Annotated in this window: 52 protein-coding genes and 3 pseudogenes (2 of these 55 cut by a window edge); 31 read left to right on the forward strand and 24 right to left on the reverse strand. The window is 72.7% G+C overall.

Annotated elements, in window-relative coordinates:
• Positions 1-1,694: the 3' portion of an NHLP family bacteriocin export ABC transporter peptidase/permease/ATPase subunit gene (locus tag ACZ6AA_RS09785; protein WP_468458218.1), read on the forward strand. It extends 592 nt beyond the left edge of the window; the window shows 1,694 of its 2,286 coding nt (coding positions 593-2,286); its start codon lies beyond the left edge, outside the window; its stop codon occupies positions 1,692-1,694.
• A gap of 1 nt (position 1,695) precedes the next feature.
• Positions 1,696-4,578, forward strand: coding sequence for an NHLP bacteriocin export ABC transporter permease/ATPase subunit (locus tag ACZ6AA_RS09790; RefSeq protein ID WP_471457256.1), 2,883 nt, complete (start codon positions 1,696-1,698; stop codon positions 4,576-4,578).
• A gap of 75 nt (positions 4,579-4,653) precedes the next feature.
• Here the strand turns inward: ACZ6AA_RS09790 and ACZ6AA_RS09795 are convergent, their stop codons facing one another.
• From ACZ6AA_RS09795 to ACZ6AA_RS09805, 3 genes are read right to left on the reverse strand one after another with little or no spacing between them, the layout of a single operon-like run.
• Positions 4,654-5,295: a DUF6338 family protein gene (locus ACZ6AA_RS09795; RefSeq protein ID WP_468482035.1), complete on the reverse strand. Its 642-nt coding sequence runs from the start codon at positions 5,293-5,295 to the stop codon at positions 4,654-4,656.
• Positions 5,296-5,299: 4 nt separating this feature from the next.
• Positions 5,300-5,581 (reverse strand): hypothetical protein, encoded by a 282-nt coding sequence (locus ACZ6AA_RS09800; protein WP_468458224.1) that lies wholly within the window; start codon positions 5,579-5,581, stop codon positions 5,300-5,302.
• Between the two features lie 3 nt (positions 5,582-5,584).
• The gene (locus ACZ6AA_RS09805; RefSeq protein WP_471457259.1) at positions 5,585-8,275 is read right to left on the reverse strand and encodes a CHAT domain-containing protein; all 2,691 of its coding nucleotides are present in this window, start codon (positions 8,273-8,275) and stop codon (positions 5,585-5,587) included.
• A gap of 247 nt (positions 8,276-8,522) precedes the next feature.
• Here ACZ6AA_RS09805 and ACZ6AA_RS09810 point away from each other — a divergent pair, with 247 nt between their 5' ends.
• The 7 genes from ACZ6AA_RS09810 to ACZ6AA_RS09840 are packed head-to-tail and all read left to right on the forward strand — an operon-like array spanning position 8,523 to position 15,908.
• Positions 8,523-10,235 carry a dynamin family protein gene (locus ACZ6AA_RS09810; RefSeq protein WP_471457261.1) on the forward strand — a complete coding sequence of 571 codons (1,713 nt, stop codon included), beginning with the start codon at positions 8,523-8,525 and terminating at the stop codon, positions 10,233-10,235.
• Complete coding sequence (locus tag ACZ6AA_RS09815; RefSeq protein ID WP_471457263.1) at positions 10,232-11,002, forward strand: C39 family peptidase; 771 nt, start codon at positions 10,232-10,234, stop codon at positions 11,000-11,002. The genes ACZ6AA_RS09810 and ACZ6AA_RS09815 overlap by 4 nt, the downstream gene beginning before the upstream one ends.
• Positions 10,999-11,427 (forward strand): hypothetical protein, encoded by a 429-nt coding sequence (locus tag ACZ6AA_RS09820; protein WP_471457265.1) that lies wholly within the window; start codon positions 10,999-11,001, stop codon positions 11,425-11,427. Before ACZ6AA_RS09815 ends, ACZ6AA_RS09820 begins: the two co-directional genes overlap by 4 nt.
• Positions 11,428-11,444: 17 nt before the next feature.
• The gene (locus tag ACZ6AA_RS09825) at positions 11,445-12,047 is read left to right on the forward strand and encodes a hypothetical protein (RefSeq protein WP_471457267.1); all 603 of its coding nucleotides are present in this window, start codon (positions 11,445-11,447) and stop codon (positions 12,045-12,047) included.
• A gap of 6 nt (positions 12,048-12,053) precedes the next feature.
• A complete protein-coding gene (locus ACZ6AA_RS09830) occupies positions 12,054-14,216 on the forward strand; it encodes a dynamin family protein (RefSeq protein ID WP_468482031.1) in 2,163 nt (720 codons plus the stop codon).
• Entirely contained in the window at positions 14,213-15,457 is a 1,245-nt protein-coding gene (locus ACZ6AA_RS09835) for an Hsp70 family protein (protein ID WP_468458238.1), read from the forward strand. The genes ACZ6AA_RS09830 and ACZ6AA_RS09835 overlap by 4 nt, the downstream gene beginning before the upstream one ends.
• On the forward strand, positions 15,447-15,908 hold the full coding sequence (locus ACZ6AA_RS09840; protein WP_468458239.1) for a hypothetical protein: 462 nt from the start codon (positions 15,447-15,449) through the stop codon (positions 15,906-15,908). The genes ACZ6AA_RS09835 and ACZ6AA_RS09840 overlap by 11 nt, the downstream gene beginning before the upstream one ends.
• Before the next feature lie 14 nt (positions 15,909-15,922).
• Here ACZ6AA_RS09840 and ACZ6AA_RS09845 read toward each other — a convergent pair whose 3' ends face one another.
• Positions 15,923-16,792 carry an alpha/beta fold hydrolase gene (locus tag ACZ6AA_RS09845; RefSeq protein ID WP_468482030.1) on the reverse strand — a complete coding sequence of 290 codons (870 nt, stop codon included), beginning with the start codon at positions 16,790-16,792 and terminating at the stop codon, positions 15,923-15,925.
• Between the two features lie 178 nt (positions 16,793-16,970).
• Here ACZ6AA_RS09845 and ACZ6AA_RS09850 point away from each other — a divergent pair, with 178 nt between their 5' ends.
• Positions 16,971-18,215, forward strand: coding sequence for a glycosyltransferase (locus ACZ6AA_RS09850; RefSeq protein ID WP_471457270.1), 1,245 nt, complete (start codon positions 16,971-16,973; stop codon positions 18,213-18,215).
• Here the strand turns inward: ACZ6AA_RS09850 and ACZ6AA_RS09855 are convergent.
• Positions 18,192-18,712: pseudogene (locus ACZ6AA_RS09855) on the reverse strand (IS5 family transposase); the annotation flags it as partial. The gene ACZ6AA_RS09850 and the pseudogene ACZ6AA_RS09855 overlap by 24 nt on opposite strands.
• Positions 18,713-18,860: 148 nt before the next feature.
• Between ACZ6AA_RS09855 and ACZ6AA_RS09860 the strand changes: the two are divergent.
• The 3 genes and pseudogenes from ACZ6AA_RS09860 to ACZ6AA_RS09870 all read left to right on the forward strand — a co-directional run.
• Positions 18,861-19,633: pseudogene (locus ACZ6AA_RS09860) on the forward strand (IS5 family transposase); the annotation flags it as partial.
• Positions 19,634-19,952: 319 nt separating this feature from the next.
• Entirely contained in the window at positions 19,953-20,549 is a 597-nt protein-coding gene (locus ACZ6AA_RS09865; protein ID WP_468483166.1) for a hypothetical protein, read from the forward strand.
• Positions 20,550-21,099: 550 nt separating this feature from the next.
• A pseudogene (locus ACZ6AA_RS09870) lies at positions 21,100-21,681 on the forward strand (transposase family protein); the annotation flags it as partial.
• On the opposite strand, the gene ACZ6AA_RS09875 reads toward ACZ6AA_RS09870, so the two are convergent.
• Positions 21,674-22,696 carry a S66 peptidase family protein gene (locus ACZ6AA_RS09875; protein WP_468458247.1) on the reverse strand — a complete coding sequence of 341 codons (1,023 nt, stop codon included), beginning with the start codon at positions 22,694-22,696 and terminating at the stop codon, positions 21,674-21,676. The pseudogene ACZ6AA_RS09870 and the gene ACZ6AA_RS09875 sit on opposite strands and share 8 nt — an antisense overlap.
• 1,268 nt (positions 22,697-23,964) lie before the next feature.
• Between ACZ6AA_RS09875 and dhaK the strand changes: the two genes are divergently transcribed.
• From dhaK to ACZ6AA_RS09900, 5 genes are all read left to right on the forward strand, one after another.
• Complete coding sequence (dhaK, locus tag ACZ6AA_RS09880) at positions 23,965-24,957, forward strand: dihydroxyacetone kinase subunit DhaK (RefSeq protein WP_468458249.1); 993 nt, start codon at positions 23,965-23,967, stop codon at positions 24,955-24,957.
• A gap of 83 nt (positions 24,958-25,040) precedes the next feature.
• The gene (dhaL, locus tag ACZ6AA_RS09885; RefSeq protein WP_468458251.1) at positions 25,041-25,652 is read left to right on the forward strand and encodes a dihydroxyacetone kinase subunit DhaL; all 612 of its coding nucleotides are present in this window, start codon (positions 25,041-25,043) and stop codon (positions 25,650-25,652) included.
• Positions 25,653-25,756: 104 nt separating this feature from the next.
• A complete protein-coding gene (locus tag ACZ6AA_RS09890) occupies positions 25,757-26,167 on the forward strand; it encodes a PTS sugar transporter subunit IIA domain-containing protein (RefSeq protein ID WP_468483170.1) in 411 nt (136 codons plus the stop codon).
• Between the two features lie 117 nt (positions 26,168-26,284).
• Positions 26,285-27,304 carry a fibronectin type III domain-containing protein gene (locus tag ACZ6AA_RS09895; RefSeq protein WP_471457274.1) on the forward strand — a complete coding sequence of 340 codons (1,020 nt, stop codon included), beginning with the start codon at positions 26,285-26,287 and terminating at the stop codon, positions 27,302-27,304.
• Positions 27,305-27,394: 90 nt separating this feature from the next.
• Positions 27,395-27,766 (forward strand): hypothetical protein, encoded by a 372-nt coding sequence (locus ACZ6AA_RS09900; protein ID WP_468458257.1) that lies wholly within the window; start codon positions 27,395-27,397, stop codon positions 27,764-27,766.
• Between the two features lie 75 nt (positions 27,767-27,841).
• Here the strand turns inward: ACZ6AA_RS09900 and ACZ6AA_RS09905 are convergent, their stop codons facing one another.
• The gene (locus ACZ6AA_RS09905) at positions 27,842-28,438 is read right to left on the reverse strand and encodes a PadR family transcriptional regulator (RefSeq protein WP_468458259.1); all 597 of its coding nucleotides are present in this window, start codon (positions 28,436-28,438) and stop codon (positions 27,842-27,844) included.
• A 137-nt stretch (positions 28,439-28,575) separates the two neighbouring features.
• Between ACZ6AA_RS09905 and ACZ6AA_RS09910 the strand changes: the two genes are divergently transcribed.
• Positions 28,576-29,052: a nuclear transport factor 2 family protein gene (locus ACZ6AA_RS09910; protein ID WP_471457277.1), complete on the forward strand. Its 477-nt coding sequence runs from the start codon at positions 28,576-28,578 to the stop codon at positions 29,050-29,052.
• Between the two features lie 27 nt (positions 29,053-29,079).
• Here ACZ6AA_RS09910 and ACZ6AA_RS09915 read toward each other — a convergent pair whose 3' ends face one another.
• Genes ACZ6AA_RS09915 through ACZ6AA_RS09925 form a run of 3 tightly spaced genes read right to left on the reverse strand, consistent with a single transcriptional unit; the run spans position 29,080 to position 31,738 of the window.
• Complete coding sequence (locus tag ACZ6AA_RS09915) at positions 29,080-30,426, reverse strand: aldehyde dehydrogenase family protein (RefSeq protein ID WP_468483173.1); 1,347 nt, start codon at positions 30,424-30,426, stop codon at positions 29,080-29,082.
• A gap of 7 nt (positions 30,427-30,433) precedes the next feature.
• Positions 30,434-31,039 (reverse strand): TetR/AcrR family transcriptional regulator, encoded by a 606-nt coding sequence (locus ACZ6AA_RS09920; protein WP_468458265.1) that lies wholly within the window; start codon positions 31,037-31,039, stop codon positions 30,434-30,436.
• A gap of 3 nt (positions 31,040-31,042) precedes the next feature.
• A complete protein-coding gene (locus ACZ6AA_RS09925; RefSeq protein ID WP_468458267.1) occupies positions 31,043-31,738 on the reverse strand; it encodes a type 1 glutamine amidotransferase domain-containing protein in 696 nt (231 codons plus the stop codon).
• A 145-nt stretch (positions 31,739-31,883) separates the two neighbouring features.
• Here ACZ6AA_RS09925 and ACZ6AA_RS09930 point away from each other — a divergent pair, with 145 nt between their 5' ends.
• From ACZ6AA_RS09930 to ACZ6AA_RS09945, 4 genes are all read left to right on the forward strand, one after another.
• A complete protein-coding gene (locus ACZ6AA_RS09930) occupies positions 31,884-32,909 on the forward strand; it encodes a LysR family transcriptional regulator (protein WP_468458269.1) in 1,026 nt (341 codons plus the stop codon).
• A 242-nt stretch (positions 32,910-33,151) separates the two neighbouring features.
• The gene (locus tag ACZ6AA_RS09935; RefSeq protein ID WP_468458271.1) at positions 33,152-33,655 is read left to right on the forward strand and encodes a hypothetical protein; all 504 of its coding nucleotides are present in this window, start codon (positions 33,152-33,154) and stop codon (positions 33,653-33,655) included.
• A gap of 306 nt (positions 33,656-33,961) precedes the next feature.
• Entirely contained in the window at positions 33,962-34,888 is a 927-nt protein-coding gene (locus ACZ6AA_RS09940; protein ID WP_468483177.1) for a bile acid:sodium symporter family protein, read from the forward strand.
• Positions 34,889-34,979: 91 nt separating this feature from the next.
• Complete coding sequence (locus ACZ6AA_RS09945; RefSeq protein ID WP_468458275.1) at positions 34,980-35,528, forward strand: DM13 domain-containing protein; 549 nt, start codon at positions 34,980-34,982, stop codon at positions 35,526-35,528.
• Positions 35,529-35,533: 5 nt separating this feature from the next.
• Here ACZ6AA_RS09945 and ACZ6AA_RS09950 read toward each other — a convergent pair whose 3' ends face one another.
• Entirely contained in the window at positions 35,534-36,124 is a 591-nt protein-coding gene (locus tag ACZ6AA_RS09950; RefSeq protein ID WP_468458277.1) for a TetR/AcrR family transcriptional regulator, read from the reverse strand.
• Positions 36,125-36,283: 159 nt separating this feature from the next.
• Here ACZ6AA_RS09950 and ACZ6AA_RS09955 point away from each other — a divergent pair, with 159 nt between their 5' ends.
• Positions 36,284-37,441 (forward strand): FAD-dependent oxidoreductase, encoded by a 1,158-nt coding sequence (locus tag ACZ6AA_RS09955; RefSeq protein WP_471457281.1) that lies wholly within the window; start codon positions 36,284-36,286, stop codon positions 37,439-37,441.
• Here the strand turns inward: ACZ6AA_RS09955 and ACZ6AA_RS09960 are convergent.
• Positions 37,431-38,195, reverse strand: a complete 765-nt coding sequence (locus ACZ6AA_RS09960) for an NIPSNAP family protein (RefSeq protein ID WP_471457283.1) — start codon at positions 38,193-38,195, stop codon at positions 37,431-37,433. The genes ACZ6AA_RS09955 and ACZ6AA_RS09960 overlap by 11 nt on opposite strands.
• Before the next feature lie 61 nt (positions 38,196-38,256).
• Here ACZ6AA_RS09960 and ACZ6AA_RS09965 point away from each other — a divergent pair, with 61 nt between their 5' ends.
• From ACZ6AA_RS09965 to ACZ6AA_RS09975, 3 genes are read left to right on the forward strand one after another with little or no spacing between them, the layout of a single operon-like run.
• Positions 38,257-39,267 carry a helix-turn-helix transcriptional regulator gene (locus ACZ6AA_RS09965; RefSeq protein ID WP_468483180.1) on the forward strand — a complete coding sequence of 337 codons (1,011 nt, stop codon included), beginning with the start codon at positions 38,257-38,259 and terminating at the stop codon, positions 39,265-39,267.
• Positions 39,268-39,321: 54 nt separating this feature from the next.
• On the forward strand, positions 39,322-40,074 hold the full coding sequence (locus ACZ6AA_RS09970) for a sugar phosphate isomerase/epimerase family protein (RefSeq protein ID WP_468458285.1): 753 nt from the start codon (positions 39,322-39,324) through the stop codon (positions 40,072-40,074).
• The gene (locus ACZ6AA_RS09975; protein ID WP_471457286.1) at positions 40,071-41,216 is read left to right on the forward strand and encodes a Gfo/Idh/MocA family protein; all 1,146 of its coding nucleotides are present in this window, start codon (positions 40,071-40,073) and stop codon (positions 41,214-41,216) included. Before ACZ6AA_RS09970 ends, ACZ6AA_RS09975 begins: the two co-directional genes overlap by 4 nt.
• 22 nt (positions 41,217-41,238) lie before the next feature.
• Here ACZ6AA_RS09975 and ACZ6AA_RS09980 read toward each other — a convergent pair whose 3' ends face one another.
• The 3 genes from ACZ6AA_RS09980 to ACZ6AA_RS09990 all read right to left on the reverse strand — a co-directional run bounded on the left by ACZ6AA_RS09980 (position 41,239) and on the right by ACZ6AA_RS09990 (position 44,473).
• Positions 41,239-41,772 carry a PadR family transcriptional regulator gene (locus ACZ6AA_RS09980; RefSeq protein ID WP_471457288.1) on the reverse strand — a complete coding sequence of 178 codons (534 nt, stop codon included), beginning with the start codon at positions 41,770-41,772 and terminating at the stop codon, positions 41,239-41,241.
• Positions 41,773-41,839: 67 nt separating this feature from the next.
• Positions 41,840-43,861, reverse strand: coding sequence for an NADPH-dependent 2,4-dienoyl-CoA reductase (locus tag ACZ6AA_RS09985; RefSeq protein WP_468458536.1), 2,022 nt, complete (start codon positions 43,859-43,861; stop codon positions 41,840-41,842).
• A gap of 159 nt (positions 43,862-44,020) precedes the next feature.
• Positions 44,021-44,473, reverse strand: a complete 453-nt coding sequence (locus ACZ6AA_RS09990; protein ID WP_030357535.1) for an Lrp/AsnC family transcriptional regulator — start codon at positions 44,471-44,473, stop codon at positions 44,021-44,023.
• A 110-nt stretch (positions 44,474-44,583) separates the two neighbouring features.
• Here ACZ6AA_RS09990 and ACZ6AA_RS09995 point away from each other — a divergent pair, with 110 nt between their 5' ends.
• Positions 44,584-45,213 (forward strand): LysE family translocator, encoded by a 630-nt coding sequence (locus ACZ6AA_RS09995; RefSeq protein ID WP_471457290.1) that lies wholly within the window; start codon positions 44,584-44,586, stop codon positions 45,211-45,213.
• A gap of 185 nt (positions 45,214-45,398) precedes the next feature.
• Positions 45,399-45,896 (forward strand): methylated-DNA--[protein]-cysteine S-methyltransferase, encoded by a 498-nt coding sequence (locus ACZ6AA_RS10000; protein WP_468483182.1) that lies wholly within the window; start codon positions 45,399-45,401, stop codon positions 45,894-45,896.
• Positions 45,897-45,938: 42 nt separating this feature from the next.
• Here ACZ6AA_RS10000 and ACZ6AA_RS10005 read toward each other — a convergent pair whose 3' ends face one another.
• The gene (locus ACZ6AA_RS10005; RefSeq protein ID WP_468458294.1) at positions 45,939-46,511 is read right to left on the reverse strand and encodes a hypothetical protein; all 573 of its coding nucleotides are present in this window, start codon (positions 46,509-46,511) and stop codon (positions 45,939-45,941) included.
• Positions 46,512-46,597: 86 nt separating this feature from the next.
• Between ACZ6AA_RS10005 and ACZ6AA_RS10010 the strand changes: the two genes are divergently transcribed.
• The gene (locus ACZ6AA_RS10010; protein ID WP_471457293.1) at positions 46,598-47,326 is read left to right on the forward strand and encodes a 2OG-Fe(II) oxygenase; all 729 of its coding nucleotides are present in this window, start codon (positions 46,598-46,600) and stop codon (positions 47,324-47,326) included.
• Positions 47,327-47,353: 27 nt separating this feature from the next.
• On the opposite strand, the gene ACZ6AA_RS10015 is transcribed toward ACZ6AA_RS10010, so the two are convergent.
• The 6 genes from ACZ6AA_RS10015 to lnt all read right to left on the reverse strand — a co-directional run bounded on the left by ACZ6AA_RS10015 (position 47,354) and on the right by lnt (position 52,763).
• Entirely contained in the window at positions 47,354-48,031 is a 678-nt protein-coding gene (locus ACZ6AA_RS10015; RefSeq protein ID WP_468483185.1) for an alpha-ketoglutarate-dependent dioxygenase AlkB family protein, read from the reverse strand.
• Positions 48,032-48,047: 16 nt separating this feature from the next.
• Positions 48,048-49,214 (reverse strand): methyltransferase, encoded by a 1,167-nt coding sequence (locus tag ACZ6AA_RS10020; protein ID WP_471457295.1) that lies wholly within the window; start codon positions 49,212-49,214, stop codon positions 48,048-48,050.
• Between the two features lie 33 nt (positions 49,215-49,247).
• Positions 49,248-49,874 (reverse strand): hypothetical protein, encoded by a 627-nt coding sequence (locus ACZ6AA_RS10025; RefSeq protein WP_468458301.1) that lies wholly within the window; start codon positions 49,872-49,874, stop codon positions 49,248-49,250.
• Positions 49,871-50,578 carry a hypothetical protein gene (locus ACZ6AA_RS10030; RefSeq protein ID WP_468458303.1) on the reverse strand — a complete coding sequence of 236 codons (708 nt, stop codon included), beginning with the start codon at positions 50,576-50,578 and terminating at the stop codon, positions 49,871-49,873. The genes ACZ6AA_RS10025 and ACZ6AA_RS10030 overlap by 4 nt, the downstream gene beginning before the upstream one ends.
• Positions 50,579-50,690: 112 nt before the next feature.
• Positions 50,691-51,161, reverse strand: a complete 471-nt coding sequence (locus tag ACZ6AA_RS10035; RefSeq protein WP_468458305.1) for an NUDIX hydrolase — start codon at positions 51,159-51,161, stop codon at positions 50,691-50,693.
• A gap of 9 nt (positions 51,162-51,170) precedes the next feature.
• Positions 51,171-52,763 (reverse strand): apolipoprotein N-acyltransferase, encoded by a 1,593-nt coding sequence (lnt, locus tag ACZ6AA_RS10040; RefSeq protein ID WP_468458307.1) that lies wholly within the window; start codon positions 52,761-52,763, stop codon positions 51,171-51,173.
• A 221-nt stretch (positions 52,764-52,984) separates the two neighbouring features.
• Here lnt and ACZ6AA_RS10045 point away from each other — a divergent pair, with 221 nt between their 5' ends.
• On the forward strand, positions 52,985-54,079 hold the full coding sequence (locus ACZ6AA_RS10045; protein ID WP_468458309.1) for an O-antigen ligase family protein: 1,095 nt from the start codon (positions 52,985-52,987) through the stop codon (positions 54,077-54,079).
• Here the strand turns inward: ACZ6AA_RS10045 and ACZ6AA_RS10050 are convergent.
• Together ACZ6AA_RS10050 and ACZ6AA_RS10055 are read right to left on the reverse strand one after the other, a co-directional pair.
• Positions 54,036-54,587, reverse strand: a complete 552-nt coding sequence (locus ACZ6AA_RS10050) for a hypothetical protein (protein ID WP_468458311.1) — start codon at positions 54,585-54,587, stop codon at positions 54,036-54,038. The two genes, ACZ6AA_RS10045 and ACZ6AA_RS10050, sit on opposite strands and share 44 nt — an antisense overlap.
• Positions 54,588-54,777: 190 nt before the next feature.
• A protein-coding gene (locus ACZ6AA_RS10055; protein ID WP_468458313.1) for a glutamate racemase crosses the window boundary here: on the reverse strand, positions 54,778-54,802 show its final stretch. The gene runs 794 nt beyond the window's last position; the window shows 25 of its 819 coding nt (coding positions 795-819); its start codon lies beyond the right edge, outside the window; it ends in the stop codon at positions 54,778-54,780.

The raw sequence follows: 54,802 nt of genomic DNA on the forward strand, positions 1-54,802 counted from the left end.
TCCCCGCGCGGCTGCGCGGCACGACGGGCACGATGCTCGCCGCGCTCCTGGCCAGCCTGCTGCTCGTCGCGGTCGGCGCCGCGCTGCCCGCGCTCAGCCGGACGTACATCGATCTGTTCCTGATAGGTCATCAGACATCGTTGCTCGGCGCGCTGTTCACGTCGATGGGCGCGATGGTCGCCCTGACCGCGGTGCTGACCTGGCTGCAACAGGCGAATCTGCTGCGCGGCCGCATCATCTCCTCCACCCTCGGCAGCGCCCGCTTCCTGCGCCATCTGCTGCGCCTGCCCGTCACGTTCTACGCCCAGCGCGGCCCCGCCGACCTCGTGCAGCGCCTGGCGTCCAACGACGCGGTCGCCGAGACCCTCGCCCGCGACCTCACGGCCGCCGGGGTCGACGGCATCGTCGTCCTCCTCTACGCGGCCCTGCTGTGGACGTACGATCCGCAGCTCACCCTCGTCGGCGTCGGCATCGCCCTGCTCAATGTCGTGGCGATGCGCGTCGTCATCCGGCTGCGCGCCACGGGCACCCAGAAGCTGCGCGCCGACAGCGCCAAGCTCACCAACACCTCGTACACCGGACTCCAGTTGATCGAGACCATGAAGGCGACCGGAGGCGAGAACGGGTACTTCCGGCGCTGGGCGGGCCAGCACGCCACCACCCTCGAGGAGCAGCAGCGCCTCGGCGTGCCGAGCGCCTGGCTCGGTGTGGTCGCGCCGACCCTGGCGACCCTCAACAGCGCGCTGATCCTGTGGATCGGCGGCCTGCGTGCCGTCGAGGGGCAGCTGTCGATCGGGCTGCTCGTCGCCTTCCAGGCGCTGGTGACCCGCTTCACCGCGCCCATCACCCGCCTCAACGGCGTCGCGGGCCGCGTCCAGGACTTCGCCGCCGACGTCGCCCGCCTCAAGGACGTCGAGAACTTCCCCGTCGACGCGCTCTACTCCCGCCCGGAACCGGCGGCGAGCACACGCCGCCTCAAGGGCCACGTCACCCTCGACGACATCACCTTCGGCTACAGCCCCCTCGACAAGCCGCTCCTGACCGGGTTCTCCCTGACGGTCGGCCCGGGGCAGCAGGTCGCGCTCGTCGGCGGCTCCGGCAGCGGCAAGTCGACCGTGTCCCGGCTCCTCTCCGGGCTCCACCGGCCGTGGGACGGCACGATCCGCATCGACGGGCAGCGCCTGGAGGACATTCCGCGCGGCGCGCTCTGCGCCTCCGTCTCCTTCGTCGACCAGGACGTCTTCCTCTTCGAGGGGACGGTCCGCGACAACGTCGCCCTCTGGGACCCGTCGATCCCCGACGACGCCGTCGTCACCGCCCTCCAGGACGCCTGCCTGTACGAGGTCGTGGCCCGCAGGCCCGGCGGCATCCACGGCCGGGTCGAGCAGGACGGGCGGAACTTCTCCGGCGGGCAGCGCCAGCGCCTGGAGATCGCACGGGCCCTGGTACGGCGCCCGAGCATCCTCGTGCTCGACGAGGTGACCAGCGCGCTCGACGCCGAGACCGAGCAGACCATCATCGACAATCTGCGCCGCCGCGGCTGCGCCTGCGTCGTCATCGCGCACCGCCTGAGCACCGTGCGCGACAGCGACGAGATCGTCGTGCTCGACCACGGCCGGGTCGTGGAGCGCGGACGGCACGAACACCTCGTCACCGCGGGCGGCCCCTACGCCCACCTGGTCAAGGAGCACTGAGGTGACGTCCGCACCGCGCCGGCACGGATACCCCGACCCCACGGCCGACCCGGTCGCCACCGCCTTCGGCGCCCTCGGCACACCGGTCGACTGCGCCGGGCTGCGCAGCGCGCACCTGGAAGGCCCCCAGGTGCTGTGGCTCGTCGAGGCCGGCGCCCTCGACCTGTTCGCCGTCGATGCCGCGCAGCAGGGCCACTGGCACTACCTGGGCCGCCTCGAACCGGGCACGCTGCTCCTCGGCCCGGTCGAGGGCCCCCAGCACACCCTCGTCGGCCGCCCCCTGCACGGCTGCGCGCTGCGCCGGATCCCGCTGCGCGAGCTGTACCGGCCGGAATACGGCGGGAGTTGGTCGTACGAGCAGCAGTACCCCAGCCGATACGACACCCAGGACGCGGCGCTGAGCCTCCTGGAGCACGCCTTCGCGCTCGGCATCGGGCGCGGCCACCGGGTCCTGTTCGAGGCGCCGCTCGACGGCCGCGGCACGGGCGAGGTTCCCGACGCGGCGGACGGCGCCGTGGCCGACGACGACATCCTCTGGATGCCGGTCGCTCCGGGCAGCGTGCAGTACGGCGCCGCCTACAGCGAACAGGCCGCGGGCGACCTGCTCGTCGACGCGGCGATGTGGCAGCGGATGGTCGACCAGCAGTACCGGCTTCTCGCCACCCTGGACCGTTGGATCGAGCGTCTGGAGCGGGCCCACGAGGACCGTACGGCCGCCGGAATCAAGGCGGGCGAGAGCGTCCGCGAGCAGGCCGACAGGACGCTGATCGCCTCCATGGGCCGCTCCGGCGGGCGGGGCGCGCGCACCACCGGGTTCCGTGGCGGCCACGACGCGACGTACGCGGCGTGCCGCCTGGTCGCCGAGGCGGCGGGCATCACGCTGGCCGACGCCGCGGAGAGCGGTGCGGTGAGCGACCGGATCGACCCGGTGGAGCAGATCGCGGTGGCCGCGCGGATCCGTACGCGCGCCGTCCGGCTCGACGGCCGCTGGTGGCGCGAGAACTCCGGTCCGCTGGTGGGACACCGTGCCGCGAGCGGCGCGCCGGTCGCGCTGCTGTGGCGTCGCGGCGGCTACGAGTCGGTGCATCCCACGTCCGGGCGGCGCAGCCGCGTCGACGCGGCCAATGCCGAGGAGTTCGCACCGCGGGCGGTCATGTTCTACCGCCCGCTGCCGGACCGGGCGTTGACGCCCTGGCGCCTCGCCCGCTTCGGTCTGCGCGGCAGTGGCGGGGACGTGCGCAGGCTCGCGCTGGCCTCGCTGGTGACGGTCGCGATCGGCGCGCTGGTGCCGATCGCGACGGGGCAGGTGCTCGGTGTCCTCGTGCCGAACGCCGAGAAGGGCCTCATCGTCCAGGTGTCCCTGGCCGTCATGGTCACCAGCGTGGTCTCCGCGGCGTTCACGCTGCTCCAGAACCTCACCGTCCTGCGGATGGAGGGGCGCATGGAGAGCGCGCTCCAACCGGCGGTCTGGGACCGGCTCCTGAGGCTGCCCACGCGCTTCTTCGCCGCCCGCTCCACGGGGGAACTGGCGAGCGCCGCGATGGGCGTCAGCGCGATCCGCCGGGTCTTCTCGGGCCTCGCCCCGGTGGCCCTGCAGTCCGCCTCGATCGGCGCGATGAACGTGCTGCTCCTCCTGCTGTACAGCGTCCCCCTCGCCCTGACCGCACTGGCGATGCTGGCCGTCATCGCCGCCGTCTTCCTCACCCTCGGTCTGTGGGAACTGCGCTGGCAGCGGCGCCTGGTGGAGCTCGGCAACAAGCTGAACAACCAGGCCTTCCAGACCTTGCGCGGACTGCCCAAACTCCGCGTCGCCGGGGCGGAGAGCTTCGCATACGCCGCATGGGCCGGGGAGTTCGCGCGCAGCCGGGAGCTGCAGCGCCGGGCAGGGCGCATCAAGAACGTCACCACGGTCCTGAACGCGGTCTACCTGCCGCTCTGCACGCTCATCATGTTCGTCCTGCTCGCGGGCCCGGAGCGCGGCAGCCTGACCGCGGGCGAGTTCCTCACCTTCAGCACCGCCGTGACGATGCTCCTGACGTCCGTCACGCAGCTCACCGGCGCGCTGCTCTCGGCGGCCGCGGTGCTCCCGATGTTCGAGCAGATCAAGCCGGTGCTCGACGCGGTGCCGGAAGTCCGCACCGGGAGCACCCAGCCGGGCCGGCTCCAGGGCGGGATCGAGGCGCGCTCCCTGTCCTTCCGGTACGCCGACGACGGCCCGCTGGTCCTCGACGACGTGTCCCTGGCGATCCGGCCCGGCGAGTTCGTCGCCGTCGTCGGCCCGAGCGGCTGCGGCAAGTCGACACTGCTGCGCCTCCTGATCGGCTTCGACGAGCCGGTTTCGGGCAGCGTGCTCTACGACGGGCAGGACCTGGCGGCTCTCGACCGGTCGGCGGTGCGCCGCCAGTGCGGCGTGGTCCTGCAGGACGCCCAGCCGCTCACCGGCTCGATCCTGGACTGCATCTGCGGCGCCGAGTCGTTCACGCAGGAGGAGGCGTGGGAGGCCGCCGCGATGGCGGGCCTCGCCGAGGACATCGAGCGCATGCCGATGGGCCTGCACACGATGATCTCCGGCGGCGGGGCGGTCTCCGGCGGCCAGCGCCAGCGCCTGATGATCGCCGGGGCCCTGATCCGCCGCCCCCGCGTCCTCTTCTTCGACGAGGCGACGAGCGCCCTCGACAACGAGACCCAGCGCACGGTCACGGACAGCACACGCGCCCTCGACGCCACCCGCGTCGTGATAGCCCACCGTCTTTCCACCGTCATGGACGCCGACCGCGTCGTCGTCATGTCAGAGGGCCGCATCGTCCAACAGGGCGCGCCCGCCGCGCTGTTGGCGGACACGGGTGGGCGCCTGCACGAACTGGTGCGGCGACAGCTGCGGTGAGGCGGTCGCGGCCACGCGTTCCGGGCCGAGGGGACCGGAGGCACAGACCGTTGCGGGGCAGGGCGCGGCAAGGCGTCAGTGCCGGTCCGCGCGGACGGTGGTGATCTGGATGAGCCGGATATGCGCGCCGGGGATGATCACGTAGTCCGCGTCCGACGGGTACGGCCGCTCCTCGCCCTCGGTGTGGATCACGATGGGGTGGTGCAGGGCCACGTCGCGGAAGTAGGGGTCCCGCTCGTCGGAGACCATGTGGCCCCTCCCGTGGACGCGCGTGCCGTCGTCCATCAGGATCTCCACGTGCGGGTCGGCCTCTCCGCGGGACGGCTTGAGGAGTTCGGACCACACGGTTCCCGCCGCGTTGGACCAGGTGCCGCCGTTGCGGCGGCCACGGAGCTCCCCCAGCGCGGCGCAGGCGAGCGCGCTGACGGCGAGCGCCAGGAGGCCGGAGCGCGCCAACCGCCAGGGGTGCGAGCGCGCGTAGGCCGCGCCGGACGCCGTGCCGTCGAGCGTGGCGAGGCCGGGGACCGCCTCGGCGAGGACGAAGACGCCCGCCACGCAGGCCAGCGTCACGAAGGTGCCCACCGCGAAGAGTTCGGCGATCTCCCGGGCGGCGCCCGGCCGTTCGCGCACGCTGTGCCGCTCGTAGCGCACCAGGTAGAGGTGGCCGGGCACTGCCACGAACAGCAGGGCCACCAGTCCGATCAGGCCCGATGGCACGGGGTCACGCGGGCTGCGGCGGGGCGGGGGGCGGGCTCGTCGGCGGGGGCGGACGGTCCGCGGGGGTCCAGTGGCCCTTGGAATGGCCCAGCGGCGGGTCGGCCGCGTCCGGTTCGGATACATCCGGGTCGGGTGCGTCCGGGTGGGATGTGTCTGGCTTGGATGCGTCCGGGTCGACCGCGGCCGGGACGGGTCCGGTCCGCGCGTCGAACCGGTCGCGCATCATCCGCGCCGCCTCTTCCGGTGTCGGTGTGTTCTCCGTCATCGTCGTCCCCCAGGGGGTCATGGGTCATCGTGCTCCGTAGGCCGTGATCCCGGCCCAGTTTCCGACCTGTCGCGGCGCGTCGCCCGCGTCGAGCAGCGCCACGGCGGCGCTCCGGGCGGCCTCCAACGGGTCGCGGCCCGCGGCCCGGTGGGCGAACCACGTCAGGGAATGGTGGCTCGCGAGTCGCGCGCGCACCGGAACCGGACTGGCGAGCACGAAGGCCGCGCCCGCCTCGTGGAAGGCATGGACCAGCGCGTTGGCCACGTCTCCGGCGAGTGCCAGGGGCCGCGGCGCCCCCGGTCGCGCTCCGACGAGCGCCCCGTGTCCGCCGCTGAGGTCGGCCGCCGCGCGGAAACTGGTGCTGCACGCGGTGAGGACGACCTCCTCGAAGCACATGCGTCCCATGAGGATCTCGCCCGTCTCGACTTCGCCGTCGGCCATCTGCACGCCTGCGCGGAAGGGCGCCCCCGGGTCGCGGATGCCGTGCGTGGCGATGTGCAGCACGGCCGTCCGGTCGGGGGGCGGTGGCCCGGAGTCCAACAGGGCCCGCAGGGCGGCGGCATCGGCGGCCGGACCGACGGCCGGTTCGCCGAACAGCCGCTCGGGTCCCAGGAATTCGGCCAGGTCCGTCACCAGTTGGCCCACCTGCGGGATCGGCGTACTGCCTGCGGGCGGCTCGGTGACTCCCAGCAGTGCCACATGGAGCGGTGCGTCGGTGCGGTGGTCGAGGGCCGGTACGCAGGCCAGGTTGGGGACGACGCCGAGGGCCGTGTCCCGGACCAGGTGGCGGTCCCGGTGACGTACCACCGTCCAGGGCAGGGCGTGCAGGCGGCCGTGCGGCGCCAGCAGGCAGGTGCCGCTGGCGGCGACCTCGTCGGCGAAGGCCTGGGGGACGAGATCGCCGAGCGTGATTCCGTTGCGGCCCCAGAAGTCCAGGTCCTCGGGCGCCTGTTGTGGTTCGTCCAGCATGCGCTCGTACGCGTCGAGGGCGCGACGGGTGCCTTTGGCCCATACGCGCGTGCCCATCCGCAGGCAGCCGTCGGGGGTGGCGAGCAGGGCGAGGACTCCGCCGGGACGTTCGTACAGGCTCAGGGCGACGCAGCGGCCCCTGCCGCCCGGTGCGTCGCCTCCGTACGCGGCCAGGTAGCCGGTGAGCGTGGCGGGGTCGAAGGGTGGATCGTCCCTGATCAAATGCCATCGGGTGTCCACCGCACGGATCTTGAGGAGCAGCGCGGCCCGCTGCTCGTACAGCCGGTGGGCCTCTTCCGGCCGGCCCCGGCCCTCGGCCCGGCTGATCGCTCCGGTCAGCTCGGTGAAGCGCGCCCTGTCCGGACCGCCCCGCTCACCGGACTCGCCGGGCCCGGCCGAGCGCGCGAGCGAGAGGCGGGCCGAGAAGGCCCGCGCCTTGAGCAGATCGGTGACCACGGCGGCAAGCCGCGCGCGGCCGGTCTCCTCGGCGGCGGCCAGCGCCTCCTCGAACACCGGCCTGCGGTACCGCAGATGAAGCGTGTCGAAGCGGTGCCCGAGGGGAATCCGCAGGACCCGGTCGAGGGCGTGGGCCGCCTGCTGGTACGCCTGCGCCGCGCGGTTCGCGTTCCCCAGGGCGCGATGGGCCCTGGCCCTCTCGGTCTGCAGCATCGCGCCGAGGGAGTCGTCACGGCGGGCGGCCAGGAAGGTCTCGCCCCGGTCGCACCAGGTGAGGGCCTCGCGATGGCGTCCGGACTGCCGGGCCACCTCGGCCCTCATGCGGCAGTACGCCGCGCCGCGGACCAGCCGCAGGTGCGCGCGCATCGACGTACGGTCGCTCTCCGAGGGGTCCTCGAACAGCGGCGCGGCGAGGTCGAGGCGTTGTCGCGCGCGCTCCGTCGCCCCTTGGTCCAGCGCGACACGGGCCAGCTGGATGTGGCCGACCTCCGAAAGCCCCGACGCCGCGTAGTGCGGCATCAGCATCAGATACACCTGCTCGGCCTCCGCCGGGCGGCCGCTGTCACGCAGCGCGCCCGCCTTGGTGTCCAGGATCTGGTGGTAGACGGTGGAGGCCGCCAGGGCGTGGGCGAGGTTCACCGCGCCGCCCCCGTCCCGTGCGAACTCCTCCTGGAGGCGGCGCACCGCCTCGTCGTCAGTGGCGAGCACCGGCCCCCGCGGGAGGAGAGCGCCGAGCTCGGCTTCCAGCGGAGCCAGGACGTCGAGGGCGGTGTCCGAGTCGTACAGCTGATGCAGGGCCGCGGCCTTCAGCGCGCGCAGGTCGCCGTGCGCGTAGCCCGCCATGGTGCCGGTGGCGGGTTCGCACCGCAGCCGGTCGGCCTCGTCCACCAGGGCCAGTGCCTCGTCGGCCCGGCCCTCCTCCAGCTCGTAGTGCGCCCGGCCCGTCAGGTAGTGCCGCAGCTTGTCCGGTCCGACGAAGGGGGTGAACTCGTCGGCGGCCGCTGCGTGGGCCCTGACCTGCTGGTATGTCCAGCCCTTGGCCTGATGTGTCGTCAGCTCGCGGCCGTACGCGTCGAGCAGCACCCCTGCGACGTCCGCCTCCGTGTACGCGGTGAAGGCGCCGGATCCGGCCTCCCGCCGGGCCGCCAGTGCCAGCCGTCCGTGCTCGACCAGCTGCTCGAAGAGCTGCCGGGTCGGCAGCCCGGCGCCCGCCGCCTGCCAGTACTCCCTCGACAGTTCCCAGCAGCGCGCTGCCGGGTCGTGGACGTCCACCCGGTATCCCCCGATCACCCAGAGCAACCACCGTACGACTCGGTGCGGTGGAGAGGGAATACGCACAGGGCGCTGCCCGAGCGCGCGGACTTCCGCCATACGCCCCCCTCTTCGCACCATGCGCCCCAGGCCGGGAACAGTTGCCGACAACCCCTCCCCCGCGATCCGTCGGGCTGCCACCCTGGACTGGCCGACGCACGGGGCGAGCCTCGACCCCGAGCCGGCTTCGGGGGATCACATGGCACAGCCGCGGGGTGGTGAGGGCATGTCCGACCTGCCGGACCCCGCGTCGCCCCACGGCGAGGTGTTCGACCGGATCGCCAGGACGGTGGGCCCCGGCGACCCTGCGGCGGGGAACCTCCCGGCCGTGGTGCGCGCCGCCCGGGCCCGGTTGGCGCAGCCGATGCGGGTGGCGGTGGCCGGACAGATCAAGCGCGGCAAGTCGACGCTGGTGAACGCGCTGCTCGGCGAGGAGGTCTCCGACACCGGGCAGTTGGAGCTGACGTTCAACGTCTGCGAGTTCCACCATGCCGAACGCCGTCGGCTGCTCGTCCACTTCAAGGACGGCCGGACGCCGGAGGAGTGGGCTCCCGCGGCGCTGTCCCGGCTGACGGTGCGCGACCCCGGCGGCCTTCGTCTCCTGCGCTCCGTGCGGAAGGTGGAGGTGGGGCGCCCCAGCGCCCTGCTGCGCCGCTTCCGGCTCGTGGACACCCCCGGCCTCGGCAGCGTGCACGGAACCGACGCCGAGAACACCCTCGCCTTCCTCGGCATCGACGACCCCGTGGAGCGCGACGAGGCCGCGCGGGTGCTCGACGAGCTGGGGCAGGACGCGCGTTCGGTCCACGCAGACAGCGCGGCCGAGATGGACCGGGCCGACGCCGTCGTCTTCGTCTTCAGCCGGGGCCTCGGCCGCGCCGACCAGCAGGCGGTGGACTCCTTCGCCGGGACCTACGGGGAGGTGGTCAGCCCCCTGAAAGCGTTCGGCGTGCTCTCCCGCAGCGACCAGTACTGGCCCCCGGTGGGCGAGACGGACTCCGACGGCATGCCCGCCGACCCGTACGGCTACGACCCGATGGCGACCGCCCGCCGCATCGCCGACTCCTACCTGGAACGCCCCTCCGTCCAGCGGGTGTTCCGCACCGTCGTCCCGGTCGCGGGCCTCCTCGGGGCCGGGGCGCAGTGCATGGCGTCCAACGGCTTCGACCCGCTGGCCGACCTGGCGAAGGTGCCGCCGCGGCGGCTGGCGGACCGCATGGAGGACGTCAACCTCTTCTGCGTACGCGAGTATCCGGACCTGCCCGTCCCCGCGGGAGTCCGCGCCACCCTGGTGGACCGCCTGGGGGCCTGGGGGGTGTTCCTGGCCTGCGCGTTCCTCCGGGACGGCCTCGGCGAGGACGCGGTGCGCCGGGCGCTCCTCGAACGCAGCGGGGTGACCGAACTGCGGGAGCTGGTCCTGCGGCACTTCGGCAACCGGGCGGCACTGATCAAACTGGACCACGGACAGCGGGAGATCGCCGACGAGGTGGCCCGGCTGCGGGCCGCCGCCCAGCGTGCGGGGCGGCGGCCGCCCGCGGTCGCCGACCAGGTCGCGGACCTCCTGGAGAGCATGCGGGTGACCGACCCCGGCCCTTCCGAACTCGCCGCGCTGGGCGCCCATTACCGCGGGCGGCTGAGCCTGACGGCGCGGGAGGAGTCCCAACTGCTCGCGGTCACCGGAGAGCTGGGGACCAGCTGCGCCGCCCGGCTCGGCCTGCCGCCCGGCACCCCGGTGGACGTCCTGCTCGCGACCGCCCGCTCCCACGTCGGCCACTGGGCCGCACGCGCGGGCGATCCCCTGCTCGACCGGCCCACGCTCACCGTGGCGCGGGTGGTGCTGCGCTCGTACGAACGCGTGGCGGACCTCGTCGCTCGTGCGCAGGCGCTGCTGTACGGGGACGACACGCCTACCGGACAGGACGGCGGAGGGAGCAAGCCATGAGCTGGGATCCGTACGACCCCGGTGTCGACCCCGGCGTCGCACCGGAGGTGGACACCGGGCCCGGCGAGGAAACGACGGTCCTGGCGGATCCGGCGTACCCCTTCGACGACCCGGCAGCGGCCGTGGCGGCCGAACCCGCTCCTGACGGCGGCCCCGGCCTGGCGAACTTCGACCCCGCCCGGAGCGATCCCGGTGCCGTCCTCGGCGACCCGGGCGAGGCGATGGGGGTGTGGCAGCAGCACCAGGGCGAGGGTGCCTGTGCCATCGGCGCCCAGGGCATGGTCCTTGAGTACCTGACGGGCCAGCGGATCAGCGAGGAGGAACTCATCGCCGAGGCCGCCGCGAAGGACGGCTTCGACGGGACGGGCACCGCGCCGGACGACCTGGGGAACCTCCTCGAGCGGCACGGTGTCCCGGTGCAGCAGGTCGAGGACGCGTCCCTGGAACAGTTGGAGGGAGTGCTCGCGGGTGGCGGCGCCGCCATCGTCGGCCTGGACGCGGACGAGATCTGGACGCCCGGACACGGCCCGGGGGACGACACCGCCGTGGGCGACACCTCGGGCATCCCCGGGCAGGACGCCAACCACGCCGTGTGGGTCACCGGCATCGACAACAGCGACCCGGCGCACCCGATGGTCGTCCTGAACGACTCCGGCCACCCCGAGGGCCAGGGCCTGCAGGTGCCCCTTGACGAGTTCATGGGCGCCTGGCAGGACTCCGGCAATCTCCTCGTCGCCGCGGGCTCGTCGCAGGCGGTGCGCCCATGACGGCGAAGGACGACAACACTCGGCGACCGGCGACGCAGCCGGACGTACCGGCGTCCGCGGCACCGCTCATCGCGCTGTTGGACCGGCTCGCCGGGCTGACCGCGGAGCCCGATCCGCCCGAGGAGCCCGTCCTGGACTGGGTGCGCCGCAGCGTCCTGGCCGCCCTTGCCGCGTCCGGCGTCGTCCCCGTAGAGGACTCCGGCCCCGTGGACCCCGCGCGGCACAGCGTGGTGGCCACCCGTGACGCCCCCTCGGGGCTGCGCTGCGACGCCATCGCGGAGACGGTACGGCCGGGCTACCTGTGGGGCGAGGCGCTGCTGCGTCCGCAGGAGGTCGTCGCCTACGTACTGCCTGGTGAGCCGGAGCCCAGTGAGGCGAGTGAGCTGAGTGAGGAAGGCGGCACGCCCGATGAGTGGGGCGAGTGAGGGAGGCGGCACGCCCGATGAATGACGCCACGGACGACCCCGGCGTCGCGCTGAGCGACGCCAAGGACGACCCCGCCGTGCCGCGCTCCGAAGCGCTGTGCCGGGAGTTCCGCCGCACTCGGGCCTTTCGCCAGCTCGTCCCCATGGAAGCGGGCATCGGTTGGCCCCTGCCCGTGCCGGTCGTCCAGGACGGCGCGCCCCACGTGTACGCCCGCCTGCCGCTGTTCGTCCTGCGTCCCGATCCGGCCGGTGGCGCCGACCTCTTCCCGCCGTTCGCGACGGCGGTGCTCAACTGGTCGACGCGGCGCCTGGTCGAGTACACCGACCTGCGCTTCAAGGAGCCCCACCGCTCGCGTGCGGAGTGGTCACGTCCGGTCGGCCGCTTCCCGCACCCCGGGGTCGCGGGACTGACCACCGGGGCCTACCGGGACCTGCGCACCCGCCTGTTCCACCTCTACGACGAGCTGTTCGACGGCCTCGCACGCGGGCGGCAGCCCGGCAGCGAGTGGGACGGGCAGTTCGGCAGCCTCCTGAGTCTGCTGATCGAGCCGTCCCTGACGCCTTACTACCGGCAGCTCGCCCCCAATTTTCTGCGCCGGCATCTGCCCGACGAAGGGTGAACCACCATGCAGGACAACGCCTTCAGCCGCCTGCGTTCGGACGTCCTGGCCGCGTTCCCGAAGCTCACCGCGGAGCTGTCCGGTGAGCTGGGGCCCCGGCAGCGGGAGCTCCTCGATCAGTCCAAGGCCCGTCTGGAGCAGGGCACCTGTCATGTCGTCGTCGCCGGTGAGTACAAGCGTGGCAAGTCCACGCTGCTCAACGCCCTGGTGGAACGGCCCGGTCTGTTCCCCGTGGACGTGGACGTGGCCACGTGCGTGGTGTCCACCCTCGCCTGGGGCCCCCGCGAGCGGGCCGTGGTGCACCTGAGTGCCCCGGACGGGGGGCGGGGTGCCGTCCAGCGGTTGGAGGTCGGCCTCGACCGCATGCCGGAGTTCGTCACCGAGCAGGGCAACCCCCGCAACCACAAGGGGGTCCAGCTGGTGGAGATCCAGGCCCCGGTACCCGAGCTGGAGACCGGGCTCGTACTGATCGACACGCCCGGTGTCGGCAGCGTCAACCCCGAACACACCGCGGCCACCCACTCCTTCCTCGAGCGGGCCGACGGTCTGGTCTTCGTGTGCGACGCCATCGAGCCGCTGGCCACCTACGAACTGGACTTCCTGGGCCGGGCGTTGGAGAAGTGCGAGGTGGTGATCACCACGGTCACCAAGACCGACAAGGTCAGGGACGCCTCCCCCGTGGTCGCCGGTGCCCGCGAGAAGATCTCCGCGCGCACCGGCCGCCCGGCCGACGGCCTGGTGATCGTCCCGGTCTCCGCCTTCCGCAAGCTCAAGTGGCTCAGGGACCGCACCGACGACCAGCTCCTCGCCGATTCCGGCTTCTCCGAGCTGGGCCACGCGCTGTGGGACGGCCTCGCCACCACCAGCGGCGCGGTCCAGCTTCGACGGGCGCTGGACGGCCTGTGCGACGCCGTGGCGACGGCGGGCTCCCCGCTCGTCAACGAGTTGGCGGCGCTGGAGTCGGACGAGTCCCTGGAGCGCATCCGCCGTGAGGTGGCGGAGACCACCGCCAGGCTCGGGGAGCTGTCCGCGGGCAGCGCGGAGTGGCGCACGGAACTGCGCCGCCGCTTCGACCTCGACACCCGGCCCGCCCGGACCGCGCTCCAGGGCGCCTTCGACACGGCGTTGCGCCAGTATCAGGAGAAGGTGACCGCCGGCGCCGACCCGGGGGCGGACGAACTGGTCGGCGAGGTGGCATCCGACATGCTCAAGGCCCTTGCCGCCGCGCACGACCAGCTGGCCGCGACGGCTGTGTCGATCATGAGGGAGTTCGCCGAGCGCACCAGCCTGCAACTCACCTCGCCCGAGGTCTCGAAGCCGCCCTTCACTCCGGCCATCGCGGTGCCCACCGTCCCGCTCAACGTCCGCCCCGCCCGGTTCTTCGACCAGTTCCGGGCCAGCTGGTCCACCGGGATGGCGGGCATCGGCGCGGGCGGTGTGGTCGCTCTCGTGGAACCCTTCAGCGGTATCGCACTGCTCCTGGGGCTGGGAACGATGGGGTTCGTTCACGGGGTCAGGAACCACCGGCAGGATCTGCGTGAGCGCGCCGAGCGGGAACGGGCGGCGCGGCTGCTCCAGTTGGTCAGCCAGGAGATCGCCGCGAGCCGCCGGCACGCCACGGAGTCCTTCAACCAGACCTACGCGGACTTCACCCAGTCCCTGATAGCGGAGTTGAACGCCCAGCTCGCGGCCCAGCAGGAATCACTGACGGAGTCCACCCGCAGGCTCCGGGCGGCGACCGGGCAGACCAAGGCGGACCTGGCCAGGCGGCGCGGCGAGCTGCAGGCCCGGCAGCAGAGCTACCGGGGCCTGCAGGGCGAACTCGACCGGCTGCGCGCCCGCGTGGAGCGACTGGCCGTGCCCGCGCCCCCGCCGGGCCCCCGGCTGCGGCCGCCCGGGAGGCCCGGGGCGGCCGCCGCGAAGGACATCGCCGCGGACCTGGCCGTCGGTGCCGTCGCCGACGCCGCCCTGGGAGCCGCCCTGGCCCGCCCCGCCGTCGACGTCACCAAGGACACCGCGCCCGGCGACGCCACGGCCGCGGACACCGCCCCGCAGGACCCGGTCGGCATCGAGCCGACCGCGGCCGGGGCCCACGAGGCCGACGCCGAGGGCACGACGGCCGACGGGCTGGGCGCCGCTTTCGACCCCACCCAGTTCGACGCGCCGTGAGCGGCGGCGGTGCCGGGCCGGTCTACGGCATCGACTTCGGCACCTGGACCTCCGCCCTGGTCATCCTGCGCCGGGGCCATCCGCCGCTCCCGGTGCGCGATCCCGTGAGCCCGTACGGCGCCACGTCGGTGCGCAGCGCCGTGTGCCTGCTCCCCGACGGTTCGACCGTGGTGGGGCAGGCCGCGCTGAACTCACGCCTGCGGCGTCCCGAGCGGTTCCGGGCGGAGTTCAAGAGGGAGTTCGGCGAGGCGTTCCCGCATCAGCTCGGCGAGCGCCGGTTCACCACCGTGCAGCTGACGACGGAAGTGCTCGGTTTCCTCGTGGAGCAGGCCGGGGCCGCCGTCAATGCCGCTCCCTCCCGTGTGGTGATCACCGTGCCTGCGACCTGGGAGGGCAACCGGCGCGAGCTGATGCTGGCCGCCGCCGAGGCGGCGGGGCTGCCGCCGGAGGTCGTCGAGGTGCGCACCGAGCCGGTGGCCGCCACGGTGTACGCCCTGCACGACCACGGCATGGACCGCGACCGTACCGTCCTCGTCTACGACCTGGGCGGCGGCACCTTCGACGTGGCGGTGGCCCAGGGCAGCACGGAGGGCTTCGCCGTGCTCGGTTCGCCCGGCGGGCTCGCCGACGCAGGGGGGATCGCCATCGACCGCGCCGTGCTCGCGCTGGTCCAGGAGCGCTGCCCCGAGGCGGTGGCGGAGCTGCGGCAGGCCGCCGCGGGCTCCGACGACCCCGGAGTGCTGCGGCGTGCGATCCTGCTGGCCGAGGCGTGCACCACCTTCAAGCATCAGCTGTCCGTCTCCTCCCAGCACTCCGATCTGCTGACGATGCTGGATCCCCCGGTCGAGGTCACGCTGACGCAGGCCGACTTGAAAGCGGCCATTCGACCGATGCTGTCGGACACGGTCGAGGAGTGCGAACGCGTCCTGCGCACGCACGGCCTGGAGTGGGGGGACCTCGACCTGATCGTGCCCGTGGGCGGCAGCTCCCGGCTCCCGATGGTCGGCGACCTCCTCGCCGAGCGCTCGGGGCAGCCGGTGCTCACCGTCTCCGAGCCCGAACTCGCGGTGGCCACGGGTGCCGCCTGGCTCGCCTGGGACAGCGCTCCGGTACGGGTGGCCGACGCACCGCCGTCCCCGAACGCTCCGCACACGCGCCGACTGCCGCCCGAGGTCGCTGCGCTCCTGGACGCGGGGCTCAGCGCCCGGATGCTGCGGGAGGCGGTACGCGATGCCAGGTGAGCCCGCCCCGGAGCAGCCGCTCGAGCTGAGGGTGCACTGGCGGCGCCTGGTCAACGGCTGGATGACCCGGCAGCGCCGCCCCTACGAGGCCGACGCTTCCTCGGTCGGCCTGGAGCTGGAACATCCCGAGGCCGAGCGCAAGGTCCGGCTCACCTTCAGGATCACCAGCAACGACATGCTCCTTGTGACGGCCACCGACGACCGCTACCTCACGGAGGACCAACTGGCCCTGGCCGCCGCGGCGGCCAACGCCTGGAACATCGAGCGCCTCGCCCCCACGCTGTCGGTCTACGACCTCGACAGCACCGACCAGCAGCCGTACCTGATGGGCACCCGCACCCTGCCACTCGCCTGCTGGGCCACACAGAACGCCTTCAGGGGCATGGCCGACCAGTGGCTCCAGGAATCCCGCGACCTGTTCCTGTGGTGCCACCGGAACTTCCGCCTGTGACCGGGACGTAGGAGTCAGGTGCGGGCGAAGTGCTCGACGGGGTTGAGGTACGGGAGGTCGTCGAGCGGCTGGTCGGTGAAGAAGCGGGCCATCAGGTCGGCCAGCTCGGTGTCGCGTTCGATCTGGACCAGGTGGTCGGATTCGGTGATGGTGGTGAATCGGCCGCCGAGATCCTTGACGACGCGCCGCCCCACCGCGGGTGGGGTGATGGTGTCGTGTTCGCCGGTGAACACGAGCACCGGTGCGGTGACAGGTGACTCGGGCAGGCTCCACGGGTGGGACTGGAGGCGTTCGTGGTGGGTGATGTCCATCGCGAGTTCGCGTTCGGTGAGGTTGGCGAACCTTTGGAGCATCAGGCGTGCCACAGCGGCGCGTCGCCGCACGGCCCCGTGGCCGGGTGGAGCCATGAACTGTTCGACCATGTCCTGGGCCAAGGCGTCGAACAGTCCGTCGTCGGCCATGAGGCGCCATCGCCTGGCCGCCGCGGCGTACTCGGGGGAGATCTCGACCGCGGTGCCGCCGAGCATCAGCCGCGCGACATGGTCGGGGTGGCGTTGGGCGAGGCGGAGGGCGATGGAGGCTCCGAAGCAGGCGCCGAACACGTTGACCCGGCCCAGGTCCAGGGCTTGGGTGGCGTGGCGGACGGTGTCGGCGAGGAAGTCCATGCCGTGCGCGACGGGCAGAGGGTCGGCTGCCCCGTAGCCGGGCAGTTCCAAGGTCAGCACAGTGGTGTGCGGCAGAAGCCATCGTTCGTACCGCAGCCAGGAGAACCGGTCCTGCGAAGAACCACCGAGTACGACGAGGGGTTCGGTGGCCACGGCTCCTGTGGTGGCCGTGCGGGCGATGTACCGGAAACCGCGGTACTCCAGCTTCGCGTCGGTCACTTGAAGGTCGATGTTTGGAGACACCGCCCCTATATACCCGGGCCCTTGCGGCCTGGGGCGGACTTCCCGTTCCGCTTCATTCGTACGAGCGTCACGCTGCGGCCCGTTCCGCTCTCACGGGTGACGGGAGGGTGGAACGGGTCGTGATGGACCAGGCTGGCTGCTCATACTCGGCCACATGCGGATCCTGTTGGTGACCTGGGGCTCAACCGGGGACGTGCTCCCCTACGCCGGCTTGGGCGCGCGCCTGAGGGCTGCGGGCCACGAGGTGGCGGCCGCGACCTCCGAGCGGCACGCGTCCCGGTTTCGGGCCTTGGGCATGCCGGTGCACGTTCTTGAGCTGGCCCGGCATGAGGAGTCCGCGCTGGCGCCCACCCGGTTCGACCGGTGGCAGTCCCCCGCCCGGCTCCACAGCAGGAAGCGCAACGCCCAGGACATCGCCCAGGTGATCGCCCAGGGAGTGCTGAAGGCCGTCAGCAACGGAGCGGAGGTCATCCTCGCCCACCCGCTCGCGCACCCGCTGTGCGTCGCGATCGCCGAGGGCACAGGCCTGGCCTCCGTCGGGATCTACACGGCGGCCCCCGGCATGCTCCTGCCCCGGCTCAGTGCGGGCCGCACAGCCACCGGCCGCGGATACCGGATCGCCGAGACCCTGGCGTGGACGGCCACGCACCCCTTGTACGCCCCCGCCCTCTCCTGGCTCCGGCGGGAACTGGACATGCGCAAGGACCGGGCCCGCACCCCCGCCGGCATCGTGCACAGGGCACGTGTCCTGCACGGATACAGCTCCGCCTTGTTGCCGAGGTCGCTCGCCCTTCCCCAGGGCCACATGTGTGCGGGCTACTGGTGGCCGGCGCGGGCCGGCACCTGGCGTCCCGACAGGCAACTGGCCGACTTCCTGGCGTCGGGACCCGCCCCCGTCTACTTCGGCTTCGGCAGCGTCTCACCAGGCGATGCGGAACAACTCAGCCGCACGATCAAGACGGTGGTCCGGCGACTCGGTGTGCGCGCGGTCGTACAGGCCGGCTGGCAGGGCCTCGACGTCGCCGGCGACGGCATCCTCACCATCGGCGAATGCCCCCACGACTGGCTCTTCCCCCGCATGGCCGCCCTGGTCCACCACGCCGGCCCCGGAACCGTCGGCGCCGGCCTCAAAGCAGGGGTCCCCGCCGTACCCGTACCCCTCGCCCTCGACCAGCCCTTCTGGGCCCGCCGCCTGACCGCCCTGGGGCTGTCCCCCGCTCTCGTCAACGCCCGCCGACTGACCGCAGGCAGACTCACCGACGCCCTGCGCGCAACGCTGCACGACAAGCAGTACCGCGACCGGTGCACCAAGATCTCGAGAATCATCCAGAGCCAGGACGGAGCCGCAACCGTCCTCAACGAGCTGAAGACCGCATCACACGCTGGGGCAAGACACTGAGAAACCATTTCGTTTGGCGAGTCTGCGGTGGCATATGAGGGTTGCGGCGATGGCGGTGAAGGCGAGGAAGTGTTCCGGCTTGCGTTCGTAGCGGCGGTGCAGGCGTCGGCAGCCGGTCAGCCAGGACACGGTCCGCTCCACGACCCAGCGGTGTCGGCCCAGGTGCCGGGACGACTCGATGCCCTTGCCCGCGAGGCGATGCCGGATGCCGCGTGAAGCGAGCCATCGGCGCAGATGGCGGTAGTCGTAGCCCTTGTCACCGTGCAGCTTCCCGGGGCGCCTGCGCCATGGGCCGCGGCGGGAGCGGATGGGCGGGATGCCGCGGACCAGGGGAATGAGGGCCTGGCTGTCGTGGAGGTTGGCGGCCGAGATGCCGATCGACAGGGGCAGACCCTGGCGGTCGACGATGAGGTGGATTTTCGATCCCTTCTTGCTGCGGTCGGTCGGGTTCGGTCCCGTCAGCCGCCCCCTTTGAGAGCCCGGATGCTGACGGAATCGGGTCGGGTCCTTGGTCTTCCCGGTCCGCTTCGTGGAACACGGATGCCGGCCATGACGCTCTCGAAAGCTGGGGCGTCGCCCGTCTGGCCTGCGGTGACGCGGAGGGCTAGGGCGCTTCCTTCGGATCATCCGATCGTTGGTTCGGATGTGTCGTTGACTGATGCTCAGTGGGCACGGATCGAGCCGTTGCTTCCCGATCGGGTGCCTCGGCGGGGTGGGCGGTGGCGGGATCACCGGCAGGTGATCGACGCGATCGCCTTCAAGTACCGCACCGGGACGCCCTGGATGGATCTGCCCGAGCGTCTCGGCTCGTGGAAGGGCGCCCACAACCGGCTGCGGAAATGGGCCGCCGATGGCACCTGGGAGAAGGTCTTCACGGCCCTGCTCGCCCAGGCCGACGCCGAAGGCGACCTCGACTGGGCCGTCGCGGTCGACTCCACAATCGTGCGGGCTCACCAGCACGCCGCCGGAGCCGGTCAATAGGGGTCCCGGCCGGCGAGCCGCACGATCACGTCCTTGGGCGATCCCGCGGCGGACTGACGACGAAGGTCCACCTCGCCGCCGACGGCCGCTGCCGGCCACTGGCCTTCGTCCTCACACCCGGCCAGACCAGGTACGCACCCGCGTTCGAGCAGGTCATGGCCCGCCTGCGGGTGCCCAGGCCGGTCGGCAGACCACGCACCACACCGACCGCCGTCCTCGCGGACAAGGCGTATTCGTCCCGCGCGATCCGCCGTGGTCTGCGGCGTCGTGGAATCCGGGCCGTGATCCCGCAGCCGGCCGACCAGATCGCCAAGCGCAAACGTCGCGGCCAAGCCGGCGGCAGGCCGCCTGCCTTCGACCACGAGGCATACAAGCGCCGCAACACCGTCGAGCGGTGCAACAACACGGGTCGTGCTCGGCGTGGGATCAGCCCACGCGGGCGTGTGGATGGTGATGGTGGCCGCCACGGCAGGCACGACGGTCAGGCTGTGTCTCAGCCTCAACTTCCCCCCTCGTACGGACATACAGGCCTTGATCGGTCGGCCCACGAAGTTCAAGATCGTGAATCACGCCGCGCCCCCATGTCGATGTGATCGTGAGTGCAGATTCTTTTACGCTCCGTGAGGCAACCTGGCAGAGAGCGTGAGGCTCTACTCCTTCGCGTCGCACGATCGATTGGAGAGCACGGGAATGAGCCCACGTGGGGGTAAGAGGCAAGGGCGGCGGTGTGCGGCCGCAGTTGTCGTGACCGCGGGAATGCTGGTCGTCTCGGCGTGCGGAACCGACAGCGCACCGCAGTCAGCGGAGAAGCACGCCTCCAACTCGCCTGGGCAGCACAGCGACAAGACCCCTGACTACAAGCGCGCCTACGCCGCCGGTTACGCAGAGGGCCGCAAGGTCTACGCCGCGGGGGGCAAGGGCGCGGCAGTACGGGAAGTCGTGCACGGTGGCTGCGCCCGCCGGGCCCTGGATGCCGGCACCCGTGCCGACGGGGACCGTGGATCCTGGGTGAAAGGCTGTCAGGATGCCGTGCAAGGTGCGCCGAAGGAACCACCGGCTCGCCCGATGAGCAAGAAGGAAGCAAACCCCGCGCTTCTGAAGGACTTTCGCGCATGGGCGCGCACCCAGGAAAGCGGGGCGCTGGGCCGGCACGCCGACCAACTCTTCACCGTCAAGCTCACCGGACCCGACTACGACGTCGAAGTGCGCACCGACTACACCTCGCGGAGCCAGGCCAAGAAGTTCGCCAGCACATTCGCGGACTGGTGGGACGGCGATGACGGCCCCGGCGTCGCGAGGAGTGTCCTCATTCTCGATGGACACAACCGACGCATCGCCGTCCAGCCGCTGTGAGAGAGCTCCAGATCATTCCCCGCCCCGCACATGACCACAGCCTGCACCGGTTCCGCACCCCACACCACCGGCTCGTCATCGCGAACTGCCAGGCCCGGGGCGGCCGGAGTCGGTGATGTCCTCTTCCCGGCGCTGGGAAACGGGGGGTACAACGTCTCCCACTACGCCCTCGCCCTCGCCCTCGACTACGCCCGAGACCAACCATCTCAAAGGCACCGCGACCATCACCGCGCGTGCCACCCAAGGCCTCAGCCGTTTCAATCTCGACCTGGCGGGACTTACAGTCCGTACCGCCACGGTGAACGGCACGGACACCCGCTTCACGCGCAAGAAGAACGAGCTGACCCTCACGCCGACGAAGGCGATCAAGAACGGCGAGATCTTCAAGGCCGCCATCAAGTACAACGGCACGCCCAAGACGATCGAGGGCTCCGACGGGGGTACGGCGGGTTGGATCGAGACAGACGAGGCCGCGGCCGCCGCGGTCACCGTACGGCCCTTGGATCTCAACCCCTCCCGGGGGCACACCCCGTTCCGGGGGAGGGCCCCGGACTCCACCGAGATTTTGGCCTCCCGCGCACCGACCCTGGCCCAGGCGATCAGGATCGCCTCCACGAAGGCGTTCGTGATCCTGGACGGTACGCCGCTGCCGATCGACCGCATCGCCACCGACCGGCCCTTCTACTCGGGCAAACACAAAGAACATGGCATGAACGTGCAGGTCATCACAGACCCCGCGGGGCGACTGCTGTGGGCCTCACCCGCGCTGCCGGGCGCGGTCCACGGCATCAAGGCCGCACGGACACACGTCATTATCGATACCCTGGCCAAAGCGCGCGTACAGTGCTGGGCAGACAAGGGCTACCGGGGATCCGGCGGCACCATTCGCCTTCCCTACTGGGGACGGTGGAGGACGCTGTCCACAGGTCAGCAGGCCGTCAACCGCTCACACGCCGAAATCCGCGCACTCGTCGAGCAGGCCATGGCCACTCTCAAGACGTGGCGGCTCCTGCGCAAACTCCGGTGCAGCACCACCCGCATCACCGACCTCGTCAAGGCTGTCCTCGCCTTGGAACTGGCCGTCTCAACCCGAGGACGCAAAGAGCCTCACCGATCCGCGTTGCTCAGCTGACCGGTTCATCGTCATAAGCGACCCGCACCGCCGGTTCGAGCAGCGACAACGTCCGCTGCTGCGCGTCAAGGGCGACGCGGATGCCCACCGGCATCGGCAGATTCGGGCCGGCATGTCCGAAGTCGACGTTGCCCAGGACCGCGATGTCACGGTCGCCGAGGACGTCGAGGACGATCTCGCGAAGGGTCGGGGAAGCGTCCGTCCCGAGCCCGTCGATCGCATACGGCACGCCCACAACCATGCCGGAGATCCGATCGAGGATCCCTCGGTGCCGCAGCGCCTGCAGATAGCTCCACACATGCGCTGCCTGGCCGCCCATCTCCTCCCAGAACAGCACCGCGCCGTCGAACCATTCGAGCGGGAGTGCGTAACGGGTCGCCTGCGACAGCACGATGCGATTGAGTAACCCGCCGATCAGCCGACCTTCGGCGCGACCGGCACGCCAGCACTCCCACGACGGGCTGACGGGCAGCGCACCGATCGCCTCTGGGCCGGACAACAGCGCCCAGTAGAGCTTCTCAAGCTCCGCTTGGCGCACCGCGGGCGCGGTCTGCCAGTGCCCGCCGAGTCCAGGGGTGGCCAGATCGGCATGGAAGCCGACCAGGCCCGTGCGCGCATGGAGCACCAGATGCAGCAGCGAGATATCGCTGTAGCCGAGGATTGGCTTGGGGTCAGCAGTGATCGCCTCGTCGTCGATCAGGTCGAGGTAACCGAGCACCGTCGTCCCACCGTCATGCGCGATAATCGCGCGCACCTCAGGATCACGCAGAAGAGAGTTGAACTCCTCGGCGATCTCCTGCGGCCGAGCCGCGCTCCACCAATGGTGCCGCCCGGTTTCGAGCAGCGGCGCGAGACGCACGCGGAATCCCATCCGCTCAAGCAGGGTCACCGCCCGCTTAAGGTCGGGCACGTACCTGACGTCGAGCGGACCGGACAGCGACGCGATGACGACGAGCTCTCCGGGCGCCAACGCGCGAGGCCGAAGCGGTTGTTGAGGCAGTACGGCACGGGTCACCGAGACAGTATCCCCACGCCTGCAGCAGCACGCTACGCATTTATCGATCAGCCACCCAGCAGGTCCAGGCCGCATAAGCAGGCCGGCGCCAGCACGTGAGCCGCCTCCGGGGGAATCACGTGAGAGCCCACCCCGACGCCTCCAAAGAGGAGGTCGGCCTGCTGCATCCACCAGGTCCGTCAGCCCGGCCTCAGCGGCCGCAATAACAACGGCCAATCAGTCACAGCTGCCAAGCATCGATCGACTCTCCTCTACAGGTTGGAAAAGGCTCACTGGCCGGACAACAAGCCCCAGAGCTGACTCAACGGGGGCTGAACCCTGGGGCGTTCACGCTTCTCGGAATGACTCCATCGTGGAGCATCACATCACGCACCCGTCCGACTCGCCGGGACGAGCTCACCGGTCCAGGTGAGCAGACAGAAGCAGCTCGGACTCCGAGGAGAGCGCGGTGACGCAGATCCGGTCGCCGTCGCGATACGTAAGACTCCCTGGCACGTCGCCGACAGCCGGGGGACAGTCCCCACGGGACAGCTTGGACAACGCCGTCATGCGCAGGCCCTACTGGAGCGCAAGCGACATCGCCAGGGGCACCGACAGGCCGACAGCCGGGTCGGCGAGCACGGCGTTGACGAACTCGCGAGCCTGCTGCGCCGTCATCAGTTTCGCTCGTTCTGACACAGGTCCAGTATCCCGAATGGCCCGCCCCGATGGTGTCCGCTTCGCAACTTACGGTCCGGTTCATGATTAACCGACAGGTACGGAGGAGCCCGCGTCACAGACTGGATCCGCCAGTTCGGAGGACGAGCGAGACATGCGCCTCTGGCACGACAACCCACAGGTTGATCACGCGTGGCCAACGGCGGCCGGGAACATTCAGCATCCCCGGGCAGGAGCCACTCCAGGCAAGAGTCAAGGTCCCCAGCCTCGGCGACAAAGCATGATCCTCTACATAGTCGGCCGCTGCGACGGCACCGACGCTTCGCATGCCGGTGCGGCTCAGCACGCTGGAACGTCCACGAGCGTCCGTATGCGTGACCTTCGCTGCCGCAAGGTCGATACTGCCGTTGCGAGCACCTCCGTCGACCCCCACTTCACCGACTACGTAGAACTGACGTAGCGTCACCAAACTCAGCATTGGGTCAGCATCAGCTCCGCCACGACTCGCTCCCTGCCGTCACGGACCGCCAAGATCCACAACGCGCAATGTGTCCCTTGACCAGCAAAAACGCAGGCCCGAAACCAGCCTGCTAGTTCACCAGGAGGTACCCATGAAGATGCTCATCAACGTGGCGGAGACCGTGGTCGCGGACGCGCTCAGGGGGATGGCGGCGGCGCATCCGGAGCTGACTGTCGATGTGGAGAACCGGGTGATCACGCGGGTGGACGCGCCCGTCGCCGGGAAGGTCGCGCTGGTGTCGGGCGGCGGGTCGGGGCACGAGCCGCTGCACGGCGGGTTCGTGGGGCCGGGGATGCTGTCTGCCGCGTGTCCCGGCGAGGTGTTCACCTCGCCCGTGCCCGACCAGATGGTGCGGGCCGCGGCGGCCGTGGACAGCGGCGCGGGCGTGCTGTTCGTCGTGAAGAACTACACCGGTGACGTGCTGAACTTCGACATGGCCGCCGAGCTCGCCGAGGACGAGGGCATCCAGGTCGCCAAGGTCCTCGTCAACGACGACGTGGCGGTGACCGACAGCCTGTACACGGCGGGGCGGCGCGGCACCGGCGCGACCCTGTTCGTGGAGAAGCTGGCGGGCGCGGCCGCCGAGGCGGGCATGCCCCTGGAGCGCGTCGAGGCCGTCGCCCGCCGCGTCAACGAGAACTCCCGCAGCTTCGGCGTCGCCCTCAGCGCCTGCTCCACCCCGGCGAAGGGCTCCCCCACCTTCGACCTGCCCGCCGGTGAGCTGGAGCTGGGCGTCGGCATCCACGGCGAGCCGGGCCGCGAGCGGCGCGCCATGATGACGTCCCGGGAGATCGCCGACTTCGCCGTGGACGCCGTCCTGGACGACCTCGCCTCGCACGACCCGGTCCTCGTCCTCGTCAACGGCATGGGCGCCACCCCGCTCCTGGAGCTGTACGGCTTCAACGCGGAGGTCCAGCGCGTGCTCCGCGAGCGCGGGGTCCCCGTGGCCCGCACCCTCGTCGGCAACTACGTGACGTCCCTCGACATGGCGGGCGCCTCCGTGACGCTCTGCCGGGTCGACGAGGAACTGCTGCGGCTGTGGGACGCGCCCGTGCGCACCGCGGGGCTGCGCTGGGGCATGTGACCGCCGGTCCGGCCCCCGCACCGGTCCCGCACACCATCGCCCCGGCCCCGCGGCCCGGGGCACCGACAACGCAAGGAGTTCCCGTGCTCGACGCCGATTTCTTCCGCCGCTGGCTGACCACCGCCGCCGCGGCCGTCGACCGTGAGGCGGAGCGGCTCACCGAGTTGGACTCGCCCATCGGCGACGCCGACCACGGCAGCAACCTCCAGCGCGGCTTCACCGCCGTCGCCGCCGTCCTGGAGAAGGAGGCCCCGGACACCCCGGGCGCCGTCCTGACCCTGGCGGGACGGCAGTTGATCTCCACCGTGGGCGGCGCGTCGGGGCCGCTGTACGGCACGCTGCTGCGCCGCACGGGCAAGACGCTCGGCGACGCCGCCGAGGTCAGCGAGGCCGAGTTCGCCGAAGCCCTGCGCACCGGCGTCGACGCGGTGGCCGCGCTCGGCGGCGCCGCACCCGGCGACAAGACGATGCTGGACGCCCTGGTCCCGGCGGTCGACGCGCTCCCCACGTCCTTCGCCGCGGCCCGCGCCGCCGCCCACGAGGGCGCCCTCGCGTCCGCGCCGCTCCAGGCCCGCAAGGGCAGGGCGAGCTACCTCGGGGAACGCAGCATCGGTCATCAGGACCCGGGGGCCACGTCGTCGGCCCTGCTGTTCGAGGCCCTGGCCGAGACCGCGGCAGAGGCGGGGCATGCGTGACCAACGGGGTGCCGAGAGCGAGCACCGGGACAGCATGAGCCGTGCGGGCCACGACAGCATGAGCGCTGCGGGCCACGACCGTACGAGCGGCGAGGAGCACGCGCATGAGTGACGACGGCAAGCTCGTGGGCATCGTGCTCGTCTCCCACAGCGGGCCCGTCGCCGAGTCCGTGGCGACGCTCGCGACGGGTCTCGCCGGGGGCGGCACCGCGCCGGTGGCCGCCGCGGGCGGCACGGAGGGCGGCGGCCTCGGCACCAGCTCCGAGCTGATCACTGCCGCCGCGCACCGGGTCGACCGGGGCGCGGGCGTCGCGATCCTCGTCGACCTCGGCAGCGCCGTCCTCACCGTCAAGGCCCTCCTAGCCGAGGGCGACGAACTCCCGGACGGCGCCCGCCTCGTCGACGCGCCCTTCGTGGAGGGCGCGGTGGCGGCGGTCGTGACGGCGTCGGCGGGCGCGGACATCGCGGCGGTGGAGGCGGCGGCGCGGGAGGCCTACGCGTACCGGAAGGTGTGAGGGGGCGGGGGCGACGGGGCCTCTCCCCGCATCCCCGTTCCACCCCACCTCTTGATGTGCCCCCGTCACCCCTGTCAAATTGGTCCGGACCAATCGCGTCGAGTGGAAGGCACGACCGTGCGACGGACCCCCCACCCGCCCCGCCACCGGCTCCCCCTGATGGCCGCCTGCCTCACCGTCACCGCGGCCGCCCTCGGGGTGAGTTCCTGCGCCTGGGGCGGCGACGACGGCAAGAGCACGCGGCAGCCCTCGGCGCCCCGCGGGCTCACCGTACAGGCGGGCAGCGCCACGTCCGTGCACGTGATGTGGAACAGCACCACCGACGGCTCCGACATCACCGGCTACGAGATCTACCGGGGCACCGCCAAGGTCAAGGACGTCCCCGCCGACCAGCACATGGTGGACATCACCGGTCTCAAGCCGAAGGCCACCTACACCTTCTCCGTGCGGGCCCGCGACGGCGACGGCAACGTCAGCCCCGACAGCAAGAAGCTGAGGGTCACCACGCCCGCCGCGACCGCCGCCGACCGCGAGGCCCCGTCCCGCCCGCGCACCCTGCGCGGCGAGGCCCAGGGCGGGCGCGCGGCGACCCTGGCGTGGGGCGCGTCGAAGGACAACCGCAGCGTGGCCTCGTACGAGATCTACCAGGGCTCGTCGAAGATCCACAGCGTGGGCGGGGGCACCACCGACACGCTGATCACGGGCCTGCGGCCGGGCACGACGTACACGTTCACGGTGAAGGCGCGCGACGCCGCCGACAACTTCTCGGCCGCGAGCCCCGCCGTGCGGGTCAGGACCGCGGCGGGCAAGGACAGCGGGCGCGCCACCGCCCCGGCGGACTTCAGGGCGCGGACGCACAGGTCCGGTGACGGGGCGTACTACATCGACCTGACCTGGAAACCCCCGCACACCGGCGGCGCGGTGACGGAGTATCAGATCCATCTGGACGGCAAGAGCGCCACCTCGCTGGTGTTCGGCGGCACCGCGCCCCAGGGCAAGGCGAAGCACAGCTTCTACATCGGCAGGAAATCCGGCGAGACGCACCGCGTGAAGCTCCGCGCCAAGCTGCCCGACGGCACCTGGGGCGGCTACTCCCCCGAACGGACCGTCAGCACCGCGCGGAGCGGCCCGAAGTAGGTGATCTCGTTCCGCTCCATGGGGATGTTTCGGCCTTTATGATCACCGCGGGTCCCCAGGGGGGAGGCCCGTATCGATCAGGAGGGGAACATGTCCGGAGTCTCCAGGCGGTCCTTGCTGGGCTACTCGGGTTCGGCCGCGGCGGGCGCGGTACTCGCTTCCGCGGGTACGGCACAGGCGGATGACACCAGCGGCGCCGCGGCCGCGCAGAGCGCCCAGGCGGCCGAGGGCAGCCAGTCGGCGGTGGCGTTCGACCCGGGGACGCAGTTCAGCGGGCGCGTCCAGCACAGCTCGGGCTACGCGGAGCTGTCCATGACCTTCAGCGTCCGGATCGAGGAGGCCTCGGGGCAGCAGGAGGTCACGCCCACGGACATCGCGGAGGCCCTCAACGACCTCGCCGCCAAGCGCGGCTGGCCGCCCATCACCTTCTACGGGACGCCGCCGAAGGCCCGCCTGAACTGACCCGGGCGGCCGACCACGAAAGCCACCCCCGCACCGGACGCCGATCGGGTGCGGGGGCACCCAGCCGGAGCCGAATCACCCGGCCGGGCGGCGGCCCGCCGCCCCCGACGGGTCCCCCGCGCCCTGCCGCCGCACCAGCAGCTCCGCCGTCCGCAGGCACCACTCCCGTGTCTCGCGCTCGAAGGCGAGCCCGCGCTGACAGGTCAGATACGGCCCGATCCGCTGCCCCGCCAGCAGGAACTCCTCCTCGTCCCGCTCCCCGCGCAGCCGCCGCAGCAGCTTCCCCAGGACCTCCGCCTTGGCCTCGGCGACCGCCGCCCGCTCCTGGAGCTGGGCGATCACCGGCGCCGCGTCGACGCCGTCGACCGCCTGCACCTTGACCAGCAGGTCGTCCCTGATGAACGACGGCTTGGCGGGCGCGGCGGCGAACCGCTCCAGCTCGGCGACGCCCTCGTCCGTGACCCGGAACATCCGCTTGTTGGGCCGCCCGTCCTGCACCACCTCGCGCCCGGAGACAAGGCCGTCGCTCTCCAGGCGTGACAGCTCGGCGTACAGCTGCTGCGGCAGCGCGTGCCAGAAGTTGGCGACGCCGATGTCGAAGCCCTTGGCCAGCTGATAGCCGCTGAACTCGCCGTCGAGCAGTGCCGCGAGCACCGCGTGCCGCAGAGCCATGTCCGCCTTCTCCCTCTCGCTCCGTGCCCCTCCGGTCGTTCCTTCCGGGCGCCCTCGCGCAGTCTTCCCTTCCGGGCGCCGCGCCGCCATGATAGTCATCAATCTGACTACTCAGATTCTTGACTATGGAGGTACGTATGGCCACCGCACCGTCCGCCGATGCCATCCCCGCCGCGGCCCGCGACGCCGTCGCCCGTTTCCGCGAGGCCGTCGAGAAGCGTGAACTGGCCGCGCTCGACGACCTGTTCACGCCGGACATCCGCTTCTACAGCCCGGTGAAGTTCCAGCCCTTCGAGGGCCGCGAGATGGTGGTCGGGCTCTTCGGGGTGCTGCTCCGGCTCTTCGAGGACTTCCGGTACGTGGGGTCCTACGAGGGCGCGGCACAGACCAGCACCGACGGGAGCGAGGCGGCGTCGGCCGTGCTGCTGTTCCGGACGACCGTGTCCGGCAAGGAGATCCACGGCATCGACCTGCTGCACTTCGACGGGGACGGCCGGATCAAGGAGTTCACGGTGATGGTGCGGCCGCAGTCGGCCGTCCAGGCGCTCGGGCAGGCCGTGTACGCGGGCCTGGTCGCCGACGGCCTGGTGCCGCCGCTTCCCGAGGAAGGGTGACACCGGGCCGTCGGCGGCGGCGGTGGGTCAGGCGGACAGCGGCACGTCCAGGCGCGCCTTGCGGTGGCTGAACGTCGCGATGGAGTGCGGGCCGTGGTAGGCGCCGAGCCCGCTCTCGCCGACGCCGCCGAACGGCAGCTCGGGGACGGAGAGATGAGCCATCGGCAGGCCGAAGCCGAGCCCGCCCGACGAGGTCTCGGCGGCGAGCCGCTCGCGGGTGACGTCCGCTTCGGTGAACGCGTACAGGGCGAGCGGCTTGTCCCGGTCGTTGATGAACTCGATGGCCTCGTCCAGGTTCTCGACCTCGACGATCGGCAGGACGGGGCCGAAGATCTCCTCGCGCATGACGGGCTCGTCGGGCTCGACCCCGCCGAGCACGGTCGGCGCGATGTACTTCGTGGCCCGGTCGGTCTGCCCGCCGGTCACCAGGCGGCCCGAGCCGAGCAGCCCCGAGAGCCGGTCGAAGTGCCGTTCGTTGACGATCCGGCCGTACGCGTCCGACGCCGCCGGGTCCGTCCCGTACCGCTGCGCGATGGCCTCGGTGAGCGCGGCCTCCAGGGCGCGGGCGGTGGCCGGGTCGGTGAGGACGTAGTCGGGCGCGACGCAGGTCTGCCCGGCGTTGGCGAACTTGGCCCGGGCCAGGCGCCGGGCGACCTCCGGCACATCCACGCCGGTGTCCACGAACGCGGGTGACTTGCCGCCGAGTTCGAGGGTGACGGGGGTCAGGTGCTCGGCGGCGGCGCGCATCACGATGCGGCCCACGGTGCCGTTGCCGGTGTAGAAGATGTGGTCGAAGCGCTGGGCGAGCAGCGCCGTGGTCTCGGGCACTCCGCCCTCGACGACGGCCACGGCGTCGGTGTCCAGGTAGCGCGGCAGCAGCCGGGCGACGACCGCGGAGGTGGCGGGCGCCATCTCGCTGGGCTTGACGACGACGGCGTTGCCCGCGGCGAGCGCCCCGGCGACGGGCACGAGGAGGAGCTGCGCGGGGTAGTTCCACGGCGCGATGACGAGGACGACACCGAGCGGGTCGACCTGCGTGCCCGCGCTGGCCCGCTCCCCGAAGACGCCGCTGACGTCGACGGACTGCGGGCTCAGCCACTCCTCCAAGTGGTCGAGGGTGTGGTCGATCTCCCGGATGCTGAAGTCGATTTCGGAGCGGTAGGCCTCCGCGCGGGGCTTGCCGAGGTCCGCGTGCAGGGCGTCCGCGATGTCCTCGCGGTGCTCGGTGAGCAGGTCGCGCAGCCGGGTGAGCTGACGCACACGCCAGTCGAGGGGGCGGGTGCGGCCGGTGCGGAAGGTGGCGCGCAGGCGGGCCACGAGGGCGGCGGGGTCCTCGGGGGCAGGGGCGTTCGCGGGGGTGGTGCTGTCGTTCATGGGGTCCTCAGGAGTGTGACTCGGGTGCGGGCAGGAGCCCGGTGAGCAGGGCGTCGGTGGCGGGGCGCAGCAGGTGCGCCGCGGCGGGGACGGATTCCAGGCCGATGACGAGGGCGAGGCAGATGTCGGCGGCCTCGGCGGGGGTGAGGGGGGTGTCGGTGGCGGTCCGGGTGCCCCCGGCGGGCCCCTTGGGCACGGCCACCACTCCCGTACCGGTGAACTGCTCCGCAAGCAGCTCCCGGATCCGGTCGGTGAACGCGTCGCAGATGTCGCCGGACAGGCGCGCCTTGGCGTCGAGGAGTTCCGCGGCGTGCCCCGCCCCGCCCGCGAGGTCGAGGACCAGGTCGAGCTTGGCGGCCAGGATGCCGTGGATCCGCTCGGCGGGCGGCGCGTCGGCGATGGCGGCCGCCGCGGCCCGGTCGAGCGCCCGGTCGTGCAGGCGCCGGGCGAGCTGCCGGACCGCGTCGTCCTTGCCGCGTACGTACTGGTAGACCGCGGACCGGGACACACCCATCTCGCCCGCGATGTCGTCCATCGTGGTGCGCCGCACGCCGTACCTGCTCAGGCACGTGTAGGTCGCGTCGAGGACGTCGGTGAGCCGGTCGTTGGCCATGGCTCAGCCCAGTGCCGTGACGATCCGGGCGGCCAGCGGGGCGGCCGACGCCGGGTTCTGGCCGGTGTGCAGGGTGCCGTCGGTGACGATGTGGGGCGCCCACGGCTCGCCCTCCTGGAAGTCCACGCCGAGGGCGACGAGCCGGTCCTGGAGGAGCCACGGGGCGCGGTCGGCGAACCCGGCCTGGGTCTCCTCGGCGTTGCTGAACGCGGTCACGCGGCGGCCCGCGAAGGGCGAGCCGCCCTCGACGTCGGCGGTGGCGAGCAGCGCGGCGGGGCCGTGGCAGACGATGCCGAGGGGCTTGCCGGACGCGAGGGCCGCGATCAGGAGGGCGCCGGACGCGGCGTTCACCGCGAGGTCCTCCATCGGGCCGTGGCCGCCCGGGTAGAACACCCCGGCGTAGTCGTCGAGCCGCACGTCCTCGAGCGCCACGGGCTGCTTGAGCTCGGCGGCGCCCGCCAGGAGGGCGGCGATGGCGTCGGCGTTCTCCTGGCCGTCGTTCAGCTCGGGCGCGAGGCTCGCGGGGTCCATCGTCGGCTCGACGCCACCGGGCGTCGCGACCACGACGTCGTACCCGGCCGCGGTGAAGGCCTGGTACGGCGCCGCGACCTCCTCGGCCCAGTAGCCGCTCGGATGCGCGGTGCCGTCGGCCAGCGTCCATACGTCGGAGCCGGTGACCACCATCAGGATCTTCGCCATAGCTCTCTCCTCGTCTCGGGGGACGCCCTGTCTCGGGTGACGCCTCGTCTCGCGCGACGCCCTGACATTCCGTACGCAGAACGTCAGGTCGCCGGTGATTCGAAGGTAGGCCGCCGAGCCATAGAGTTCCAATACGATCTCCGGTATGCCCCATAGAGATTCCAATGGCGCCAGCTCAGGGCGGGAACGCCGCGCACGGCCCGCGCCGTCGGCCGCCGACCGGGGGCGGTCCCCGGCCGCCGCCCCTGCCGCCGTCTCCCCGGCACGCGCGCCGCTCGACCTGTCCCTGCTGCGCACGTTCCTCGCCGTGCACCGCTCCGGCTCGTTCACGGCGGCCGCGCGGGTGCTCGGCCTCTCACAGCCGACGGTGACGACACAGATCCGCTCCCTGGAGCAGCAGCTGGGCCGGGAGCTGTTCGAGCGACGGCCGCGCGGCGCCGTCCCGACGTCCGTCGCCGACGAGCTGGCCACCCAGGTGGCGGCCCCGATCGACGCGCTGGCCGCCGTGGCCGACCGGGGCCCGCTCGCCGCCGAGAAGCGCCCGGACCCGGTACACCTGGCGGGACCGGCCGAGCTGATGTGCGCCCGCGTCCTGCCCGCGCTCGCGCCGCTCACCGACCAGGGCGTACGCCTGCGGGTCACCATGGGCCTCACCGACGAGCTCCTGGACGGGCTCCGCGCCGGCCGCTTCGACCTGGTGATCTCCACGCTGCGGCTGCGCGGGCGCACGTTCAGCGCGGTGCCGCTCGCCGACGAGGAGTTCGTGCTCGTCGCCTCGCCGGAGTGGGCGCAGCGCATCGGCCCGCGGCGGGTCGCGGCCGAGGGGCCCGCCGCGCTGCGCGGGGTGCCGATCGTCGCGTACGCCGACGACCTGCCCATCGCCCGCCGGTACTGGTGGCACGTCTTCGGCGAACGCCTGACCGAGCAGCCCGCGATCACCGTGCCGGACCTGCGCGGGGTGCTCTCGGCGGTGGCGGCCGGGGCGGGCATCAGCGTGCTGCCGCGCTATCTGTGTCTGGACGCGCTGGACTCGGGCGCCCTGGTGCCGCTGCTGCTGCCCGAGGACCCGCCGATCAACACGGGCTATCTCGCGCAGCGGCCGGGCGCCGCGGCCAATCCGCATGTGCTGCTCGTCCGGGACCGGATGCTGCGGTCGGGGCCGTCGTGGTGACGTACGCCCGGGTGACATCGAGTCAGCGGGCCGCAGCAGCCCTGGCACGTCGGGTACGCCGGGCACGCCCCTGAAAGGCGGTCAGCTCTCGGCCGGACGATGGACTCCGTCACCTGCCCGGGGGCAGTCCGCATGCGGTCCGGGCTGACGCCGCGTTGGCTCGTCGTCAGGTAGCACGGGCGTTTCCCAATTCCGGCGGCGCACGGGACGTACCGCCAACCGTGCCACCGGAGGGCTGACGCATGCGTACTACTCAGATATCGCTCCGCTCCGGACTGGCCGTGGCCGCCATCGCACTCCCGCTGGCACTGACCGCCCCCTCGGCGGTCGCGGGACCGGGCATCAATGTGACCGTCACCGGGTCGACCGTGCAGGTCACCACGACTGCCTGTCCCAACGGCGGCAAGGCCGCGCTGATGAGCGGCGGCAACGCCAGCTTCGCCTCGGGGAGGCAGGCCCAGCTCACCGGTGGCAGTGCCTCCTGGTCGGGTGTGAGTGCCGGCACCCATACGGTGGTGGTGCTCTGTCAGGACGGTTCGGCGGCCGGTTCGCAGTCGGTCACGGTCGGCACGACCGCGACGACCTCGTCGACGACGGCTCCCGCGCGCGGTGTGCGCGGTGGCATCGGCGGCGCGGTCGAGGACTACGGCACGATCACGCTGGTCGCGGGCGGGGCCCTGGTGGCCGCGGGTGTGACGGGCGGCGTGCTGTACTTCCGGCGCCGCACGGTGCACCGCCACTTCTGACCCCGTCCCCCACGGTGGCCGAGCCCCCCCTCGGCCACCACTCCGGCCGGGCTCACCCCCGGCCATCGAACGGCCCGCGCCCGGCCCCGGTACTCCCACCGGATCCGGGCCCGGGCCTTCGTGCGTGCGGGCGGGGACGGCGACTCTCTCCCCCCGCCGTGCCGGGTGCTGGAACCGGCCGACGGGCTACCGCCGCGTGGACCGAGAACCGGTCGACGGCCTTCCGCCGCACGAGCCCGGAACCGGCCGACGGGCTTCCGCCGCACGGACGTGGACTTTCCCCTGCGCCTGCTGGAGCCTGTCCCTGTGGACTCGTCCCTGACCACGTTCCTGCTGCCCGCCGTCCTCGCCGCCATCATGTTCGGCCTCGGACTCGGCCTGACCGTGGCCGACTTCCGCCGGGTCACCGCCCATCCCCGGCCCGTGGCCGTCGCCCTCTGCTGTCAGTTGGTGCTGCTGCCCGCCGTCTGTCTGGGCCTGGTCCTCGCCTTCGACCTGAGCCCGGCGCTCGCCGTCGGCATGATGCTGCTCGCGGCCTCCCCCGGCGGCACGATGGCCAATGTCTTCAGCCACCTCTTCGGCGGCGACGTCGCCCTCAACGTCACGCTCACCGCCATCAATTCGGTCATCGCCGTCGTCACCCTGCCGATCATCGTGAACCTCTCCCTCGACCACTTCCTGTCCGGCACGGACGAGGCGCTGGGACTGCGCTTCGACAAGACCCTCCAGGTCTTCCTCGTCGTGCTGGTGCCGGTCTCGGCGGGCATGCTGGTCCGTCGGCGCCGTCCGAACTTCGCGGAGCGCTCCACGCAGGCGGTCAAGGTGACGGCGGTGACCGCGCTCGTCGGCGTGATCATCGCCGCGGTCGTCAGCGAGCGCAAGAACGTGCTCGGCTACCTCGCCGACGTCGGCCACGTCGCCTTCCTCTTCGCCGCGATCTCCCTCACCGTCGGGTACGGGGCGACCCGTCTCGCCCGCGGGGACCACCGGCAGTCCGTCGCCACCTGCTTCGAGATCGGCATGCACAACACCACGCTGTCGATGGCGATCGCCCTCAGCCCCTCCCTCCTCGACAGCACCCGCATGGCCATCCCGTCGGCGGTGTACGCGGTGGAGATGTTCTTCATGGCCCTGGCCGCGGGCTATCTGCTGCGCCGGATCGCCCCGCCCGAGACCACGGCCGTCACCACGGGGCCTCAGCGGCCGGACACGGCACCTCGCCAGGTCACGTAAGACTTTCGTCATCCGCTTCCGGGAGTTCCGGGCACCCCGCCGACGTCGTACAGGGACAGAGACTCCTCTCCATCCCTTACGGAGGCACGACATGGGACGCCTACGGCGCACACTCGGCAAGCCGTGGTTCATCACCGCGCTGTTCGCGGGCGTGGTACTCGCGGGGGTAGGCCTGTACTGGTTCCAGCCGTGGAAGCTGTGGGTGGACGAGACCGTACGGGACCCGTTCCCCGTCGCGGCGTCCGTGCCGTCCTCGGGGGCGGCCGGGGGCGGGGCGGGCTCCGGGCCGAAGGAGCTGGCCACCGGGAAGCTGATCAGCCACGAGCACGAGACCAGCGGCTCGGTCCGGATCCTGCGCCTCGCGGACGGCACCCGCGTCCTGCGCCTCACGGGCCTGGAGACCAGCAACGGGCCCGCCCTGCGGGTCTGGCTCAGCGACGCCGAAGTGAAGCCGGGCAAGGACGGCTGGCACGTCTTCGACGACGGCAAGCACGTCAGCCTCGGCGAACTCAAGGGCAACAAGGGCGACCAGAACTACCCGCTGCCCGCCGACGTCGACCTGGACACGTACCGCAGCGTCGCCATCTGGTGCGACCGCTTCGACGTGTCCTTCGGCGCCACGGAACTGACCCGCGCCTGACCGCGCTACGCGGACGTCCCGCCGGGCGGCCGCCAGCCGCCCGCCAGCATGTCGAAGACCGCCTCGACAGCGGCCCGGTGGTCCTTCTGCCCCTGCGCGAGGACGGGAACGTCGAGGGCGAAGCGGGCGAGTGCGGCACAGGCGAGGTCGCCGTGCGCCACGCCGCACTCGTCGGCGATGGCCGCGCTGAGGGTGTCGGTGTGCCGGATCCACATGCGCTCGGCGTACGCGCGCAGCGCCGGGGTGGAGTCCACGAGCTGGTTGAACGCCTCCCGCTGCGGGTGCGCCGCGATCGGCAGCCAGGTATCCAGCACGTGCTGCCGCAGGGCGTCCAGGACGCTCTGGCCGGCGTCACGCTCGCGCACCGCGGCGACCAACTGGGCGTCCGTGCTCTCCTCCCGGTCGAAGACGAGGGCTTCCTTGCCGGTGAAGTGCTTGAACACCGTGGTGGTCGACACGTCGGCCGCGTCGGCGATGTCCCGAATGCTCACGGCGTCGTAGCCGCGCTCCAGGAAGAGGTGCAGGGCGGCGTCGGCGATCGCTTGCCGGGTGGCTGCCTTCTTGCGTTCGCGGCGGCCGATGGGGGGCTCGGTCATGGGCGTGATCCTAGCCGGTGGCGGCATGCGCAGCTTAATGGCATGTGCCGCTTAAAGGCATGCACAGCTTAAAGACGCATACAGCTTAATGGTATCCATCACTTAGCGAACTTCACCACTAAGTTGTCTGATTACACTTTTGCATCTAGCCTCCTTTCCATGACTTCTCCGCACCCTTCCCGCGCCCGGATCAGCGTCATCGGGGCCGGTCCCGGCGGGCTGACCTGCGCCCGTATCCTGCAGCGCCACGGCTTCACGGTCACCGTCCACGACCGCGACACCGGCCCCCACTCCCGTGACCAGGGCGGCACCCTGGACCTGCACGCCGACAACGGCCAGATCGCCCTGCGCGCGGCCGGGCTGCTGGACGAGTTCTTCGCGCTCGCCCGCCCCGAGGGCCAGGAGATGCGTCTGCTCGACCCGGCGGGCACCCGCACGTCCCACCAGGTCCCGGCGCCCGGCGAGACGTTCAAGCCGGAGATCGACCGGGGGCGGTTGCGCGACCTCCTGCTCGGCTCCCTGACGCCCGGCACCGTGCGGTGGGGCCAGGCTCTGGAGCGCGTCGGCGGGCCCGCCGAGGGGCCGCGGCGGTTGCACTTCGCCGACGGCACCACCATTGAGGCCGACCTGGTCATCGGCGCCGACGGCGCCTTCTCGCGGGTCCGCCGGGCCGTCTCCCCCGCGACGCCCGCGTACACCGGCGTGAGCTTCCTGGAGGCGTGGTTCGACGATGTCGACAACCGGCACCCCGAGATCGCGGACCTGGTCGGCCCGGGCGGCGCCCACGCCGCCGACGGCGAGCGTGCCGTGTTCGCCCAGCGCAACGGCGGCGACCACATCCGCGTCTACCTCATCCAGCGCGTCCCGGTCGACTGGATCCGCGCGAGCGGCCTGACGCCCCCGGACACCGACGGCATCCGCGCCCTGCTTCTGGAGCGCTACGCCCACTGGTCGCCCCTGATGCGCCGGATGATCACCGACAACGACGGCCCCTACGTCGACCGCCCGATCCTCGCCCTGCCGGTGCCGCACACCTGGGCGCACCACCCCACGGTGACCCTCCTCGGCGACGCCGCCCACCTCATGCCGCCGCTCGGCGTCGGCGTCAACCTCGCCATGCTGGACGCCAGCGAACTCGCCCTCGCCCTCGCCGAGGCGGCCACCGTCGACGACGCCGTCCGCGCCTACGAAGCGACGATGCTTCCCCGCGCGACCGAGACGGCCAAGCTCCTCGACGGCGGCGCCGAGGGCCTGTTGGACATCGAAGACGGGCCGGACACCGGGATCAACGGGCCGGACACCGAGATCAGCGGATGAGCGAACGGCCGGTGGGCGCGAGCCGGAGCACCCGAGGCGCCGCGAACTGTTCCCGCTCGATGCCCGGCAGGACCTCGTCCCGCGCGACGGGATGGGCCCGTACCTCGGCGGCGTGACGGCGCCGAGCCCGCTCGTCCGGGTACGAGGTGAGGGCCACGGCGACGTTCTCGCCGGTGCGGACCGGCAGCCTGGTGAAGGTGTTGGGCGCGGTCTCGGTGGTGAGAACGGCGAGCGGCGCGGGTCCCGTCTCGCTCAGGACGGGGAGCAGTCCGTCCTGGATCAGTGCGACGCCGTCGGACCGCCCGGGCGGGAAGGACCACACGGTGGCGGACACGAACCGGTCCGGTGCGGGAGTGCCGACGCGGTGGCGCTCGGCCGGGGAGGCGGTGAGACCGTTCGCCGCCGACACGGGGCGCAGCAGCAGGACGTCGTCCGAGTCGGCCATGGTGGCGTTGGCCCGGGGACCGTGCTCGGCCCAGACGGGGCCGCCGTAGAAGGCCGTCAGTGCGCGGTGGCGGGTCTCCATGTCCTCGAATCCGCGCAGCCAGACGAAGCGGTCGGGGTCGTCGAGGTCCCGGAACTGGCCGAGCACGGTCATCCCGGTCGCTTCCTGGGTCTCGACGAACTCCCGGTCGAACAGCTCGATGAGCTCGTCGCGCCGTCCGGGCCGCAGCGTGTACTGGCGCAGCTCGACGACGGCGGGAGGGCTGACGGGGGCATGAGGGGGCACGGCGGGCTCCTGTTGGATGCGCATGCGCCGACCGTAAGGAAGCCGTGTGCCAGGGCCTGTCAGTGTTTCCGAGCAGAATGGGTCCATGTCCGCCGGTCGTCTGCTGTCGCTGCTCCTGTTGCTCCAGTCCCGTGGCCGGGTGTCCGCGCGCGCCATCGCCGAGGAGCTGGGGGTGTCCGTGCGGACCGCCTACCGTGACGTGGCGCGGCTGCAGGAGGCCGGGGTCCCGGTCTACGCGGAGCCGGGTCGCACGGGTGGCTATCAGCTCCTCGACGGCTACCGCACCCGTCTCACCGGGATGAGCGAGGGCGAGGCGCGGGCGCTTTTCTTCGCCGGACTTCCGGGCCCCGCCGCCGAGTTGGGCCTCGCGGCGGAGGTGACGGCCGCCCGGCTGAAGCTGCTCGCCGCGCTGCCCGCGGGGTTGCGTGAGGAGGCGGCGCGGACCGCTGCGGTGTTCCACGTGGACGCTCCCGGCTGGTACCGGGAGCCCGAGGAGGCGCCCCATCTGCCCCTGTTCGTCGACGCGGTGCTCGCCCGGCACGCGGTGGACGTGCGCTACCGCCGCTGGCGCGCGCCGCAGGAGGTGAGCCGCCGCCTGCACCCGTACGGCCTCGTCCTCAAATCCGGCACCTGGTACCTCGTGGCCGCCTCGGCGGGACGGACCGCGACCTACCGCGTCACCCAGGTCCTCGACGCCACCCCGACCGACGAACGGTTCGACCGGCCCCGGGACTTCGACCTGGGCGCGTACTGGGCCTCGTACCTCGACGACTTCGAGACCCGCCGCCACACCGGCACCGCCACCATCCGGCTGTCCCCGCACGGACGGCGCCGCCTGCCCGACAACGTCACCCCGGACGTGGCGCGGGCCGTCGAGGCCACCGCGACCCCCGTCGGCGACGACGGCTGGGTCGAGGCCGTCATCCCCACCGAGAGCACCGGCCACGCCTGCGGCGAGCTGCTCCGGCTCGGCGTCGACGTCGAGGTCGTCGCCCCGGCCGCACTGCGCCGGGCGATGGCCGCCACCGTGGGCGCGCTCGCCCGGACGTACGGCGTGGCCGACGGCGGGCCCACGGGATCGTGCGCACCCTTGTAGACGCGACGCCCGCGCCTTACGGTCCTCCCAGCCGCCGACGGGGAGGGACCCTCCATGCCACGACCGCTCAGCGTTCAGCTCTACTCCGTACGCGACGAGTTCGCCACCGACCGCGCGGGGACCCTGGGCCGGCTCGCGGAGATGGGATACGGCGCGGTGGAGGCGTACGACGTCACCGATGACGCGGCCGGGCTGCGCCGCCTGGTCGACGGCCTGGGCCTCACCGTGTCCGGCGCGCACGCCGTGCAGCTCCTCACCGGCGAACCCGGCCCTGTCCTCGACGCGGTGGCCGCGCTCGGCACGCCGCTGGCGATCGTCCCTGCCGGGTTCCCGCACGAGGACTTCACGACGTACGACGGCCTGGCCCGCGTGGCCGAACGGCTCGGCGGCCTCGCGCGGGACGCGGCCCGGCACGGGCTGCGGCTCGGCTATCACAACCACTGGTGGGAGGTGGAGCCGCGACTGGCGAGCCACGGCGGGCGCCACGCCCTGGAAGTCCTGGCCGAACTCCTGGACCCCGACGTGTTCCTGGAGGTCGACACGTACTGGGCGGCGGTTGCGGGCGCCGACGTCCCCGCGCTGCTCACCCGCCTCGGCGACCGTGTGGAGGCCCTGCACCTCAAGGACGGCCCCGGCACGAAGGACGACCCGAACGTGGCGGTCGGCGGCGGCACCATGCCCGTGCCGGAGGTCCTGGCGGCGGCGCCGGACGCCTGGCGCGTCGTCGAGTTCGACGCGTGCGCGGGCGACCTGCTCGGGGAACTCGCGGCCAGCCGCACCTACGTCAGCGCCCTGGAGGCCGTGTGAACAGGGGCCCGGTCGGCGTCGCGGTGGTCGGCGCGGGCGTCATCAGCGCCGAGTACCTGCGCACCCTCACCACCTTCCCGGACATCCGGCTCGTGGCCGTCGCGGACATCGTCCCGGAGCGCGCCGCCGCCGCGGCCCGCACCCACGGCATACCGCTCGCGGGCGACCTGCCGACCGTCCTCGACGAGCCGGACGTCGAGCTGATCGTGAACCTCACCGTGCCCGCCGCCCACGCGCAGGTCGCGGCGGCCGCGCTGCGGGCGGGCAAGCACGTGTACGGCGAGAAGCCGCTCACCCCGGCCCCCGCCGACGCCGAGAAGCTGCTCGCCGAGGCGTCCGAGCGGGGGCTGCTGCTCGGCGGCGCGCCCGACACCTTCCTGGGCGCGGGGCTGCAGTCGGCGCTGCGGGCCGTCCGTGCGGGGCACATCGGCACGCCCGTCGCGGCGACGACAGCGGTGCAGAGCCTCGGCCCGGAGGGCTGGCACCCCGACCCGGCGTTCTTCTACCAGCCGGGCGCAGGGCCGCTGTTCGACCTCGGTCCGTACTATCTGACGGCTCTGGTGGCGCTGTTCGGCGCCGTGGAGCGGGTGGCGGCGACGGCTGCGCGGGCCCGGGTGCGGCGCACGGTCGGCTCGGGGCCGAAGGCCGGGCAGTCGTTCCCCGTCGACGTGCCGACGCACGTGTGCGCGCTCCTCGACTTCGCGTCGGGCGCGAGCGCCAACTCGACGTTCAGCTTCGACAGTTCGCACCCGCGGGTCCGGTTCGAGATCACCGGCACGGAGGGCACGCTCGCCGTGCCGGACCCGAACACGTTCCGCGGCCCGCTGCGCGTGCGGGCCAACGGCGACGACGAGTGGCACGACCTTCCGGTGCGGGGGCGCACGGACGGGCGGGGGCTCGGGGTCCTCGACATGGCCCGCGCGATCCGCGCCCACGACGCTCCGCGGGACGGCGGCGCGCCCGACGCCCACCGGGCCTCCGGCGCCCTCGCCCTGCACGTCCTGCAGACGATGACGGCCATCACGCGCTCCGCCGACCGCGCGGAGTTCACGCCGCTCCCGGCCCAGGTCGTGCCGCCGCCCCCGCTGCCGGACGGCTGGGACCCGACGGCGGCCACGCTCGGGGCCGCCCAGGTCGGGTAGACCGGGCTGCCACGGACCGGCCTCAGGACTCCGTCAGCTCCTCCAGCGTTCGCGTGAGCCACTGCGTCCAAAACGCCTCCAGGTCGATCCCGGCCCGCAGGACGACATGGCGCAGCCGGTCCTCGATGGCGTCCCTGCCGGGCGGGAAGTCGCGCCGCTCGATCTCCTCGTACTCGGCCAACTGCTCCTGGTGCAGGGCGAGATGGCGGCGCAGGTCCGCCTCGATGCCGTCGGTGCCGACGACCGCGGCGGCGCGCAGCCGCAGCAGCAGGGTGTCGCGCAGCGGCTTGGGGTCCTGGCTCGCGGCGGTCCAGCGGGCCAGTTCGGCGCGGCCCGCGGGCAGCACCTCGTACTCCTTCTTCTGGCCGCGCGTGGCCTGCGCGGACGGCAGCGCGCGGGTGAGTCCGTCGCGCTCCAGCTTGCCAAGCTCGCGGTAGATCTGCTGGTGGGTGGCCGACCAGAAGTAGCCGATCGACCTGTCGAACCGGCGAGTCAGCTCCAGACCCGATGACGGTTTCTCTAGCAGGGCGGTGAGGATCGCGTGCGGGAGTGACATGACGGCATCCTAGGGACGGTGGGCGGGCGCGCGGCCGTCCGCCCGGCAGGCCGCGCGGCCCGGTGCCTCACAGCGCGGCGGCCAGCTCCGTGCCCTGCTTGATGGCGCGCTTGGCGTCGAGTTCGGCGGCCACGTCGGCGCCGCCGATGAGGTGCGCGTCGACGCCGGCGGCGATCAGCTCCTCGTACAGGCCGCGCCGGGGCTCCTGGCCGGTGCAGAGGACGACCGTGTCGACGGGGATGGTGCGCTGCTCGTCGCCGACGGTGATGTGCAGGCCCTCGTCGTCGATGCGGTCGTAGGTGGCGCCGTTGACCATGGCGACGCCCCGGTGGCGCAGCTCGGTGCGGTGGATCCAGCCGGTGGTCTTGCCGAGGCCCTGGCCGACCTTCGAGGTCTTGCGCTGGAGGAGGTGGACGGTGCGGGGCGGCGCGGGGCGGACGGGTTCGGTGAGGCCGCCGCGGTCGCGGTAGTCCATGTCGACGCCCCACTGCTTGAAGTACGTCGCCGGGTCCAGGCTCGCCTTGTCGCCGCTGTCGGTGAGGTACTCGGCGACGTCGAAGCCGATGCCGCCCGCACCGACGATCGCGACCCGCTCCCCCACGGGCGCGCCGTCGCGCAGGACGTCCAGGTAGCTGACGACGCTGGCGTGGTCGACGCCGGGGATCTCGGGGGTGCGGGGCGTGACGCCGGTGGCGACGACGACCTCGTCGTACCCGGCGGCGGCGAGCTGGTCCGCCGTCACGTGCGTGTTCAACCGGACGTCCACGCCGCGCAGTTCGAGCTGGGTGCGGTAGTAGCGCAGCGTCTCGTCGAACTCCTCCTTGCCGGGGACCTTGCGGGCGATGTTGAGCTGCCCGCCGACCTCGGACGCGGCGTCGTACAGCGTCACGTCGTGGCCGCGCTCGGCCGCCGAGACCGCGCAGGCGAGCCCGGCGGGGCCCGCGCCGACGACGCCGACGCGCTTGGCGCGGCGGGTCGGGGCAAGCACCAGCTCCGTCTCGTGGCAGGCGCGCGGGTTCACCAGGCAGGAGGTGATCTGCAGGCTGAAGGTGTGGTCGAGGCAGGCCTGGTTGCAGCCGATGCAGGTGTTGATGGCGTCCGCCTGCTCGGCCCGCGCCTTGGCGACGAAGTCCGGGTCGGCGAGCAGCGGGCGCGCGAGGGAGACCATGTCGGCGGCACCGTCGGCGAGCAACTGCTCGGCGAGTTCAGGGGTGTTGATGCGGTTGGTGGTGACGAGCGGCACGGACACCTCGCCCATGACCTTCTTCGTCACGAAGGTGTACGCGCCGCGCGGCACCGAGGTGGCGATGGTCGGGATGCGCGCCTCGTGCCAGCCGATGCCGGTGTTGATGATCGTGGCACCCGCGGCCTCGATCTCCTTGGCGAGCTGGACGACTTCGGCGAGCGTGGAGCCGCCGGGCACGAGGTCGAGCATCGAGAGGCGGTAGATGATGATGAAGTCCGGGCCGACGCGTTCGCGGGTGCGGCGGACGATCTCGACGGGGAAGCGGACGCGGTTCTCGTAACTGCCGCCCCAGCGATCGGTGCGCCGGTTGGTCGGCGCCGCGATGAATTCGTTGATCAAGTAGCCTTCGGAGCCCATGACTTCGACGCCGTCGTAGCCCGCGAGCTTCGCCAGTTCGGCGGCGCGCACGAAGTCCTCGACGGTCTGCTCGACCTCGTCGTCCTCCAGGGCGCGCGGCGGGAAGGGGCTGATGGGCGCCTGGATGGCGCTCGGCGCGACGAGCTGCTCGTGGTAGGCGTACCGCCCGAAGTGCAGGATCTGCATCGCGATCCGGCCGCCCTCGCGGTGCACGGCCGCGGTGACGCCCGCGTGCTTCTCCGCCTCCGCCTCGGTGGTCAGCTTGGCGCCGCCCTCGTAGGGGCGCCCGGCGTCGTTCGGGGCGATGCCGCCGGTGACGATGAGGCCGACGCCGCCGCGGGCCCGGGTCGCGTAGAACTCGGCCATCCGCGCGAACCCGTCGGGCGCCTCCTCCAGGCCCACGTGCATGGATCCCATCAGGACCCGGTTGGGCAGGGTCGTGAAGCCCAGGTCGAGGGGGCTGAGCAGGTGCGGGTAGCGGCTCACTGAGCTCATGCGGTACGTCCTCTTTCGTCCACATACGCCGGGGCGTCAGCGTCATCGGTGTCGTCGGAACAGTTGTAGGCCAGCCCATGGCTTTATGCAACTAGTTGCACATACGGTTCGGGCCGCGCGAGACGCAGTTCACAACGGCCCGCGCGGACCTCACAGCGGCAGCGACCGCTCCCGCACCACGTGCTTCATCACCAGCGTCGAGCTCAGCCGCTGCACCCCGGGCAGCGTCGCCAGCTCCTCGTCGTACAGCTGCTGGAAGGCCCGCAGGTCCTTGCTGACGATCCGCAGCAGATAGTCGGGGTCCCCGAAGAGACGCTGCGCCTGTACGACATGGGGGATGTCGGCGACCGCCGCCTCGAATGCCGCCACCGTGTCCCGGTCCTCCTGACGCATGGTGACGAAGACCAGGGACTCGAAGGTCAGGCCGACGGCCTCGGGGTCGAGCACGGCGCGGTAGCCGCGCACCGCCCCGCGGCGTTCGAGTTCGCGCAGTCTGCGGTGGCACGGCGAGAGGCTCAGGCGCACCCGCGCGGCCAGTTCGGTGACGGTCAGACGGCCGTCCTTCTGCAGCTCGGCAAGGATCTGCCGGTCGACTGTGTCCATGGGGAAGATTCTTCCACTCACACACCCTCGGTCGGCAGATCTTGGGAGCACCTTTGGGTAGATCGCAACTAACCTCCCTCACGCGACCGAAAAGGGAGGGAAAAACATCCATGGCCGTCAGCTCCATCACCGCTTTCTGGGCGGTGTCCGTCCTGCTCATCCTGGTTCCGGGCGCGGACTGGGCGTACGCGATATCGGCAGGACTGCGGGACCGCTCGGTGGCCCCGGCCGTCGGCGGACTGCTGCTCGGCTACGTCGGCCTGACCGCCGTCGTCGCGGCGGGCATCGCGGCGGTCGTCGCCGACCACCCGGCCGTGCTGGCGGGCCTGACGCTGCTCGGCGCGCTGTACCTGATCTGGCTCGGCGTGACGACACTGACCCGCCCGAGCACCCCCGACGCCGCGCCGGAGGGAACATCGAGCGCGGCCGCCCCCGCGCCCTGGCACAGCCGCGTCCTCCAGGGCGCCGGGATCAGCGGCCTCAACCCCAAGGCGCTGCTCCTCTTCCTCGCCCTGCTCCCCCAGTTCACCCAGCCCGGCACCGGCTGGCCGCTCGCCCTCCAGATCAGCACCCTCGGCCTGGTCCACATCCTCAGCTGCGGCGCCATCTACTTGTGCGTGGGCGTGCTCGCCCGTACCGTCCTGCGCACGCGCCCGGCCGCCGCCCGCGCGGTCACCCGGATCTCCGGAGCGGCGATGGTCGTGATCGGCGCGGTCCTGGTCATCGAGCAACTGACCTGACCGCGCCGCGCCCCTCGCGTCCTCCCCACCCTTGAGCGCCGCATCCTCACTCCTTCAGCACCGCGTCCGAAATCCGCCAGCCGCCGGTGTCCGCACCGCGCAGACTGGTCACTGTCGGACCGGGGGAAGAAGCCCCGGACCAGGACAGACGCATCAGCGGATGTGCAGGAGAGAGGACAGGCGCGATGACAGTCCACACGACGTTCGACAGCCCGTTGGGCGAGCTGCTGCTCGTGGGCGAGGCGTCGGCCACAGCCCCCGGCGGAACGGCACTCGCCTCCCTGTCGATGCCGGGCCAGAAGGGCGGCGCGGTCGTCGAGGACGGCTGGGTCCGCGACGACGAGGCGTTCACGGCGATCACCGGTCAACTGCGCGCGTACTTCGCGGGCACGCTCACGCACTTCGACATCGAGTACGCGGACGGGGCGGGCACCGAGTTCCAGCGGAAGGTGTGGTCCGCCCTCGACTCCGTGCCGTACGGCACCACGACCACGTACGGAAAGCTCGCGGAGCGGCTCGGCCTGTCCCGCGCGGCGGTCCGCGCCCTCGGCACGGCCCTCGGCCGCAACCCGGTCCTGGTCGTCCGCCCCTGCCACCGCGTCGTCGGCGCGGACGGCTCCCTCACCGGCTACGCGGGGGGCCTGGACCGCAAGAAGCAGCTCCTGGACCTGGAGACGGGGTGAGCGGGGCGCCGGACGGCCCGGGGCCCCGCGGGGCGCGCGAGCTCAGGCGCCCTTGGTGAAGATCCGCCCGGTCTCGTCGGTCCAGGCCTGCAGCCGGAGGACCTGGTCCTGGGAGGCGGCGCCGCCGATCCCGACCGCGGCGCCACCGGCCCCCACCGCGCCACCGGCGGCGGCCACGGCCGCGCCTCCGCCGAAGGCGGCGATGCCTGCCGCGATCATGGGAATGCCGACGAAGGCACCGATGATCGTGAGGGTCAGCAGGGCACCGAAGAAGATCATCACGATCCCGAGCAGCGCTCCGGCAAGACCGGCCCCGCCCACCGCCGCACCGGTCGCGACGCCGACCGCGCCGACCCCCATGGCCGCGCCGCCGTCGGCGCGGTAGGTCCGGGCGAGGAGCACGGCCCCGGGCATGCGGTGGACCTGCGTCCACCCGTGCGCCGCCATCCAGCCGACGAACCGCGTCAGCTCCGCTTCCCGCCGCTCGGGGGCCACCGGCTCGCCGTAGCCCGCGAAGACGACGCGGACAGGGCCTTGGGGCCCCCACTGGGGCTCCTTCAGCGCCGCGGCCTCCGCGGCCCCGGCCGATCTGGTCTTCCGCGTGCTGTCCTTCATCGCTCTGCGCTCCGACCGACATGCCCCTCTCTGTCCATTACACACCCGAACCCGCCACCGCCCGCTCCCCGCACGGAGAACCCACCATGAGCGTCCCCACCACCCACGAAGCCGGACCCGCCGAACGCGTCGACGCCACCGACTGGCACACCGTGGCCCACGACCTCGACCAGCACGGCTGTGCCCTCACCGGCCCGCTCCTCACCCCCGACGAGTGCCGCGAGATCGCCACGCTCTACGACGAGCCCGGCCGCTTCCGCTCGACCGTCGACATGGCCCGCCACCGCTTCGGCTCCGGCCAGTACCGGTACTTCGGCCACGACCTGCCCGACCGGATCGCCGAGCTGCGCCACGCGTTCTACCCGCACCTGCTGACCGTGGCCCGCGACTGGGCAGCCCGCCTCGGCCGCCCCGCGCCCTGGCCCGAGACCCTGGACGCCTGGATCGAGCAGTGCCACGCGGCGGGCCAGGCCAAGTCGTCGCAGATCCTGCTGCGGTACGAGAGCGGCGACTGGAACGCCCTGCACCGCGACCTGTTCGGCGACCTCGTCTTCCCGCTCCAGGTCGTCATCGGCCTCGACAGCCACGGCTCCGACTACACCGGCGGCGAGTTCCTGCTGGTCGAGCAGCGCCCCCGGGCCCAGTCACGGGGCACGGTGACCGTCCTTCCGCAGGGCCACGGCCTGGTCTTCACCACCCGCGACCGCCCCGTGCGCTCCAGCCGCGGCTGGTCGGCGGCACCGGTGCGGCACGGCGTGAGCACGGTCCGCTCGGGGCTGCGGCACTCCCTCGGCCTGGTCTTCCACGACGCGTAGGCGCGGAGGGGCACGGCCCGGGCCCGCTCAACGCAGACCGCTCACCCGCAGCGTGACGTTGAGCCGCCCGGTGAGGCCGAGTTCCGGCGGCGCCGTGCCCGCGTACACCTTCGGCACGCCGTGGTACGCGAGCCGCGACGGGCCCCCGAACACCATCAGGTCGCCGCTGCGCAGCTCGACGTCGGTGTACGGCCGGGTGCGCGTCTCGGTGTTGCCGAAGCGGAAGACGCAGGTGTCGCCGAGGCTCAGCGAGACGACGGGAGCCGTGGACCGCTCGTCGCTGTCGCGGTGCATGCCCATGTGGGCCTCGGCGTCGTAGAAGTTGACGAGCGCGATGTCGTACGCGGCCGGTTCGCCGTCGGCCGGACCGTCCCCGCGCCCCGCGTCGTCCCCGTACGCCGCCCGCACCGCCGCCCGCCCCAGCTCCGCGAGCCACCCGGGCAGCGGCTTCACCGGCGCGCCGTCACCGTCGACGACCGTGCGCGCGTACCCGTACGGGTACCAGTGCCAGCCCAGGCACACCTGCCGCGCCGTCATCGTCCCACCGCCGGGCAAGTGGACCGTGCGCAGCCCCGCCGGGGGCATCGCCCACGCCCGGCAGGCGGCGACCAGCTCCCGCTGCCGTTCGGGGCCCAGCCAGTCGGGCACGTGGACCGCGCCCGGCGCCACCTCGCCGGGCTCGCGCGGGAACAGTTCGCCGGTCATGGCCGGGGGCCCGCGTTCACGACCGCCGGACCGCCCGCAGGATCACGAACTTGCGGTTGCTCGCGGCGACTTCGACGTTGCCGAACAGACGCTTCAGGCGCACGTGGTAGCCGAGGTGGCGGTTGCCGACGACCCACAGTTCGCCGCCGGGGCGCAGCGCTGCGCGGGCACCGCGGAACATGCGTTGGGCGGTGGCGTCGGTGGTCGCCTGGTGGCTGTGGAAGGGCGGGTTGTTGAGGACCAGGTCCACGGATTCCGGCTCCATCGCGGTGAGCGCGTCCCCGGCGACGAAGTCGGCCTTGGCGGCGGAGTCCCGCGCGGTGTTCGCCGCGAAGGTGGCCTCGGCGGAGGCGACGGCCTGGTAGGACTCGTCGACGAAGGTGAGCCGGGCGTCGGGGTTGGCGACGGCCGCGGCGGTGCCGAGGATGCCGTTGCCGCAGCCCAGGTCCACGATGTGCGCGTCGCCGCTGCTCGCGGGCAGGTGCTGGAGGAGGAAGCGGGTGCCGATGTCGAGGCGTTCGGCGCAGAAGATGCCCGCGTGGTTGATGGCGGTCAGGCCCGCGCCCGCGCCGGAGTCGCCCGGCAGGACGTACGACCGGGGCCAGGGGGCGGGCCCGGAGGAGCGCTCCGGGGCGGGGGTGCTGAAGATCAGGCGGGCCTTCTGACGGGCCAGAGAGGTGCGCGTCGGCCCGACGATCCGCTCGAACAGCTCCAGGGTCGAGGTGTGGATCTCGGTGACCATGCCGGTGCCGACGACGACGCTGCCCGCGTGCAGCGCCGGGGCGATCCGGTGCAGTTGGTCCTCCAGTAGCGCGAGGCTCTTCGGCACCCGCACCAGGAGCACGTCGACACGCTCCGGCGGGGTGTCCCGGGTCGTCAACAGGCGGGCCCCGTCGGCCGGGAGACCGGCGCGCGCGAGGTTCCCGAGGGTCGCCTGCCGGGCGAGGTGGGAGTCGGTGATCTGCACGGGCCGGTGCGCGGCCAGCGCGGTGGTGAGGGCGCCCCACCGGTCACCGACGACGGCCACGGTCCCGTCCAGGGCGATCGGCTCCCCGTCCTCCTCCCCCGCCAGGTGCCGCAGCAGATAGGCGTCCGCCGCGGACCAGGCCCGCAGGGTGTCGCGCGGGTCCTCCGGGAAGCGGGTGAGGTCGTACTCGCCCCATGACGTGCTCAAACGGTTCATCGTGCCCTCAGGCTAACGGAGCCCGCGCCCCGGTCAGCCCGCCAGGTGCAGGGCGCCGACCAGGCCCGCCGCGACCACGGCCCCCGTGACGAGGACGTGCGCCCCCGGCGGCAGCCCGGCCGGGGGCCCCTCGGCTGTGTGCGCGGCCTCCGGGTCCAGGCGCCGCGCGCGGGCCGTCCACTCGGCGGGAGGCCGGTTCGGCAGGACGACGCGCCAGGGCTGACGCGGGTCGTACTCGACGACGGCACGGCTGCCGTGCAGCAGATCCTGTACGTCGAGGGGGTGGCGGACCTCGACGCGGAACGGGCGCCGTCCCTCCGGCACGACGGTCAGGTCGAAGGCGAACAGGCTGCCCGCGGCCTGCGGGTCGAGGACGAGCTGCCCGGTGTCCTGGTGGACGGCCCGCACCGAGTGCACCAGCGCGGGCGCGTACGCGCGCGGGCCGCCGGGGCGCAGTCCGACGGCGACCCCGCCGCCCTGGCCGCGTTCGGCGACGGCGCCGAGGCACAGGAGCGCGGCGGCCGTGGCGGTGAGGCCGACGACGAGCAGCCAGGTGGGGCCGTCGAGGACGCCCTCGGCGAGGGCGCCGAGGGCGAGGCCGACGGCGGCGGCGCCGAGCAGCACGTCCGGGGCGAGGAGGCGGCGTACGGAATGCCTCATGAAGAGCGCAGCCGTCGTCGGCGGGGCACCGCGACCCGGGTACGGCGGGGGTCCGCCGGGTGGTTGCGGTCGTACACGGCGAGGACGGGCCGGTCCAGGGCGGCGCGGTCGACGACGACGGGCACGGCGTGCCGGGCGCCCTGGGCGTCGTGGAAGACGACGGTGACCTCGCCGCGCCTGCCGCGCACCGGCCGCCAGCCCTCCAGGCGTGCCTGCGCGGTGCTGAAGTCGGCGCGCAGCCTGCGCAGGGCGGCGGTGCGGCGCAGGCTCACGGCGCCGCCCCACACGGCGACGAGGCCGCCCGCGGCGGCGACCGTCCACAGGAAGGTCAGCCAGCCCGACACGGTGTGCCGCCCCGCGGGCACGACGAGCATGAAGTCGGTGACCGTGTCGTACCCGACGCGCCCGTCGGACACCGCGTCGTACCAGCCCGCGGCGGCGCCGGCGGCGCTCAGGGCGACCACCGCGCCCACCGTCGCGCGGTGCAGGAACCGCGCGGCGACGAAACCGAGCAGCGCCGCCGACGCGATGCCGAGCTCCGGCGCCAGGGACGCGAACTGGTCGCTGCCGCAGCCCTCGCCGTCGCACGACCACACGACGGTCGAGACGTCGTAGGTGCTGAGGTGCCACACCAGCCAGACCTGCCAGGCGAGGAGCGCGCAGGCGAGCCCGCGCAGCGTCAGGCCGTAGGTCCTCCGGCTCAACTCCCGCCCCTGTTCTGAGGTCTGAGGCGGCGTGCGGGCCGCCGCGCGGACAATATCCGTGCAGGTTACATGCTGTGCCGGGCCGTCACCACGGTCCGGCCCTGCCCGCGGCTCAGCCGCGGTCGAACCAGGTGGGCCCCTCCGCCATCGCCTGCTTGATCCGGAAGAGGCCGGTCTCGTGCAGGTCGGGCAGCCCGTCCAGCGGGAACCACGCGACCTCCAGGGACTCGTCGTCGTTCACGCGCGGCTCGCCGCCCACGGCCCGGCAGCGGATCGTGATGTCCATGAACTGGCAGACGTCCTTGTTGGGGTACGTGACCTGCTCCAGCGCCTCGACGAGGACCACGCGCTCGGCGACGCAGCGCACCGCGGTCTCCTCGAAGACCTCGCGCACCGCGCACGCCGCGGGCTGCTCCCCCGGGTCCGGGATGCCCCCGATGACCGACCACTTGCCGTTGTCGGCGCGGCGGCCGAGCAGGACTCTGCCCGCGTCGTCGAAGACGATGGCGGTGACTCCGGGGAGCCACAGGAGCTGATGGCCCGCGTCGGCGCGCAGGGTGCGGATGAAGTCGGGAGTAGCCATGATCCGACCCTAACCGGCGGCTCCGGCGCGGCGGCGGGCGATCACCCAGCCGACCCCGGCGGCACCGGCGAGCACCAGGACGACTTCCGGCCAGACTCCGGCGCGGGTGGCGGGCGTCAGCGAGGTGCGCCGGGGCACGTCGGCGACCAGCGACTCGGCGGTGAACATCCCGGTGCGCTGCGCGATCGACCCGTCGGGGCGGATCACGGCGCTGACGCCGCTGGTGACGGGGACCATGACGGCCCGGCCGTGCTCGACGGCCCGCACCCGGTCTATGGCCAGTTGCTGGTACGTCATCTGGCTGCGCTCGAACGTGGCGTTGTTGCTGGGCACGGAGAGGATCTCGGCGCCTTCGCGCACCTGGTCCCTGACCACGTCGTCGAAGGCGGCCTCGTAGCAGGTCACCGGGCCGATGCCGGTGCCCGCCATGTCGAACACGGCGGGCTTCGTGCCGGGCTCGAAGATCCCGGCACGGTCGACGTCGGAGCTGAAGACGCGGAAGAAGCTCCGGTAGGGCATGTACTCGCCGAACGGCTGGAGGTGCCGCTTGTCGTAGGTGGCGCCCGGTCCGGTCTTCGGGTCCCAGAGGACCTGCCGGTTGCGGGGCTTGCCGTCCTTGCCCGTGACGACGGCGCCCACGGACACGGGGGCCTTGATGGCCTTGGCGGCCTTGTCGATGACGGCGTAGGCGTCGGCGTTCGCGTACGGGTCGATGTCGGAGGAGTTCTCCGGCCACAGGACGAGGTCGGGCTGCTTGGCCCTGCCCGCCTTCACGTCGGCGGCGAGCCGCAGCGTCTCCTTCACGTGGTGGTCGAGGACGGCGCGGCGCTGGGCGTTGAAGTCCAGGCCCATGCGCGGCACGTTGCCCTGGATGACGGCGACGGTCGCGGTGCCGCGTTCGGCGCCGGTGGCCACCAGCGGCAGGGCGGCGGCCCCGGCGACGACGGGGGCGACGGTCAGCGCGGCGGAGGCGACGAGCGCGCGGTCACGCGCGCGGGGATCGGCCTTGAGGCGGCGTACGACATCGGCGAGGCCGAAGCCGCAGAGCACGACCGCGAAGCCGAGCAGCGGGGTGCCGCCGAGCGAGGCCAGCGGCAGGAACAGGCCGCCGGGCTGACTGAAGGCGACCTTGCCCCAGGGGAAGCCCTCGAAAGGGAAGCGGGCCCGGGCGGCCTCGCCCGCGATCCACACGCCCGCGGCCCACACCGGCCACGCGGGCAGCCGGGAGACGAAGGCGATGCCCAGGCCGGTCAGGCCCACGAACAGCGTCTCGGCGACGGCGAGCGCGAGCCACGGCAGCGGCCCCACGTCGACGCCCGTCCAGGAAAGCAGCGGCAGGAAGTAGCCGAGCCCCATGAGCAGCCCGAGTCCGAAGCCGGACTTCGGGCGCCGCCCGTGCAGGACGAAGCCGAGGACGGCGAACGCGAAGGGGGCGAGCCACCACAGTTCCCGCGGCGCGAAGCTCAGATACAGCAGCACACCGGAGACCACCGCCGCCCCGCCGGGAATCAGCCGTCTGCGGATCCGCTCGGCGCGCGTCTTCGGGCCGGGCAGTGGTGCGGTCTGCGCGGACGCGTCGGTGGGAGCGGTGGTGGCGGTCACTCGGGGAGTGTACGGCGCGTCACCTGGCCGCGGACACCGCGGCCCGGACCGCCCGTACGACCGCCTCGCGGGACCGTTCCGTACCTCCGCCGGATCGTTCCTGCGCAAGATCTCCACAATTGGTGGTCGTAGCCGCTAGCGTGTTCCGAAGTCCTGACGTGCGACGAGATCAAGCCATACGGTCGGGGCCGCACGGATCGGGGGGCGGCGGGGGTGGGGCGATGAAGGCATCCGCGACGCCCGCGGCGGCCACGACAGCGGGATCGGCCGCGGAGCGGCGCGGGGGCACGGACGTCGGCGGCATGGCGATTCTCGCGCTGTGCGCCGCGTGGGCGCTGATCACGACCGGGGTGCGGGGCGGCCGGCCGGACGGCGTGCTGCTCGCGGTCCTCGCGGTGGCGGCCGGGTACGCGGGCGGGCGCGTCGCGGGGGCGTTGCTGCCGGTCGCCGCGCCCTGCGCCGGGGCGCTCGCGGGCGTCGGCCTCGCGGCGGCGGCACCGCACGTCACTCCGGGCCCCGTCAGTTCCTCGCCGCTCGGCCCCATCGGCGCCACCGCGGCGCTGCTGGCCCTCGCGGCGGGCGCGGCCTGCTGTGCGGCGTGGTCGGCGCGCGGGGCGGCGCCGCGGACCGCTCTGCGGGTGTTCGCGGCGGGGATCGTCCTTGCGGCGGCGCTGCTCGGGTCGACGGCCGGGGTGATCGCGTGCGCCGGGATCGTGCTGTGCTCGCTGGCGGCGGCGCTGGTGCGCAGCCGGGGCCTCGGGCTCAGCGGGTTCGCGGTGGCCGCCGCGGTGGTGACGGGGCTCGCCTGGGCCGTCGCGCGCGGGGCGCTGCCGGAGGGGCTGCGTTCGTCCCTGGAGGGGCAGCTTGGCCCGTACCGGGTGCGGGTGTGGCAGGACGCGGAAGGGCTCGCGGGCGCGCACCCGGCGCTCGGTGTGGGTCCGGGGCGGTTCGGCGATGCGGCGCCTGCGGCCGCCGAGGGGGCGCTCGTGGACGACAAGCCGCACTCGGCGCTGTTGCAGCAGGCGGCCGAGCAGGGGTTCGTGGGGGTGGCGCTGCTCGCGGCCGCGTTCTGCTGGCTGCTGTTCGCGCTGTGGCGCTCGCCGCGCCCCACGCAGGTCGTCCTGTCGGCGGGCGCGGCCCTGACGGCGCTCGCGGGGGTGGCGACGGTCGGCAACGCGCTGAGCGTGACGTCCGTGGCGGTGGGCGCGGGACTGCTCGCGGGCATCGCCACGGCCCGCCCCCTGCACGAGGAGGCGGACGACGCGGGCCGGGTCAGACCGGCGCGCTCCCGGAGAGGCCGAGGCGGTCGCGGATGACGCGGACGGCCGACTCGGCGTTGTCCACGGTCACGGTGAACTTGCGGCCGTCGCCGAGGCTGAGGACGACGCCCTCGCCGCGCCGGACGATGACGGCGGTGCCCTGCTCGGGCCGCCAGCGGTAGCCCCAGCCGCCCCAGTGCCGGGGCGTCACGGCCGGGGCGAAGTCGGCGCCGATGACGTGCGAGAGCGGGATGCGGCGGCGCGGCACCCCGATGTGCCCGCAGCGCACCTCGAGGGAGTCCTTGTCGACCTTCACGGCGACGTGCACGAAGGCGAGCGTGCCGAAGAGGATCAGCAGGCCGACGGCGATGAGGCCGACGATGGACATGATCAGCGGGAGGATGCCCGAGGGCCACAGGGTCTCGACGGCCAGGTCGATGCCCAGGGCGAGACAGGCGGCACCGCCGCAGGCCAGCAGCCACTGGCCGCGGTTTCGCGCGCGTCCGGTCCAGATCTCGGGGTGCTGCTCGGAGCTGGCCCGCTCGCTGGGGGCGTGGTCCGTCATGCCATCGAGAGTACTCACGTTCCGGGGCGAGGGCACCGCGTCGCGGAAGCTCACTCGTCCGGTTGGACACGCGGGGCACCCGCGTCATGGCGTTGTGGCCGGTGAGGGGCGTGGGGTGCGCGCGGCCCGGGCGGCACAGGGCCCCCTTCCGGTCCTCCGGCAGGCCCTCGGGCCCTCGTACGTTCCGACCTCAGGCCTTGACGGTCGGAGCGGAC

It is taken from the genome of Streptomyces sp. NPDC040610, from assembly GCF_055594065.1.

Bases quoted from the DNA above. Each gene is read 5' to 3' on its own strand.
- ACZ6AA_RS09800 (WP_468458224.1), bottom strand. From the start codon at position 5,581: ATGACCCCCTGGGGGACGACGATGACGGAGAACACACCGACACCGGAA.
- ACZ6AA_RS09810 (WP_471457261.1), top strand. From the start codon at position 8,523: ATGTCCGACCTGCCGGACCCCGCGTCGCCCCACGGCGAGGTGTTCGAC.
- ACZ6AA_RS09815 (WP_471457263.1), top strand. From the start codon at position 10,232: ATGAGCTGGGATCCGTACGACCCCGGTGTCGACCCCGGCGTCGCACCG.
- ACZ6AA_RS09820 (WP_471457265.1), top strand. From the start codon at position 10,999: ATGACGGCGAAGGACGACAACACTCGGCGACCGGCGACGCAGCCGGAC.
- ACZ6AA_RS09825 (WP_471457267.1), top strand. From the start codon at position 11,445: ATGAATGACGCCACGGACGACCCCGGCGTCGCGCTGAGCGACGCCAAG.
- ACZ6AA_RS09830 (WP_468482031.1), top strand. From the start codon at position 12,054: ATGCAGGACAACGCCTTCAGCCGCCTGCGTTCGGACGTCCTGGCCGCG.
- ACZ6AA_RS09840 (WP_468458239.1), top strand. From the start codon at position 15,447: ATGCCAGGTGAGCCCGCCCCGGAGCAGCCGCTCGAGCTGAGGGTGCAC.
- ACZ6AA_RS09850 (WP_471457270.1), top strand. From the start codon at position 16,971: ATGCGGATCCTGTTGGTGACCTGGGGCTCAACCGGGGACGTGCTCCCC.
- ACZ6AA_RS09865 (WP_468483166.1), top strand. From the start codon at position 19,953: ATGCTGGTCGTCTCGGCGTGCGGAACCGACAGCGCACCGCAGTCAGCG.
- dhaK (WP_468458249.1), top strand. From the start codon at position 23,965: ATGAAGATGCTCATCAACGTGGCGGAGACCGTGGTCGCGGACGCGCTC.
- ACZ6AA_RS09890 (WP_468483170.1), top strand. From the start codon at position 25,757: ATGAGTGACGACGGCAAGCTCGTGGGCATCGTGCTCGTCTCCCACAGC.
- ACZ6AA_RS09900 (WP_468458257.1), top strand. From the start codon at position 27,395: ATGTCCGGAGTCTCCAGGCGGTCCTTGCTGGGCTACTCGGGTTCGGCC.
- ACZ6AA_RS09905 (WP_468458259.1), bottom strand. From the start codon at position 28,438: ATGGCTCTGCGGCACGCGGTGCTCGCGGCACTGCTCGACGGCGAGTTC.
- ACZ6AA_RS09910 (WP_471457277.1), top strand. From the start codon at position 28,576: ATGGCCACCGCACCGTCCGCCGATGCCATCCCCGCCGCGGCCCGCGAC.
- ACZ6AA_RS09915 (WP_468483173.1), bottom strand. From the start codon at position 30,426: ATGAACGACAGCACCACCCCCGCGAACGCCCCTGCCCCCGAGGACCCC.
- ACZ6AA_RS09920 (WP_468458265.1), bottom strand. From the start codon at position 31,039: ATGGCCAACGACCGGCTCACCGACGTCCTCGACGCGACCTACACGTGC.
- ACZ6AA_RS09925 (WP_468458267.1), bottom strand. From the start codon at position 31,738: ATGGCGAAGATCCTGATGGTGGTCACCGGCTCCGACGTATGGACGCTG.
- ACZ6AA_RS09930 (WP_468458269.1), top strand. From the start codon at position 31,884: ATGCCCCATAGAGATTCCAATGGCGCCAGCTCAGGGCGGGAACGCCGC.
- ACZ6AA_RS09935 (WP_468458271.1), top strand. From the start codon at position 33,152: ATGCGTACTACTCAGATATCGCTCCGCTCCGGACTGGCCGTGGCCGCC.
- ACZ6AA_RS09945 (WP_468458275.1), top strand. From the start codon at position 34,980: ATGGGACGCCTACGGCGCACACTCGGCAAGCCGTGGTTCATCACCGCG.
- ACZ6AA_RS09950 (WP_468458277.1), bottom strand. From the start codon at position 36,124: ATGACCGAGCCCCCCATCGGCCGCCGCGAACGCAAGAAGGCAGCCACC.
- ACZ6AA_RS09955 (WP_471457281.1), top strand. From the start codon at position 36,284: ATGACTTCTCCGCACCCTTCCCGCGCCCGGATCAGCGTCATCGGGGCC.
- ACZ6AA_RS09960 (WP_471457283.1), bottom strand. From the start codon at position 38,195: ATGCGCATCCAACAGGAGCCCGCCGTGCCCCCTCATGCCCCCGTCAGC.
- ACZ6AA_RS09965 (WP_468483180.1), top strand. From the start codon at position 38,257: ATGTCCGCCGGTCGTCTGCTGTCGCTGCTCCTGTTGCTCCAGTCCCGT.
- ACZ6AA_RS09970 (WP_468458285.1), top strand. From the start codon at position 39,322: ATGCCACGACCGCTCAGCGTTCAGCTCTACTCCGTACGCGACGAGTTC.
- ACZ6AA_RS09980 (WP_471457288.1), bottom strand. From the start codon at position 41,772: ATGTCACTCCCGCACGCGATCCTCACCGCCCTGCTAGAGAAACCGTCA.
- ACZ6AA_RS09990 (WP_030357535.1), bottom strand. From the start codon at position 44,473: ATGGACACAGTCGACCGGCAGATCCTTGCCGAGCTGCAGAAGGACGGC.
- ACZ6AA_RS09995 (WP_471457290.1), top strand. From the start codon at position 44,584: ATGGCCGTCAGCTCCATCACCGCTTTCTGGGCGGTGTCCGTCCTGCTC.
- ACZ6AA_RS10000 (WP_468483182.1), top strand. From the start codon at position 45,399: ATGACAGTCCACACGACGTTCGACAGCCCGTTGGGCGAGCTGCTGCTC.
- ACZ6AA_RS10005 (WP_468458294.1), bottom strand. From the start codon at position 46,511: ATGAAGGACAGCACGCGGAAGACCAGATCGGCCGGGGCCGCGGAGGCC.
- ACZ6AA_RS10010 (WP_471457293.1), top strand. From the start codon at position 46,598: ATGAGCGTCCCCACCACCCACGAAGCCGGACCCGCCGAACGCGTCGAC.
- ACZ6AA_RS10015 (WP_468483185.1), bottom strand. From the start codon at position 48,031: ATGACCGGCGAACTGTTCCCGCGCGAGCCCGGCGAGGTGGCGCCGGGC.
- ACZ6AA_RS10020 (WP_471457295.1), bottom strand. From the start codon at position 49,214: ATGAACCGTTTGAGCACGTCATGGGGCGAGTACGACCTCACCCGCTTC.
- ACZ6AA_RS10025 (WP_468458301.1), bottom strand. From the start codon at position 49,874: ATGAGGCATTCCGTACGCCGCCTCCTCGCCCCGGACGTGCTGCTCGGC.
- ACZ6AA_RS10035 (WP_468458305.1), bottom strand. From the start codon at position 51,161: ATGGCTACTCCCGACTTCATCCGCACCCTGCGCGCCGACGCGGGCCAT.
- ACZ6AA_RS10045 (WP_468458309.1), top strand. From the start codon at position 52,985: ATGAAGGCATCCGCGACGCCCGCGGCGGCCACGACAGCGGGATCGGCC.
- ACZ6AA_RS10050 (WP_468458311.1), bottom strand. From the start codon at position 54,587: ATGACGGACCACGCCCCCAGCGAGCGGGCCAGCTCCGAGCAGCACCCC.